At 66.8% G+C, this 54,409-nt stretch carries 55 protein-coding genes, 3 pseudogenes and 1 riboswitch (2 of these 59 cut by a window edge); of the genes and pseudogenes, 18 read left to right on the forward strand and 40 right to left on the reverse strand.

The annotated features are described in order from the left end of the window. Positions 1-312, reverse strand: the 5' portion of a protein-coding gene (locus ACFSOX_RS05925) for a DUF190 domain-containing protein (RefSeq protein ID WP_378476868.1). Its footprint begins 48 nt before the window's first position; the window shows 312 of its 360 coding nt (coding positions 1-312); it begins with the start codon at positions 310-312; the stop codon falls past the left edge of the window. A gap of 11 nt (positions 313-323) precedes the next feature. Further along, complete coding sequence (locus ACFSOX_RS05930; protein ID WP_378476869.1) at positions 324-1,535, reverse strand: cation:proton antiporter; 1,212 nt, start codon at positions 1,533-1,535, stop codon at positions 324-326. A gap of 71 nt (positions 1,536-1,606) precedes the next feature. Further along, a riboswitch (Fluoride riboswitch) is annotated at positions 1,607-1,667 on the reverse strand. Between the two features lie 134 nt (positions 1,668-1,801). Here ACFSOX_RS05930 and ACFSOX_RS05935 point away from each other — a divergent pair. Beyond that, positions 1,802-2,065 (forward strand): PepSY domain-containing protein, encoded by a 264-nt coding sequence (locus tag ACFSOX_RS05935; RefSeq protein WP_378476870.1) that lies wholly within the window; start codon positions 1,802-1,804, stop codon positions 2,063-2,065. Positions 2,066-2,069: 4 nt separating this feature from the next. On the opposite strand, the gene ACFSOX_RS05940 is transcribed toward ACFSOX_RS05935, so the two are convergent. From ACFSOX_RS05940 to ACFSOX_RS06015, 16 genes and pseudogenes are all read right to left on the reverse strand, one after another. Next, positions 2,070-2,678 carry a cation efflux transmembrane domain-containing protein gene (locus ACFSOX_RS05940; RefSeq protein ID WP_378476871.1) on the reverse strand — a complete coding sequence of 203 codons (609 nt, stop codon included), beginning with the start codon at positions 2,676-2,678 and terminating at the stop codon, positions 2,070-2,072. A gap of 56 nt (positions 2,679-2,734) precedes the next feature. Continuing rightward, complete coding sequence (locus ACFSOX_RS05945) at positions 2,735-3,331, reverse strand: tyrosine-protein phosphatase (protein ID WP_378476872.1); 597 nt, start codon at positions 3,329-3,331, stop codon at positions 2,735-2,737. A gap of 85 nt (positions 3,332-3,416) precedes the next feature. After that, positions 3,417-3,569, reverse strand: a pseudogene (locus ACFSOX_RS05950) (EamA family transporter); the annotation flags it as partial. A 23-nt stretch (positions 3,570-3,592) separates the two neighbouring features. Continuing rightward, positions 3,593-4,108 carry a disulfide bond formation protein B gene (locus ACFSOX_RS05955; RefSeq protein ID WP_378476873.1) on the reverse strand — a complete coding sequence of 172 codons (516 nt, stop codon included), beginning with the start codon at positions 4,106-4,108 and terminating at the stop codon, positions 3,593-3,595. A 39-nt stretch (positions 4,109-4,147) separates the two neighbouring features. After that, the gene (locus ACFSOX_RS05960; protein WP_378476874.1) at positions 4,148-4,588 is read right to left on the reverse strand and encodes a DUF4405 domain-containing protein; all 441 of its coding nucleotides are present in this window, start codon (positions 4,586-4,588) and stop codon (positions 4,148-4,150) included. Between the two features lie 66 nt (positions 4,589-4,654). After that, the gene (locus tag ACFSOX_RS05965) at positions 4,655-5,071 is read right to left on the reverse strand and encodes an ArsR/SmtB family transcription factor (protein WP_378476875.1); all 417 of its coding nucleotides are present in this window, start codon (positions 5,069-5,071) and stop codon (positions 4,655-4,657) included. A 9-nt stretch (positions 5,072-5,080) separates the two neighbouring features. Next, positions 5,081-5,710: a DsbA family protein gene (locus ACFSOX_RS05970; RefSeq protein ID WP_378476876.1), complete on the reverse strand. Its 630-nt coding sequence runs from the start codon at positions 5,708-5,710 to the stop codon at positions 5,081-5,083. A gap of 105 nt (positions 5,711-5,815) precedes the next feature. After that, positions 5,816-7,324, reverse strand: a complete 1,509-nt coding sequence (locus ACFSOX_RS05975) for a TAXI family TRAP transporter solute-binding subunit (RefSeq protein ID WP_378476877.1) — start codon at positions 7,322-7,324, stop codon at positions 5,816-5,818. 94 nt (positions 7,325-7,418) lie between these two features. Next, entirely contained in the window at positions 7,419-7,904 is a 486-nt protein-coding gene (locus ACFSOX_RS05980) for a hypothetical protein (protein WP_378476878.1), read from the reverse strand. 345 nt (positions 7,905-8,249) lie between these two features. Next, positions 8,250-9,173 carry a cation diffusion facilitator family transporter gene (locus ACFSOX_RS05985; RefSeq protein ID WP_378476879.1) on the reverse strand — a complete coding sequence of 308 codons (924 nt, stop codon included), beginning with the start codon at positions 9,171-9,173 and terminating at the stop codon, positions 8,250-8,252. A 136-nt stretch (positions 9,174-9,309) separates the two neighbouring features. Continuing rightward, positions 9,310-9,999 (reverse strand): cytochrome c biogenesis CcdA family protein, encoded by a 690-nt coding sequence (locus ACFSOX_RS05990; protein WP_378476880.1) that lies wholly within the window; start codon positions 9,997-9,999, stop codon positions 9,310-9,312. After that, positions 9,996-10,451 carry a thioredoxin family protein gene (locus tag ACFSOX_RS05995; RefSeq protein WP_378476881.1) on the reverse strand — a complete coding sequence of 152 codons (456 nt, stop codon included), beginning with the start codon at positions 10,449-10,451 and terminating at the stop codon, positions 9,996-9,998. The genes ACFSOX_RS05990 and ACFSOX_RS05995 overlap by 4 nt, the downstream gene beginning before the upstream one ends. 78 nt (positions 10,452-10,529) lie before the next feature. Further along, positions 10,530-10,763 carry a thioredoxin family protein gene (locus ACFSOX_RS06000; protein WP_378476882.1) on the reverse strand — a complete coding sequence of 78 codons (234 nt, stop codon included), beginning with the start codon at positions 10,761-10,763 and terminating at the stop codon, positions 10,530-10,532. Positions 10,764-10,815: 52 nt separating this feature from the next. After that, a complete protein-coding gene (locus ACFSOX_RS06005; protein ID WP_378476883.1) occupies positions 10,816-11,862 on the reverse strand; it encodes a TDT family transporter in 1,047 nt (348 codons plus the stop codon). Between the two features lie 159 nt (positions 11,863-12,021). Next, entirely contained in the window at positions 12,022-13,077 is a 1,056-nt protein-coding gene (locus tag ACFSOX_RS06010) for a permease (RefSeq protein WP_378476884.1), read from the reverse strand. After that, positions 13,074-13,367, reverse strand: a complete 294-nt coding sequence (locus tag ACFSOX_RS06015) for an ArsR/SmtB family transcription factor (RefSeq protein WP_378476885.1) — start codon at positions 13,365-13,367, stop codon at positions 13,074-13,076. Before ACFSOX_RS06015 ends, ACFSOX_RS06010 begins: the two co-directional genes overlap by 4 nt. Positions 13,368-13,608: 241 nt before the next feature. Between ACFSOX_RS06015 and ACFSOX_RS06020 the strand changes: the two are divergent. From ACFSOX_RS06020 to ACFSOX_RS06045, 6 genes and pseudogenes are all read left to right on the forward strand, one after another. Next, positions 13,609-13,788, forward strand: a pseudogene (locus tag ACFSOX_RS06020) (winged helix-turn-helix domain-containing protein); the annotation flags it as partial. Between the two features lie 183 nt (positions 13,789-13,971). Continuing rightward, positions 13,972-14,499: an arsenate reductase ArsC gene (locus ACFSOX_RS06025; RefSeq protein WP_378476962.1), complete on the forward strand. Its 528-nt coding sequence runs from the start codon at positions 13,972-13,974 to the stop codon at positions 14,497-14,499. Then, positions 14,499-14,924, forward strand: coding sequence for an arsenate reductase (glutaredoxin) (gene arsC, locus ACFSOX_RS06030; RefSeq protein ID WP_378476886.1), 426 nt, complete (start codon positions 14,499-14,501; stop codon positions 14,922-14,924). The genes ACFSOX_RS06025 and arsC overlap by 1 nt, the downstream gene beginning before the upstream one ends. A 10-nt stretch (positions 14,925-14,934) precedes the next feature. Further along, positions 14,935-16,011, forward strand: coding sequence for an ACR3 family arsenite efflux transporter (arsB, locus tag ACFSOX_RS06035; protein WP_378476887.1), 1,077 nt, complete (start codon positions 14,935-14,937; stop codon positions 16,009-16,011). 644 nt (positions 16,012-16,655) lie between these two features. Then, positions 16,656-17,177, forward strand: coding sequence for an arsenate reductase (azurin) small subunit (locus ACFSOX_RS06040; RefSeq protein ID WP_378476888.1), 522 nt, complete (start codon positions 16,656-16,658; stop codon positions 17,175-17,177). A gap of 10 nt (positions 17,178-17,187) precedes the next feature. Next, positions 17,188-19,722 carry an arsenate reductase (azurin) large subunit gene (locus tag ACFSOX_RS06045; protein WP_378476889.1) on the forward strand — a complete coding sequence of 845 codons (2,535 nt, stop codon included), beginning with the start codon at positions 17,188-17,190 and terminating at the stop codon, positions 19,720-19,722. A 45-nt stretch (positions 19,723-19,767) separates the two neighbouring features. Here the strand turns inward: ACFSOX_RS06045 and ACFSOX_RS06050 are convergent, their stop codons facing one another. Genes ACFSOX_RS06050 through ACFSOX_RS06075 form a run of 6 tightly spaced genes read right to left on the reverse strand, consistent with a single transcriptional unit; the run spans position 19,768 to position 25,837 of the window. Then, entirely contained in the window at positions 19,768-20,382 is a 615-nt protein-coding gene (locus tag ACFSOX_RS06050) for a cytochrome b/b6 domain-containing protein (RefSeq protein WP_378476890.1), read from the reverse strand. Next, a complete protein-coding gene (locus ACFSOX_RS06055) occupies positions 20,379-21,365 on the reverse strand; it encodes a cytochrome c3 family protein (protein ID WP_378476891.1) in 987 nt (328 codons plus the stop codon). The genes ACFSOX_RS06050 and ACFSOX_RS06055 overlap by 4 nt, the downstream gene beginning before the upstream one ends. After that, complete coding sequence (locus ACFSOX_RS06060) at positions 21,362-22,072, reverse strand: TorD/DmsD family molecular chaperone (RefSeq protein ID WP_378476892.1); 711 nt, start codon at positions 22,070-22,072, stop codon at positions 21,362-21,364. Before ACFSOX_RS06060 ends, ACFSOX_RS06055 begins: the two co-directional genes overlap by 4 nt. Next, a complete protein-coding gene (locus ACFSOX_RS06065) occupies positions 22,069-22,482 on the reverse strand; it encodes a hypothetical protein (protein ID WP_378476893.1) in 414 nt (137 codons plus the stop codon). Before ACFSOX_RS06065 ends, ACFSOX_RS06060 begins: the two co-directional genes overlap by 4 nt. Then, positions 22,479-23,168, reverse strand: a complete 690-nt coding sequence (locus ACFSOX_RS06070) for a 4Fe-4S dicluster domain-containing protein (RefSeq protein ID WP_378476894.1) — start codon at positions 23,166-23,168, stop codon at positions 22,479-22,481. Before ACFSOX_RS06070 ends, ACFSOX_RS06065 begins: the two co-directional genes overlap by 4 nt. Before the next feature lie 14 nt (positions 23,169-23,182). Further along, complete coding sequence (locus tag ACFSOX_RS06075; RefSeq protein ID WP_378476895.1) at positions 23,183-25,837, reverse strand: molybdopterin-containing oxidoreductase family protein; 2,655 nt, start codon at positions 25,835-25,837, stop codon at positions 23,183-23,185. A gap of 434 nt (positions 25,838-26,271) precedes the next feature. On the opposite strand from ACFSOX_RS06075, the gene ACFSOX_RS06080 reads away from it, so the two are divergent. The 4 genes from ACFSOX_RS06080 (at position 26,272) to ACFSOX_RS06095 (ending at position 30,493) form a co-directional block, all read left to right on the forward strand. Beyond that, complete coding sequence (locus ACFSOX_RS06080) at positions 26,272-27,102, forward strand: substrate-binding domain-containing protein (protein ID WP_378476896.1); 831 nt, start codon at positions 26,272-26,274, stop codon at positions 27,100-27,102. Then, entirely contained in the window at positions 27,102-28,556 is a 1,455-nt protein-coding gene (locus ACFSOX_RS06085; protein ID WP_378476897.1) for an ATP-binding protein, read from the forward strand. Before ACFSOX_RS06080 ends, ACFSOX_RS06085 begins: the two co-directional genes overlap by 1 nt. Further along, positions 28,537-29,091 (forward strand): response regulator, encoded by a 555-nt coding sequence (locus tag ACFSOX_RS06090; protein ID WP_378476898.1) that lies wholly within the window; start codon positions 28,537-28,539, stop codon positions 29,089-29,091. Before ACFSOX_RS06085 ends, ACFSOX_RS06090 begins: the two co-directional genes overlap by 20 nt. A 214-nt stretch (positions 29,092-29,305) precedes the next feature. Then, positions 29,306-30,493, forward strand: coding sequence for a thiolase family protein (locus ACFSOX_RS06095; RefSeq protein ID WP_378476899.1), 1,188 nt, complete (start codon positions 29,306-29,308; stop codon positions 30,491-30,493). A 213-nt stretch (positions 30,494-30,706) separates the two neighbouring features. On the opposite strand, the gene arsH is transcribed toward ACFSOX_RS06095, so the two are convergent. The 8 genes from arsH to ACFSOX_RS06135 all read right to left on the reverse strand — a co-directional run bounded on the left by arsH (position 30,707) and on the right by ACFSOX_RS06135 (position 38,465). Beyond that, the gene (gene arsH, locus ACFSOX_RS06100; protein WP_378476900.1) at positions 30,707-31,480 is read right to left on the reverse strand and encodes an arsenical resistance protein ArsH; all 774 of its coding nucleotides are present in this window, start codon (positions 31,478-31,480) and stop codon (positions 30,707-30,709) included. A 33-nt stretch (positions 31,481-31,513) separates the two neighbouring features. Further along, the gene (locus tag ACFSOX_RS06105) at positions 31,514-32,734 is read right to left on the reverse strand and encodes an MFS transporter (RefSeq protein ID WP_378476901.1); all 1,221 of its coding nucleotides are present in this window, start codon (positions 32,732-32,734) and stop codon (positions 31,514-31,516) included. Positions 32,735-32,833: 99 nt separating this feature from the next. Further along, positions 32,834-33,682, reverse strand: coding sequence for an arsenite methyltransferase (locus tag ACFSOX_RS06110; RefSeq protein WP_378476902.1), 849 nt, complete (start codon positions 33,680-33,682; stop codon positions 32,834-32,836). 13 nt (positions 33,683-33,695) lie between these two features. Then, a complete protein-coding gene (locus ACFSOX_RS06115) occupies positions 33,696-34,040 on the reverse strand; it encodes an ArsR/SmtB family transcription factor (protein ID WP_378476903.1) in 345 nt (114 codons plus the stop codon). Between the two features lie 76 nt (positions 34,041-34,116). Continuing rightward, positions 34,117-34,911, reverse strand: coding sequence for a sulfite exporter TauE/SafE family protein (locus tag ACFSOX_RS06120; protein WP_378476904.1), 795 nt, complete (start codon positions 34,909-34,911; stop codon positions 34,117-34,119). A gap of 301 nt (positions 34,912-35,212) precedes the next feature. Then, positions 35,213-36,418: an ABC transporter permease gene (locus tag ACFSOX_RS06125; RefSeq protein ID WP_378476905.1), complete on the reverse strand. Its 1,206-nt coding sequence runs from the start codon at positions 36,416-36,418 to the stop codon at positions 35,213-35,215. Next, the gene (locus ACFSOX_RS06130) at positions 36,418-37,137 is read right to left on the reverse strand and encodes an ABC transporter ATP-binding protein (RefSeq protein WP_378476906.1); all 720 of its coding nucleotides are present in this window, start codon (positions 37,135-37,137) and stop codon (positions 36,418-36,420) included. The genes ACFSOX_RS06125 and ACFSOX_RS06130 overlap by 1 nt, the downstream gene beginning before the upstream one ends. Positions 37,138-37,148: 11 nt before the next feature. Then, positions 37,149-38,465 carry an efflux RND transporter periplasmic adaptor subunit gene (locus ACFSOX_RS06135; RefSeq protein WP_378476907.1) on the reverse strand — a complete coding sequence of 439 codons (1,317 nt, stop codon included), beginning with the start codon at positions 38,463-38,465 and terminating at the stop codon, positions 37,149-37,151. A 538-nt stretch (positions 38,466-39,003) separates the two neighbouring features. On the opposite strand from ACFSOX_RS06135, the gene ACFSOX_RS06140 reads away from it, so the two are divergent. Further along, complete coding sequence (locus tag ACFSOX_RS06140; RefSeq protein ID WP_378476908.1) at positions 39,004-39,768, forward strand: sulfite exporter TauE/SafE family protein; 765 nt, start codon at positions 39,004-39,006, stop codon at positions 39,766-39,768. A 149-nt stretch (positions 39,769-39,917) separates the two neighbouring features. Here the strand turns inward: ACFSOX_RS06140 and ACFSOX_RS06145 are convergent, their stop codons facing one another. The 6 genes and pseudogenes from ACFSOX_RS06145 to ACFSOX_RS06170 form a co-directional block, all read right to left on the reverse strand. Continuing rightward, complete coding sequence (locus tag ACFSOX_RS06145) at positions 39,918-40,835, reverse strand: MBL fold metallo-hydrolase (RefSeq protein ID WP_378476909.1); 918 nt, start codon at positions 40,833-40,835, stop codon at positions 39,918-39,920. Positions 40,836-40,953: 118 nt separating this feature from the next. After that, on the reverse strand, positions 40,954-42,201 hold the full coding sequence (locus tag ACFSOX_RS06150) for an ABC transporter permease (protein WP_378476910.1): 1,248 nt from the start codon (positions 42,199-42,201) through the stop codon (positions 40,954-40,956). 1 nt (position 42,202) lies between these two features. Then, entirely contained in the window at positions 42,203-42,622 is a 420-nt protein-coding gene (locus tag ACFSOX_RS06155) for a hypothetical protein (protein ID WP_378476911.1), read from the reverse strand. Next, positions 42,609-43,286: an ABC transporter ATP-binding protein gene (locus tag ACFSOX_RS06160; protein ID WP_378476912.1), complete on the reverse strand. Its 678-nt coding sequence runs from the start codon at positions 43,284-43,286 to the stop codon at positions 42,609-42,611. The genes ACFSOX_RS06155 and ACFSOX_RS06160 overlap by 14 nt, the downstream gene beginning before the upstream one ends. 10 nt (positions 43,287-43,296) lie before the next feature. Beyond that, on the reverse strand, positions 43,297-44,541 hold the full coding sequence (locus ACFSOX_RS06165; RefSeq protein WP_378476913.1) for an ABC transporter permease: 1,245 nt from the start codon (positions 44,539-44,541) through the stop codon (positions 43,297-43,299). 512 nt (positions 44,542-45,053) lie between these two features. After that, positions 45,054-45,887, reverse strand: a pseudogene (locus tag ACFSOX_RS06170) (IS256 family transposase); the annotation flags it as partial. 168 nt (positions 45,888-46,055) lie between these two features. On the opposite strand from ACFSOX_RS06170, the gene ACFSOX_RS06175 reads away from it, so the two are divergent. Together ACFSOX_RS06175 and ACFSOX_RS06180 are read left to right on the forward strand one after the other, a co-directional pair. Continuing rightward, positions 46,056-46,463 (forward strand): hypothetical protein, encoded by a 408-nt coding sequence (locus tag ACFSOX_RS06175; protein ID WP_378476914.1) that lies wholly within the window; start codon positions 46,056-46,058, stop codon positions 46,461-46,463. A gap of 302 nt (positions 46,464-46,765) precedes the next feature. Beyond that, positions 46,766-48,016: a tyrosine-type recombinase/integrase gene (locus ACFSOX_RS06180; protein ID WP_378476915.1), complete on the forward strand. Its 1,251-nt coding sequence runs from the start codon at positions 46,766-46,768 to the stop codon at positions 48,014-48,016. 1,733 nt (positions 48,017-49,749) lie between these two features. Here the strand turns inward: ACFSOX_RS06180 and ACFSOX_RS06185 are convergent. Then, positions 49,750-50,862: a hypothetical protein gene (locus ACFSOX_RS06185; RefSeq protein WP_378476916.1), complete on the reverse strand. Its 1,113-nt coding sequence runs from the start codon at positions 50,860-50,862 to the stop codon at positions 49,750-49,752. Positions 50,863-50,910: 48 nt separating this feature from the next. Here ACFSOX_RS06185 and ACFSOX_RS06190 point away from each other — a divergent pair, with 48 nt between their 5' ends. From ACFSOX_RS06190 to ACFSOX_RS06200, 3 genes are all read left to right on the forward strand, one after another. Beyond that, positions 50,911-51,867: a PGN_0703 family putative restriction endonuclease gene (locus tag ACFSOX_RS06190; RefSeq protein WP_378476917.1), complete on the forward strand. Its 957-nt coding sequence runs from the start codon at positions 50,911-50,913 to the stop codon at positions 51,865-51,867. A 78-nt stretch (positions 51,868-51,945) separates the two neighbouring features. Continuing rightward, the gene (locus tag ACFSOX_RS06195; RefSeq protein ID WP_378476918.1) at positions 51,946-52,887 is read left to right on the forward strand and encodes an ArdC family protein; all 942 of its coding nucleotides are present in this window, start codon (positions 51,946-51,948) and stop codon (positions 52,885-52,887) included. After that, complete coding sequence (locus ACFSOX_RS06200) at positions 52,884-53,543, forward strand: metallophosphoesterase family protein (protein ID WP_378476919.1); 660 nt, start codon at positions 52,884-52,886, stop codon at positions 53,541-53,543. Before ACFSOX_RS06195 ends, ACFSOX_RS06200 begins: the two co-directional genes overlap by 4 nt. A gap of 129 nt (positions 53,544-53,672) precedes the next feature. On the opposite strand, the gene ACFSOX_RS06205 is transcribed toward ACFSOX_RS06200, so the two are convergent. Beyond that, positions 53,673-53,933, reverse strand: a complete 261-nt coding sequence (locus ACFSOX_RS06205) for a helix-turn-helix domain-containing protein (RefSeq protein WP_378476920.1) — start codon at positions 53,931-53,933, stop codon at positions 53,673-53,675. Positions 53,934-54,066: 133 nt separating this feature from the next. Between ACFSOX_RS06205 and ACFSOX_RS06210 the strand changes: the two genes are divergently transcribed. Continuing rightward, positions 54,067-54,409: the 5' portion of a DUF4339 domain-containing protein gene (locus ACFSOX_RS06210; protein ID WP_378476921.1), read on the forward strand. It continues 209 nt past the right edge of the window; 343 of the gene's 552 nt are visible here — the first part of the coding sequence; it begins with the start codon at positions 54,067-54,069; its stop codon lies off the right edge, out of view.

Genomic DNA, 54,409 nt, shown 5'->3' on the forward strand with positions numbered 1-54,409 from the left:
AACCTGGACCTTCTCCAGCGTGACGAGCCCGCTCGGCATCATGCCGTCGAGCTCCGGCAGGAAGGCGCGGATCTTCTCTTCGGTATCGACGATCTCCACGATCATCGGCAGGTCGAAGCTCAGGCGCAGGATCTTGGCCGTGTGCAGGACGCTCGAGTGGCCGTAGCCCACCGGCCCGCGCAACACGGTCGCGCCCGCCAGATGGGCCTTGCGGGCGGCCAGCACGATGGCCTCGTAGAGGGGCTTGCCCTCGTGCTTGTCGTCCTCGCCGAAGAAGATGCGCAACAGCATCGCGTCCTTGGGGATTTGCATGGGTTGCTCCGTCATCTTGCGTCCTCCAGGACTGGTCGATCGGTGGATGTCGCCGCCGACGGAGCATCGAGCAGCCCCGGCGGGATCAGGTGGCGAGGCAGGAACCACTTGTTGGCGATCAGGGTCGGGATGACAGCGCTGCCGATCACGGCGGCCACCAGCGCCGAGTACTGCCCCTGGTCGATGATGCCGTGCGTCAACCCGAACAGCGACGAGATCGTGCCGAACGTCAGTCCGGTGGACATGAGCAGGGTCGTGTACATCCCCTCACGCCGGCCCGGAAAGGCGCGCGTGACGGGGTAGACGCCGGCCGTTTTGGTCGCCAGCTTGGCCGCGAGCAGCACGAGGAACGCTGCCGGCGCGGCGACGAGATCGGGCACGGAAACGAACGACCCGGCCCGGATGAAATAGAACGGCGTCAGGAACCCGAAGCACAGCGTGCGCAGCCGCCGGATCAGCACATGGTCCTTGCCGACACTGCCCGCCAGGATCATGCCGATCAGATAGGCCGGAAGCACCGCCTCGCTGTCCGCCCAGGTGGCCAGCCCGCCCAGCGCGAACAGGAGCAGCATCAGGTATTTGGTCTCCAGCTCCGACGGCCGGTCGCCGTACTTGTCGAAGAAACGGGCGGTGATCCAGGGCAGCACTAACAGGGCCGCGACGGCCACGCCGACGAACACCAGCGTCTTGTAGCTGAAGGGGGAGAAGATCAGCCCGAGGGCGATCACCGTCCCGAGGTCGGTCACGAAGCACGCCGCGAGCACGACCTTGCCGTAGTCGGTCGCGTTGAAGCCGAACTCCAGCATCACGGCATAGACCACGGCGACCGAGGTGGTGGACATGGCGACACCGGCGAGCCAGCTCGCCATCGGGCTCCACCCGAGCCCGTAATACGCCACGGCCGTGCAGCCGAGGAACGGCACGACGAAGCTCACCAGGCCGATCGCGCCGGCTTCCTTCCAGCGCTCCCGAAATACGCTCGGATCGAGTTCCGCGCCCGCCAGGAAGGTCAGCAGGATCGCACCCGTCCCCGACAGGAACTTGATCCAGCTCTCGTCCGTGCCCAGCGCGGCGCTGCCGATCGCGGCCCCGATCACCAATTGGGCGATGGTGCCGACCACGATCTCCGACAGGGCCGTGGCGATGCCGAACCAGATGGAGACCATGGTGGCCAGGAGTGCCAGTCCCAACCAGAGCGCCGCCTGCGTCCAGAGTGCCGTCATGGCCGTGATCTCTCGCGTCGACAAAAAAACCCGCCATCACGGCGGGTTCATACGCGAGCCCCTCCGCGATGGTCGCGGCAGGAGTCATCAGCCTCTTCGGCAGTTTCGGGGAACTCCATCCCCATCGGGGACAATGAAATCACGCGCAGTTTCAGGCGTCAAGCCGGAGGCCGACCGAGAGCTCGGCGAAGACGAGGATCTGTCATGCGGTCGCAGGCGCGAACTTGCGCGCGGATGGGACGTTTCGGCCATGAACGGAGGCCGACATGATTCCGACCCGCAGCACCCTGTATGCCGTTGTCCTCACCCTGCTTCCGGCAAGCCCACTGCTTGCCGATCGGATGCCGAGCCCGGACGAAAGAGCCCGAATCGAGAGCACCCTCCGGGCGGCCGGGTTCACGTCCTGGGGCGAGATCGAGTCCGAGGACGGCGGGCGGTGGGAGGTCGAGGACGCCGTCGGTCCCGACGGACGACGGTACGAGCTGAAGCTCGACGACACGTTCGCCATCATCCGGCGTGAGCCCGATTGATCCATCAGGGGGCCGCCGCACGATGCTCCTGCCGGGCCGCGCCCCAGACCGCCCGCGCCGCGTCGGCATTCATGACCGCGATGCCCAGTCCGACCACCAGATCGGGCCATGCCGAGGGCCACAAGAAGGCCGTCACCAGCCCGGCAGCAACGATCGCGATGTTCGCCAGCGCATCGTTGCGCGCCGAGAGAAACGCCGCCTTTGTCAGGCTGCCGCTATGGTGCCGGTAGCGCGCCAGCATGAAGGCGCAGGCGAGATTGACGGCGAGTGCGCCCAATCCAGCCAACGTCAGCGGTTCCGGTGCGGGCGGCAGCGGAGCGGTGAGCTTGCCGAGCGCCGTCCAGAGGGTCGCCAGCGCGGGGATCAACAGGATGCCCGCCAGGGCCATCCCGACACGAGCCCGGTTCCGAGCCGACCATCCGAGAGCCATAACGATAAGGAAGTTGACGGATGCATCTTCGAGGAAATCGATGCTGTCGGCAAATAGAGAAACCGACCCGATCACCAGCGCGACATAAAATTCAACTCCAAAGTATGCGAGATTGAGAACAGCGACCCTGGTTACGGCACGCCGGAGCGACAGGCTCTCGTCTGCATCCATCGCCGACATCATTGAAGCCCTTCGTTTACCAAGCCAATCCAGGCCGCAAACATAAGGAGGGTCGGCCGTTAATTCCTTGCCGGAGTCGCAGCGAGAACCCGCGACAGGAGTCGCCCGTCCGAGGCCGTGAGCCGCCGAAATGTCTTGTCCATCGCGTCTGTCCCGCCGATCCACGGAAAATGACCGTAGAGGAAAGAGAGCTGCCGTTCGGCTTCGTCGACGGGCTCGCCTTCCACGAAATGCTTGTAGATCGCGGCCACCAACCCGCTTCGGTCGGCACCGCCGTAGCAATGGATGAGCAGAGGACGCGGCGCGACTCGCAACACCTCGAGCACCCGCTTGAGCGTTTCGGGCGGCGGCTCGCTCTTGGCATACATGCCGATATCGTAGTGTCGGGCGCCGTGCTGCGCCGCGACCGCTCGCTCGTCCGCGTACCAGGGTTCACCGGCATTGTCGCCGCGCAGATTGATGACCGCCCGGATGCCGAAACGGTCGATCGTCTCCGCCAGTTGCGAGCTGTCAAGCTGAGCCGAACGATAGGCCACTCCTGGCGAAATCGCGTGGATGTTCCCGGTCAGGCTCAGGAACAAGGCCCAGCCGCCGGCCGACAGGCCCGGGGCCAGAACCAGCAGGGCCACGAGAACCCGGCGGCGAACGATCAACATCGACGTCTCCTCACGAGGCGGATCGCACACTATGGCAGCTAGAGGCCGGTCGGTCTGTATCCGCTCTGCAACACGACGGCGACCGACGGTGGGCGACCAGAACGGCGCCGGCCGCGATGCACGCAACACCGAGCCAGTTCGGCCCGGACCGCTTCTCGCCGAGAAGCCCAAACGCGAGAACGGCGACGAGAACGACGCTCAGCCTGTCGATCGGAGCAACGCGCGCGGCGTCCCGTAACGCCTCCGAATGCAGCCGAGCGTCTAGCGCGCCAGGCTTCTGTTCATGGACCGCACCGCGATCAGGCAGCCGGCGCTCGCGACGGCCTGCAGGACGCTGTTGTAGGCCGCCAGCGAAAGCCCGAACAGCCGCCAGACATCGACGTCGCAGGGGCGCGTGGCCTTCCACACCGTCGTGCGGTCCTGGAGCCGGTCGAGAGCCAACCCCTCCGGCAGCTCGCCCTCGCACCCCGGGATTCCCGCCCACCAGTGCTCCTCGACCCCGACGCTGTAGAACGCCAGCACGGCACCGAGGAGAAAGACGACACCACACGCTGCGATCACGCGGATGCGCGCCTGGGCCGAGATCGGAAGCGCCGCCGCGGACCCGGCGAGCAAGGCCGTGACGACATACGGAATTCGCTGGTAGAGGCAGAGGATGCAGGGTTCCGCCCCGAGCAGTCGCTCGCCCGCGAACGCCGCCCCGAGCGCACCGATGCCGAGAACGACAATCACGCCCAGGACCAGCGACGGACGCACGAGCCGCGAGACATCAATCATGCCACCCTCCCGGGACGACGCCCGATCGTGAGCGCGTCCTCATTTCCAGTACTCGTGACGGAAGTAGTTCGAGACGCTCCCGAGCGTGGAGATCGGGGGAACGGCCGCCGCGACCAGGCCGACGATGATCACCAACGTCGCCGTCGCGGCCAGCAGCTCGCGCAGCAGCTTGATGCGCCGGCGCGGCCGGGCTCCGCCGATGTAGTTGCAGAGCGGCTTCCAGTTGAACGCGAGATGCCAGACGACGACGGCGCTGAACAGGATGGCGACGACGTTATGGAGGTTGACCCACGCCTCGCGATCGAGCGCCCACAGATCCCAATCGATGCTCTTGGCGATCCGGCTGCTCGGGGCGATGAACAGCACGACGCCGCTCACGAGAAGCACGACGGCGCTCAGTCCCAGAACGAACACCACCCAACCTCGCTTGTTGAACGGCCTGGCCTCGACCGACTCGCCCACGATGGTTTCTGCTCTCATGTCACCCTCCTCGCGCTCGTCGGTCGGCATGCCATCCGGCGCCTCGCCACGCCGTCCGAACGGCCATCAACGGATCGACGACGACGTCGCGCGGCTCCGGCCCGCGACAACGGCCTCGATGCACGTCATGAAGCGGAGAACGCACGGCGCCCGCAGGCGATAGAAGACCTGCAGGCCACGCTTGTCGCCCTCGACGATTCCGGCCTCCTCGAGGATCGCCAGATGCTTCGACACCGACGAGAAGCTCACGCTCGTCGCGGCGACGATCCGGCACACGCACCGTTCGCCATCCGCGAGATCCTCGACGATGCGCAATCGCGTCGCGTTCCCGAGCGCTTTCAACACGCGCGCCCTGTCCTCGAGCCGCGATCGCTCGCCCGCTCTCGTCGGACGGACGCGAAGCGGCGCTTCCCGGAGGCTGGTCACGGCGGACGGATCTCCGCTGGACATCGGCTCGTCCTTTCTCCGTTCGAGCGGCGCCACTCTTCGGCATCACGGCGTCGACGCTTTCGCCAGATGCCGGTCGAGGATGCGGGCGAACTCGTCGAAGGACATCAGGCCCACGACCTTCTCGCCGTTCACGATGAAGGTCGGCGTCGCCGACACCTTGTGAGCCTTCTGGGCGTCGCGGGCGCGATCGAGGATCCGCTTGATGAGGGCGTCGTCCATCAGGCACGATTCGAACTGTGGCCGCTGGATCCCCGCCTTTTGCGCGATCGTCTCCAGGCTCCCGATCGGATCCTGTGCATCCATCCATTGCTCTTGCGCCCTGAACAGCACTTCGAGCAGCTCCAGGTAGCCGCCGGGACCGGCGCAGCGCGCGACGACGGCTCCGGCCAGCGGCAACTGCCCGAGCGGGAAGTCCCGGACGATCCATCTGACCTTCCCCGCGTCGATGTATTGCGCCTTGATCCGTGGCAAAATCTGGAGGTGGAAATCCGAGCAATGAGGGCAGCCCAGGGAGGAATATTCTTCCACCGTCACTTTCGCGTCCGGGCGTCCTTGCGTCGATTCGAGCAGCCGATCGGCCGGCGCGGCAGCCGGCTCGGCTGCCAGCCGGGAACCTCCGGCCACGAGAACCGCGAGGCACATCCCGACCGCGAGAAAGACCATCCGCTTCATCGTCCACTCCACTCTCGATGGTTCCCGATCGTCGATTCATTTTCTCGATCAGGAAAATAACAGGTCACGAAATGCCTCACATACGTGACTGTCCGGGACTTTCGGCTACACTTGCATCTCCCTGCCGACGGCCGGCCGCGATCTGCTCGCACCGCTGCTCGTGATCGCCAGATGGAGCGGTCCCGACTCGGGGGATAGGGGTGCGTCGTCATGTGGGGCCGGCGAAGTCTCGACGAGCAGACGTCGTCGCTCGGTGATCCCGTGCCGGACGTGATCGAGCATCAACGAGAACGCCGGCAGCCGTTCGGTCCCGAGCGCTCGGAGGCCGGTCGCGGAGACCACGGCCTCGATGATTCCGTCCAGCTCCGATTGGAGTCTGTCCAGCTCGTCCGAGGTCGTGGCCTTGCGAACATCACCGAGCAACTCCACCAGTTGCCGGAGCGCCTGCCCCTGGGACGGCCTCGCGTTCGCCAGCACATGAAACCCGGCCGTGAAGACGGACCCCAGGACGCCGAAGCCGAGCACCGTGTAGTAGATCAGGTCGCCGTACAGGTCGAAGAACGATTTCTCGTCACCGTCGATATATGCGGCAGCGCCGGGGTGAACCGGGATCCGCGCATCCTTCTCGGTCTCCGGCGCCTCGATCCGGTCGGCGGACGGAAAATCCATCGCCAGGCTCGGCCGCATGTCGAACACGAGTCGCGTCAGCTCCGCGACGACGGTGCTCGGCAGCCTCTGGTCGGCGACCAGGAGGTTACGGAAGCCGATCGTCGTCATCGTCTTGGCCGGCCGGTTTCCTCCGAACACGCCGGCCACGATCTCGGCTTCCTCGAAGCTCGACGTCCTCTTGGCGATGCCTCCGGCATCCCCGAGATCCACGAACTGCGGTCCGCGCGTTCCGGTCGACACGGCGGACAAGGCCGTGGTCAACGAGCGACCGTTCGCCGGCCCGACCGCCAGCAGCGCGTCGACGCGCTTCGTCCGCACGGCGTCGCGCGCCTCGACGCTCGTCAGGGCCGTCACGCGAACCGAGCTCTCCCGAATTCCGTGGTGCCGCAGGATGGTCTCGAGAATCCCGTCATTGATCCCCGGACGCCCGATCACGCCGACCGACTTGCCGACCAGATCGCCGACCTGCCTGATCCGGCTGCCCGTCGGCGCGACCAGCAGCACCACGTTGCGGTGAAAGATCGCGACCGCCCGCCCCGTCCCGGGCACCGACGCATCGCTGCGCACGATCGCGAGATCGGCCTCCCCTCCGGCCAGAGCCTTGCCCGCCGCGGCCGGGCTCTCGCGCGAAGATACTTTCAGCCTGATGGAGGCGTTCCCAGTGACGAGCCTTTGGGCGATGCCGGTCACGAGCCGTTCGTCCTCGCTGCCGGGCGGCCCCACGGCCACCCGCAACATCGTCGGCTTACGCAGATAATGGATGCCGGCGGCGACGATCCCGACGAGCAGCAGGCTCAGGCCGGATGCGACGAGCGCACGTCTGAATATCGGTCGCATGAGACGCTCGCTCCTTCGCCGACCGCCGCCCGACCGGATGCCGTCGTTCACGGGACGGAACGGCGGCGTCCGGAACGGCGTACATCGCCCGGGCTTGTCCCGAACCATCCCTGTCTCGGCGACCACGCGCCTTGGCGACGGTCAAATTCGCGTTTCGGGCTGTGGCTCACGGTGATCCGACCGACAGGCCCGAGCCGCCCCCTCAGTCGCGCAGCCAGACCATTCCGACGACGCGGGTGCCGTCGACGAGCTGCACGGCGCGCCCGAAGCGACCGTTCCAGGAGGAACCGGCCTTCAACGCCGCCAGATCGGCGTCCTCCCACAAGTTCCCGACGAGCTTGCCGTCGACGAGAAGCGGCGTCCGCTTGAACCCACGCGGCGTGGTCCACGCTTCGCCCTTCTTGGCGGTGGCGACCACGGCCTTGACGCTGTCGTCGAGCTTGCTGCGCGAGGCGTCCGACGGCGCGGCCTGTTGCTGATAGCCGGGACCGTAGCCCCAGTGCGGACCGCCGCGGCCCTGCGGACCACCACCCCAGCCGGGGCCTCCGTAGGGACGCTCCGAATTCCAGCCGCCCGGGCCGCCCTGCCCGCCCCAGCCGGGGCCCGGCTGCGCGATCGCGATGCCGGCCGCTCCGACGACCAACGCGACGACCGTCGCGCCGACGAGACCGAATGTGCGCTTGGACATGATCATATCTCCTGATGTCGCCCGCGCCCTTCTTACCGCCGTCACGCTGACATCTCGCTGATGGCCCGCCCCGATGAAGCCAGCGCACGGATTTAACAGTCGTCATCTGAGATGCGCAGCGAGGCCCCAGTCCAGCCGGTCGGATCGCGGCATCATGGCGACCTTTGGATCATGCCGTCAGCCGACGAAGAGCACGTGATCTGCCTCCCGCCGGCATCGCGGTCGTCGCAAGCGCTCACGATCGTGTCGCGCTCCGTCTCTCGATCCATCGACAACCCGGGTGACGCACTCGAAATCATCCAGAGGCGCACCAAGCCGATCTTCGACAACGGCGACCCGCGCCGTTCACGGCACATTTGCCGGCGCAAACCGACATGCGGGTCCGTCTCCGAGCTCGATCTGAAACACCGCGTGGCCGATTCCGAAGTGCTCCCTGAGCTCCTCGGCAACATGGTCCAGAAATGCATCCCCAGGATGACCCGACGGGATGACGAGATGAGCCGTGAGAGCATTCGAGGTTGTGCTCAGGGCCCACACGTGAAGGTCGTGCACCTCCGTGACACCATCGAGGCCTTCCATCCATACCTTCAGTGCTGCGTGATCGACGGAGGCCGGAACAGCATCGAGAGCCACCGACAACGAAGCTTTGAGAAGACCATAAGCCGCCCATACGATCACCATGCTGACCAGAATGGCGGTGATGGGATCCAGCCAAGACCAGCCGGTGAACAGCATCAAGGCGGCGGATGCGACGACGCCCAGCGAGACAGCGGCATCCGCCGCCATGTGCAGGAACGCCCCTTCCGAATTCAGGTCACTCTTGCGTCCGGCGCGGAACATGAGCGCGGTTCCACCATTGATCGCGATTCCGAGCAGCGCGACGATGATTACGGCCCCTGCCGGAACCGCGACCGGATCGGAGAATCGCTGGACCGCTTCCCATATGACCGCGCCTGCACCGACGAGAATGGCGACGCCGTTGGTCAGCGCAGCCATGATGGTCGAGCGCCCGAGGCCATACGTGTACTCTTCAGTCGGCGGACGCGTTGCGGCAACGGTCGCCCACCATGCGATCAGCAGGCCGCCGACATCCGTCAGATTGTGCGCGGCATCGGCCAGCAGCGCCAAGGATCCGATACTGAACCCGGCGATCGCCTCGACGATCACGTAACCGGCGTTCAAGCCGACCGCCCATTTGAAGACGGCACTCGCGTCGACCGGCGATGAGACGACGCCGTGGACGTGTCCGTGGTCTTGCTTGTCCGCCATATTCTTCGTCCTTCGTCTCGACGTGTTTCGAATCGGCTCTACTCGGCTCGGCCCACAGCAGGGGCTAGGGCACACGCGCGTCGCGCGCCTTCGCCACTAGCCGATCGGGTCTGCGAGCGGATTCGCCCGTATCTTCTCACTGGATCTCGAACAGCCCGGGTATCGCGCTCGAGATCATCCAGAGGCCCGCCAATACGAGCACGCCGGCGAAGGTCCGCCGTCCCGGGAGCCATCGCTCGAAGCGTCCCACTCGTCCGACCAAGGTTTGCACGTAAGTCGGAGCGACTCCGGCGACGAACAGCAGAACGCCGTGGCCGAGCCCATAGGCGAGCAGCATCGCGGCACCGGTCCACGTCGCCTGTCCGAGGAACGCGCCGGTTCCGGCGAGGCTGAGCGCCGCGGCGAGAGCCGGCGTGGCGCAGGGTGTCATGACGGTCCCGGTCAGCGCCCCGAACGCGGCGGCTCCGAGCCATCCCGACCCGCGCAGGCGATCCGCCACGGCGGGATGAAGGCCGACGGAACACGTGTCGCCGGATCGCCAGAACCACACGCCGGCTGCCGCGAGCAGCAGCCCGACCATGATGGCCCAGGGGCCGCCGGACGCGCCGAAGAACACGCCGAGCCGAGCCGCCGCGAGGCCGAGGGCGACGAAGGCCAGCGTCATCCCGCCGACGAACGCGCCCGACAGCAGGATCGCCTGGCGCCGCGACGACGAGCGGCTTCCGACGAAGCCGATCGTGACCGGAACCGCCGCGACGACGCATGGCGTCGCCGACGACACGATCCCGGCGACGAACGCCGTGAGAATCGCAGCCGCACCGTTCATTGACGCCCCGTCACGGTCATCGGGCCGAGCCCCAGCCGTCGCAAGATGTCGTCGCCGGAGATCGGCCCGAGGTGACGATCGACCTCACGCCCTCCGGCATCGAAGAACACCTGGGTCGGCATCATCTGGATCTGGTACTTGGGGATCAGGCGCCGCCCGGTCCTGGAAAAGAGATCGACCGTGACGACGTTCAATCGATCGCCGTGCTCGCGTGCCAGCACGGCGAGGATCGGAATCATGGTGCGGCAACTCTCGCACCGATCGGATCCGAACTCGACCACGGTCGGCTTTCCGGCCCGGATCGCCTCGGCCACGGGATCGACCTCCGCAACCACGAGGGTCCGATCCTCGTGGTTCAAATGACGATTCGCCAGTGCCATCGCCACGACCAGTCCGATCGCGACGACGACCATCGCCGTCAGGACGAGGCGCCATCGTCGATATCTGGTCATGGGCGACGCTCGATCGCCGCGGAACCGGATCACGTCCTTCGACGTGAACCCGTTACCGAAGGCGTGTCCCGGTCACGCTCAGGCGAGCCACTTGGCGATGTCGTCGGCCTTCGGCAGCCCGCCGGCGTGGACGACCTTGCCGTCGATCACGATGCCGGGCGTCGAGGCGATGCCGTAGCCGGCGATCGCCGCGTAGTCGGTGACCTTCTCGATCGTGACCGCGACGCCGAGCCGGTCGGCTTCGGCCTTGACCATCTCGGCCGTGGTGACGCAGCGCTTGCAGCCGGGGCCGAGAACCTTGACGTCCTTCATGACGACTTGACTCCTTTGTGAACGGACGATTGAACGAGAACCCCACGCGCCGTCACGCCGGCCTCGGCGAGGCCGAACTCGGCCCATGGGCGGGTGCCGCGAACACCTTGCCGCTCAGCACGCCCTTCGCGGTGTTCACGAGGGTGACGCTCCAGAGGCCGACGAGAAGCAGATAGGCCGCGAACCCGATCAGCCAGACACTCTCCAGGTGGAAGGCCTTCGCCAAGGCGTTGCTCGCCGCCGCATAGGCGCCCAGGGGGAACGTGAACGCCCACCACGCCAGCGAGAACGGAAGGTCGCCGCGACGCCGGTATGCGAGTGTCAGGACGATCGACATCGCCAGCCACCACGCCCCGAAGCCCCAGAGCAGATACGCCATGGCGTAGAACGGCTCTCTGACCGCGAGGAACGGCGTCGCATCGACCAGCAAGGTGAGGCTCATCGGAACGACACCGATGGGTCCGAGATTGATCCACACCGTCGGCAGCAGCGCCCCGGGCAGCGGGCTGCCGACGACGAAGCGGGACATCGTCAGCGCCAGGAACGCGAGATAGAGGAAGAAGCCGGACCCCAAACCGACATAGCTGATCAGCAGAATCAGCTCCTTGAGCATCCCGTCCGTTCCATTGGCGAGAACGCTGCCGGTCAGCGGAATCAGCACGAGGCCGACCGGCGGAATGAACATGCCGGGTGTGACGTGCTCGATCGTGACCTTGTCGTTCTGGAACGTGCTCAGCGGCACGACGATGCTGAACACGATCGTGAGCAGCGTTCCCACGCTCCACAGCGCCGCAGCCACCGCAGTGTCGTGCCACAACACCACGAACTGCAGGGAGAGCACCAGCAATGCGATCCCGATCGTCGGGTAGAATTGGGTCATGACAGGGTGCCTGAGCGCCGCCATGGCCTCCGACCGATATCGGAACCAGCGCAAGGTCCAGGGAATCAACAGCGCAAGGAACAATACGACGTTGAACCAATGGAGACCCCTGCCGACGTCCTGCAGCACGGGAATGCGCTGGCCGTAGTTGAAGCTGTTGATCGCCAGCACTCCGGTGCCCATGACCGCAGCGAACCAGGATGGTGCGAAGTTGCGCACGATCGAATCGAAGCCCCCCGACCGGCCGGTGGTCCCGGGACTTGGATGCCCAAACGTCTGTGACATGTGCCGTTCCCTCTCGATCGGAGACCGATCGTTCGCCTGCACTCCGGTCGGCTGATCTCGGCCACCCGGAACAGATCTGCGATCGACGGCCCCTCAGCCCTGGAACAGAAGGTTGAACAGGAATCCCACCGCCAGGATGCCGGTCGCGACCACGGCGACGAAGACGGCGATCAGTCGGGTGGTGAGCACCTTGTGCAAGATGATCATCTCGGGCGCCGAGAGCGCGATGACGCTCATCATGAAGGCCAGCACGGTGCCGAGCGCCGCGCCCTTGCCGAGCAGCGCCTCGACCACCGGGATGATGCCGGCCGCGTTGGAGTACATCGGCACGCCGAGCACGACGGCCGCCGGCACCGACCACCAGGCGTCGCGCCCCATGATCGCGGCGAGCAGGTCGGCGGGAACATAGCCGTGGATGAAGGCGCCGGCCGCGATGCCGGCGATGACCCAGATCCAGACGCGGCCGACGATGTCGATCACGGCCTCGATCCCGGCCTGGAGACGTTCGACGATCGTGACCTCGACATCGGGGATCTCGGCGGCGCTCGAGCGCACGTTGCGGACCCAGTCCTGCAGCCAGCCCTCGAGATGGAAGCGCCCGATCACCCAGCCGGCCACGATGGCGATGCCCAGTCCGAAGCCGAGATAGGCGAGCGCCACCTTCCATCCCAGCAGTGCGAGCAGCAGGCCGAGTGCGACCTCGTTCACCATCGGCGCGGCGATCAGGAACGAGAAGGTGACGCCGAGCGGCACGCCGGCGCTGACGAAGCCGATGAACAGCGGCACGGCCGAGCACGAGCAGAACGGCGTGACGATGCCGAGCGCGGCGGCCGCGACATTGCCGATCCCTTCGTGCCGGCCCGCCAGCAATGCCCGGGTCCGCTCCGGCGAGAACCAGCTGCGCAGAACCCCCATGCCGAACACCACCAGGGTGAGCAGCATCAGCACCTTGGGTGTGTCGTAGACGAAGAACGCGACGGCATCGGCGAGGTGGCTGCCGGGCGCGAGCGGCAACTGGCCGACGAGCCAGTCGGAGAACGGCTGGAGCTGGGCATAGACGAGAACCCATGCGACCAGGAACGCCGCCGTGCCGGCGAGCCAAAGCCCGGTCCGCGGGGCGGTTGCGATCTCGGTGTCGGACGCGGTCATGCGGCAGCCCTCTTCTCACGCGCCGGAAGCGCCAGAACGGCGTCGACGAGCGCGACGACGCGTGGATCGAGATTCGGATTGCGGCGATACCGGACCCACTGGGCATCCCGGCGATCGACCACCAGGCCCACCCCCTTGAGCACCCCCATGTGGCGGGACATGCGCGACTGGGTCGCGCCGAGCTTGTTCATCAACTCGCAGACGCAATGCTCCTGCCCGTCCCACAGGAGCCGCACGACCCCGAGCCGGGTCTCCTCGGCGAGCGCAGACAAGAGGTCTGTCGGATCCATCGTTGCTATCCCGTCGTCAGAGCTGACTCTGATTGGCACTGCCTATACGCATTAGCGTTTATGCGCATATCCGCATATACGGCGCAAAGAGCGGCTTGTCAAGCACCGCCGCCGTCCTTCCGCTCTGTCGGTTCCGGAGGAACGGCTGGATTCCTGTTCTCGCCCGAGCAGCGGAACGACCCCGGCACCCCCTGCGGCGAGACCGCTTGCATCGCTTCCACTATTCTGGCATCTTAGAAATATGGAAGTAAAGAATGCGCTGCTCGGCTTCTCGGCACTGTCCCAGGCGACACGGATGGACGTGTTCCGGCTGCTGATCGCGCACGAGCCGGACGGGCTCGCCGCCGGCGAGATCGCCCGGCAGCTCGCCGTGCCGGCCAACACCATGTCGGTGCATCTCGCCACCCTGGCGCGGGCCGGCCTCGTCACCGCCGAGCGACGCAGCCGCTCGATCGTCTACCGTGCCGATCTCGCCGCCACCCGGACGCTGGCGAGCTTCCTCCTCGACGGCTGCTGTGGCGGGCGGCCGGAGCGATGCGACGATCGTCGCGCGATCGATCTCCCGAGACCATCCCTCGACTTTCCAACCGGCAGGACGAAGACCATGACGGGTCAAATCTACAACGTGCTGTTTCTCTGCACCGGCAACTCGGCCCGCTCGATCCTGGCGGAGAGCATCCTGTGCAAGGACGGACGCGGACGGTTCAACGCCTACTCGGCCGGAAGCCAGCCGAAAGGCACGATCAACCCACTCGCCCTGAAGGTGCTGGAGCGGGCCGAATACCCCACCGAGGGCCTGCGCTCCAAGAGCTGGACCGAGTTCGCGACCCCGGATGCGCCGGTGATGAACTTCGTCTTCACGGTCTGCGACAACGCCGCCGGCGAGGCCTGCCCGGTGTGGCCCGGCCAGCCGATGACGGCCCATTGGGGGATCGAGGATCCGGCCGCCGTCGAGGGCACCGAGATCGAGAAGGAGCGGGCCTTCGTCCAGGCCTTCAGGTACCTGAAGAACCGCATCTCGGTGTTCACGTCCCTGCCGATCGCGGGCCTCGACCGGCTGGCGCTCGGAACCAAGCTCCATGACATCGGCCGGCTCGACGGCGCCACGGCGCAAAGCTCCAAGGTCGCCTGATGGACGTGATCATCTACCACAATCCGCAATGCGGCACCTCGCGCAACACGCTGGCGATGATCCGCAACGCCGGCGTCGAGCCGCATGTGATCGAGTACCTGAAATGCCCGCCGACACGGGCGATGCTGGTCGCGCTGATCGGCCGCGCCGGCCTGACCCCGCGCGAGGTGCTGCGTGAGAAGGGGACGCCCTATCACGAGCTCGGTCTCGACGATCCGGGGCTGTCCGACGACGTGCTCGTCGACGCCATGATGGCGCATCCGATTCTGATCAACCGGCCCCTCGTGGTGAGCCCGAAGGGCGTGCGCCTGTGCCGGCCGTCGGAGCTGGTGCTCGATCTGTTGCCGCCGCAGCAGGGCGAGTTCCGCAAGGAGGACGGCGAGCTGGTGATCGACGACGCCGGCCGGCGCGTCGACGCCGCGTAAAGGAGCCGACATGTCGACGTTCGAACGTTATCTGACCATCTGGGTGGCACTCTGCATCGTCGTCGGCATCGCGCTCGGCCACCTCATGCCGGGCGTCTTCCAGGCCGTCGGGAGCGCCGAGATCGCCAAGGTCAACCTGCCCGTGGCGGTGCTGATCTGGCTGATGATCATCCCGATGCTGATCAAGATCGACTTCGCCGCGCTCGGGAAGGTGCGCGAGCACTGGCGCGGCATCGGCGTGACGCTGTTCATCAACTGGGCCGTCAAGCCGTTCTCGATGGCGGCGCTCGGCTGGTTCTTCGTCGGCTGGTTGTTCAAGCCCTACCTCCCGGCCGACCAGATCGGCTCCTACATCGCCGGCCTGATCATCCTGGCCGCCGCCCCCTGCACCGCCATGGTTTTCGTGTGGTCCAACCTGACCAAGGGCGAGCCGCACTTCACGCTGTCGCAGGTCGCCGTCAACGACGTCATCATGGTGTTCGCCTTCGCGCCGATCGTCGGCTTGCTGCTCGGCCTGTCGGCCATCACGGTGCCGTGGGACACGCTGGTGCTGTCGGTTGTCCTCTATATCGTGGTGCCGGTGATCATTGCCCAGATTTTGCGGCGGCGCGTGATGGGGAACGGCGGCGAGGCCGCCCTGGGGCGCCTCCTGCACACGATCCAGCCGATCGCGCTGATCGCGCTGCTGGCGACGCTCGTGCTGCTGTTCGGCTTCCAGGGCGAGCAGATTCTCGCCCAGCCGACGATCATCGCGTTGCTCGCGGTGCCGATCCTGATCCAGGTCTACTTCAACTCCGGCCTCGCCTATCTGCTCAACCGCTTCGCCGGCGAGCAGCACTGCGTCGCCGGGCCTTCGGCTCTGATCGGCGCCTCGAACTTCTTCGAGCTCGCGGTCGCCGCCGCCATCAGCCTGTTCGGCTTCCAGTCCGGCGCCGCGCTCGCCACCGTGGTCGGCGTCCTGATCGAGGTGCCGGTGATGCTCTCCGTGGTGTGGATCGTGAACTGCAGCAAGGACTGGTACGAACGCGGCGCCGGCACGGCCATGGCCGACGCATCCTCCCGGCCGGCCGCCAATCCGCCGGCGTGAGTCGCGCCATCGCAGTCACGACAACAGGGTCCGGAGAGCCCGGCCCAACGGGCCGGACTCCTCGCTCACGGCGCCCGGCCGAAGCAGCCGCGGCGCATATCTTACGCGACCGCGGAGCGTTCGTCCGGAAGGCAGGCGATGCACAAGAATGGCCGAAGACCGCTCCAGGCCAGCTGATGGAGTGATGCCCGACCAAGGTCCACTCCACGGCACCGCAGCAACGCGTGACTCGAGAGGACGTGACCGGACGATCTGGTCGATGTGGGGGGACGATCGGTCGAACGACGACCCTCGTGAGACCCGGATGCGGACCGCACGGGATGCCTGATCGATCCCGCCCCGCACCCGACCAGGCCGGGAGGGTCGGAGTCGTCGACGCATCCGTGACGCACAACGGGACGTTTCTCTGGCGCCTGCCTGCAATCGATATTAGGATCGTGATCATTAAGAACTGTGCCCGGGAGAGAAACATGATTGCGACGTCGGCGGCGGGCGCGAGCTAGCCATCGCACCGGTTCGTGAGGCCGGTGACGCTTCTGTTTTTCATGTGCGATCGCCACCGCTCGCGCGGTGTCGAATGGGACTTTCACTCCAAAATGCACCGACCGCGGACGCATCGACGTCGCGCGGCGAGGGAGGATGCCATGAAGCGATGTGATCTGATGGTCGAGGTGGGCCGCCGGAGGTTTCTCGGCGGTCTCGGTGTCGCCGCGGCGGGGGCCGCCGCGGCGGCCACCACGGCGCCGCAGGCGGACGCCGCCCCGGCGCCGGCCCTGGTCGAGTATCCCTCGCGCCGGCTCGCCAACCTGTCTCAGCTCAAGGTCGACGAGCCGCTCGCCGTCGCCTACCCGGACAAGGACGCGCCGGGCGTGCTGATCAAGCTCGGCACGCGCGTGCCTGGCGGCGTCGGCCCCGACGGCGACGTGGTCGGCTACTCGACCGTCTGTCCCCACAAGGGCTTCCCGCTCGCCTATGTCAAGGAGGACAAGACGCTGAGCTGCCCCGGCCACTACGCGCGCTACGACTGCGAGAAGGGGGGCCAGCAGATCTGGGGGCACGCGACCCAGAACCTCGCGCAATACGCGCTGCGGGTCGACGGCAAGGGCGACATCCACGCCGACGGCGTCGACGAGCTTCTGTACGGCCGGCTCAGCAACGTGCTGTGAGGAGATCGCCATGACCTACAAGCGCCACGTCGATCGCCTGCCGATCATCCCGACCAGCGCCAAGGAGCACAACGTCACCTGCCACTACTGCATCGTCGGCTGCGGCTACAAGGCCTACACTTGGCCGATCAACCAGCAGGGCGGGTACGCGGCGACGGCCAACAAGCTCGGCGTCGATCTCGGCAAGCAGCAGCCGGCAGAGACGGCGGCCTGGTACGCGCCGTCGATGTACAACGTCGTCAAGCAGGACGGGAAGGACGTCCATCTGGTCATCAAGCCGGATCCCGACTGCGTGGTGAACTCCGGCCTCGGCTCGATCCGGGGCGCCCGCATGGCCGAGAACCACACCTCGCTCCAGCGCGGCACCCAGCTCGCGCGCCTGACCTCGCCGATGGTGTGGCGCTACGGGTCGATGCAGCCGACCGACTGGGACGACGCGCTCGATCTCGTCGCCCGCGTCACCGCGGCCGTGATTGACGAGCAGGGCGAGGACGGCCTGTTCGTCTCGATGTTCGACCATGGCGGCTCGGCCGGCGGCTACGAGAACACCTGGGGCACCGGCAAGCTCTACTTCGGCGCCATGAAGGTGAAGAACGTCCGCATCCACAATCGGCCCGCCTACAACTCCGAGGTCCACGCGACCCGCGACATGGGCGTCGGCGAGCTGAACAACTGCTACGAGGACGCCGAGCTCGCCGACACGATCGTCGCGGTCGGCACCAACCCGCTGGAGACCCAGACCAACTATTTCCTCAACCACTGGATCCCCAACCTGCGCGGCACCTCGCTCGACAAGAAGAAGCGCGAGTTCCCGGGCGAGCCGGTCGAGGCCGGCCGCATCGTCATCGTCGATCCGCGCCGCACCCTCACGGTCTCGGCCTGCGAGACCGAGGCGGGCAAGGACCGGGTGCTCCACCTCGCGATCGAGCCCGGCACCGATCTGGTGCTGTTCAACGCGCTGCTGACCTACGTGGCGGACAAGGGCTGGATCGACCGCGACTTCATCGCGGCGAGCACGCTCGCGGCCGCGCAGGGCCCGGCGCTGATCTCGCGTCCGGGCGGGGGCGGCGTCGACACGGCCGATCCGCTGACCGACTTCGCCGCCGCGGTCGCCGCCAACCGCACCACCCTCGAGGAGGCGGCGCGCATCACCGGCCTGAAGCCCGAGGACATCGTCAAGGCGGCGCAGTGGATCGCCGAGCCGAAGGCCGGCGGCAAGCGCCGCCGCACCATGATCGGCTACGAGAAGGGCATCATCTGGGGCAACGACAACTACCGCACCAACGGGGCGATCGTGAATCTCGCGCTCGCCACCGGCAATGTCGGCCGGCCCGGCGGCGGCGTGGTGCGGCTCGGCGGCCATCAGGAGGGCTACTCGCGTCCGTCCGACGCCCATGTCGGGCGCCCGGCCGCCTATGTCGACAAGCTGCTGATCGAAGGGCGGGGCGGCGTCCATCACGTGTGGGCCTGCGACCACTACAAGACCACGCTGAACGCCATGAAGTTCAAGCAGGTCTACAAGCGCCGCACCGACATGGTGAAGGACGCCATGAACACGGTGCCGTGGGGCGACCGCAAGGCGATGGTCGACGCGATCATGACGGCGATCCGCCAAGGCGGGCTGTTCTCGGTCGACGTCGACATCGTGCCGACCCAGATCGGCCAGGCCAGCCATGTCTGGCTGCCGGCCGCGATCGCCGGCGAGATGAACCTCACCTCGATGAACGGCGAGCGGCGCATGCGGCTCACCGAGCGCTACATGGACCCGCCCGGCGACGCCCTGCCCGACTGCCTGATCGCGGCCCGGCTCGCCAAGGCGATGGAGCGGGTTCTCCGCGAGCGCGGCAAGGCGGCCTATGCGGACCAGTTCAAGGGCTTCGACTGGACGACCGAGGAAGACGCCTTCATGGACGGCTACCACAAGCACGAGAAGGGCGGCGAGCACGTCACCTATGCGCGGCTGCGGGCGATGGGCACCAACGGCTTCCAGGAGCCGGCGACGGGCCTCGACAAGGACCGCATCGTCGGCACCAAGCGCCTCTACACCGACGGCAAGTTCTCCTCGAAGGACGGCAAGGCGCGGTTCATGATCACGCCGTGGCGCGGCCTGCAGGCCGCCGGCAAGGCCGAACAGAAGGCGAAGTACGCCTTCCTGATCAACAACGGTCGCACCAACATGGTGTGGCAGAACGCCTTCATGGACCAGCACAGCGAGTTCGTGACGGATCGCATGCCCTACCCGTTCATCGAGATGAATCCCGACGACATGAAGGAGCTCGGCGTCGCCGCCGGCGACCTCGTCGAGGTCTACAACGATGCGGGCTCCACCCAGGCGATGGCGCAACCGACCCCTTCGGCGAAGCGGCGCCAGACCTTCATGCTGTTCGCCTATCCGACCGGCGTGCAGGGCAACGTCATCAACGGCGGTGTCAACGAACTGGTGATCCCGAACTACAAGCAGACCTGGGCCGACATCCGCAAGCTCGCCGCGGCCCCGGAGGCGACACGCCGGCTCAGCTTCAAGTCGGCCGAATACCGGACCTGACGCGAGGTCGGCGCCGGGATCGGTCGCGGTCCCGGCGCCGACGCGTCATTCCTCGTGCCAGCCCGTCACCATCATCTTGAACAGGCTGCTCACCCGCGTTCCGGTGGTGCCGAGATAGATGTGCGCCACCATGAAGGCGACGATCATGGCGCCGACCATGTAATGCAGCACGGCGACGGGCAGCAGGCCGTCGACCCCGAAGGCGCGCTTGGGCGCGAGGTCCGGCCACATGAAAACGAGGCCGGAGACGATCAGAAGCGGCATCAAGAGATACATCACCACCCAATAGATGATCTGCTGCAGCGCGTTGAAGTTCGCCTCGCGGGTCGGCGGATAGGGATGATGCTCGCCACGGAAGATGCCGTAGGCGTAGAACTTTGTCTGTCGCCAGCAGCGCTCGAAGAAGCCGTCCGGCTTCGGCACGTACTGCCACCAGTTGCCGGAGACGATGTTGGCGACGACGAAGAAGACGTAGAGCGCCGCAACCGCAAGCCCGGCATTGTTGTGCAGCACGACCGCGAGCCGGAACGGCACCAGCGGCGCCTCCGGCGAAGCGAAGTGCAGGCTGGCCCCGGTGACGGTCAGGATCAGCATCAGCACGGCGTTGCTCCAGTGCCAGAGGCGGATCCACAGCGGCAGGATGAAGATGCGCTCGCTCATTTGCTGCCTCCGCGTCCCAGGCCCGCCACCACGCGGCCGAGGCCGTGCAGGGCGACCCCGCCGAGCGCCAGCACCACCAGGGCGATGCCGATGTAGTCGAAATAAGTGTTGCGGGTGGCGCCGATCACATAGGCCTGCCCGAGGATGGCACTGTTGACGAAGCCGAGCCGCGCCCCTTCGGTCTCCGCCTGCCAGCGATAGAGCCGGGTGCGCAACGCGGTGTCCTGGGTGTGGCAGGTCACGCAGTTCTTCTCGGCCCGGTCCTTGTTCAGCACCTCGTGCGACAAGCTGAGCGTCCGCGTGGTGGAGGCGGGCGTGTGGCACTCGACGCAGCGCACCGCCGCCCAATGCCGCTGCGTGTTGGGCAGCCAGGCGTGGATCGCATCGAGATCGGGCCGCGTCTTCGGCACCGGCAGGGCGCGCGCCGCCGCCGCGAACTTCTCGTCCGAGCCGTGGCAGCCGATGCACATCGCGTTGTCCTGCTTCACGATCAGGGCGGGATCGCGGAGCCGTGCCGCCGTCTGGTAGACGTGCGAGTCGTGGCAGCTCGAGCAGGTGAACGTGTCCTTCAGGTTCTTGGCGTGGACGCTGCGTGCGACCTGCGGCTCGATCCGGAAGGTCTTCTGGGCGTGGCACTCGGCACAGGGCAGCGTCTCCGCCTTGCCGCTCGCCGCCCCGACATGCGGGAACTCGCGATAGCCGCCGGTGTGGCAGGTGCGGCACGCCATGCCGGCGTGGATCGACGTGTCGAACTTGGCGATGTCCACCAACAGTCCGGACAACGTCTTCACGTCGATATCGTGACGTGGCAGCATCCGCAGGCCCGCCTCGCTGTGGCAGGCCGCGCACTCGGCGTTCTGCCGGCGCACCATCGCGGCGGTCTCGGGATCGGCGGACGGCAGGCCCTTGGTCTGCGCCGCGGCCGGACCGGCCAGGGTCGCGGCGACCGCCATCACGGCCGCGCCGAAGAGCCATCGAGTCATTGCATGCGACATGGTCCATCTCCGGGAACCGTGCCCGCGGCCGGGACGCAGCCGACGGCCGGAGCATCCCCCGCCGGTTCGGCGGACAGCGCGAACCCCGAAGAATCCTCGTGGAGGATCTGCGCGGTGACGCGCGCCAGCGCGGCATAGAGCGGCTCACGCGACTGAGCGGCGAGCGCGCGACAGTAGCCGGGCGCCCAGACCAGGAGGTGCTCCTCGAGGAAACGCCGGTGATGGTGACGGGCGGCGGCGAGAGCGTCGTCCGATCCTTCGCTCACGGCGGCGTCCTCGGCCGCGCACAGCGCCGCGACGAAGCGCAGCTCCTCGGCGAGCTGGTCGCACGGACCGGCGAAGACTCGCTCGGTATAGCCGGCCGCCTGATAGGCGGCGGCGACCGCGGCCGTCACGGCTCCGTCCACGGGACCGTCACGCCACACCGACTCGTAGGGCGGCGGCGGGCCGTAGCCTTCCTGCAGTCCGCCGAACAGGCGGGTGTGCTCGACACCGAGCCGCAGCGTGATGTCCGGCGCGCCGTCGCGCAACGGCGCGAGCAGCTCCGCCGCAAGCCCGCCGGCCTCGTCGACCGCCGCGCTGCGCGAAAGCCGCGCGATCGTCTCGGCCGACAGCGGCCGGCCCCAAAACTCCGCGAGCAGGCCGTAGACGGCGCTGCGCATCGCGTTCGGAAGCGGATCGGAATGTGGTGTCATTTCTTGGCGATCCCGTAGAACGGCGTCGCCAAGGCGCCCTCGCCGCGATGGCAGCCCATGCAGGTGCCGCGATCGACGGCGCCCGGATAGGCGGCGAGCGGAAACTCCTCCTTGCGCAGATACTGGATGTTGTCGGGAAACTTCACGCCCGAATGGCAGGTCACGCACTGGATCGCCATGAAGCGCGTGTGGATCCGGTGGAAGCGGCTGCCGACCTCGAGGCTGTACTTGTCGCCCGGCGAGACGTCGCCCTCGCGGATGAGATCCGAGAGGATGCCGGCGCCGACCGGCTTCTCGGTCGAGGCGGCGTCCTTGGTGACCGGATCCTTGGTGACGGCGGCCGGCTGCTGCGCCAGCGCCGGCACGACGCTCAGCGCGGCCGCGAGCAGCAACGCGAACAGTGGCTTCATCGCTCGCCTCCTTCCAGCACGTAATAGACCTGCGGACCGGCGCCGTACTCGCGCTTGAGCTGCGCCGCCTTCTTGGTGCCGATCTGCTTGGCGACCTTGGAGGTCGGATCGTCGACGTCGCCGAAGGCGCGGGCATCGACCGGGCAGACGAGATCGCAGGCCGGCGTGTATTGCGGATCCTTGCCGATGCGGTCGGTCTTGCCGTCGGCCACGGCCTTCTCCAACTTGTGCCAGCAGAACGTGCACTTCTCGGCCTTGCCGGCCTGCTTGCGATGGGTCCAGTGCCGCTCCGCCGCCGGCACCGCCTCGACCGGGGTCGGCGCTTCGCCGGGATAGAGGGTCGCGAGCTTCGCCCCGTTGATCTGCGGCACGCCGTAAGGGCAGACCGCGGCACAGTAGCCGCAGCCCGTGCACTTGTCGTAGTCGATCAGAACGACGCCGAGATCGTTCTTGGTGATCGCCTTGAAGCCCGCCTTGTCGCAGGCGAGTTTGCACGGGGCGTTCTCGCAATGCATGCAGTTCATGGTGACGAAGGTGCGGTAGACGTTGGGGAACGTGCCGCCCTCGGACTCCACCATCACGTTCCACGGCGAGTCCGGCGTGAAATGGTTCTCGACCGCACACGCCGCGACGCAGGCCCGGCAGCCCATGCACCGCTTGGTGTCGATCACGCGAACGAGCTTCATGATCGCGGCTCCTCTCAGGCCTTGGTGATGCGGCACTTGGTATCGTTGAACGAGTTCATTCCGGAAATCTTGTCCGGATGGAGCTCGAGCACGCGGTTCACGGCGATGCCCTTGCGGGCATAGGCCGGGAAGACTGGCAGCTGGTGGCCGTAGTGGTAGGAGATGCCGACCGTGTCGGGCCGGATCCCCTCCGTGAACTTGCAGCGGCCCTTGACCTTCCCGACCCGCGTTTCGATCACCACCTCGTCACCGTCGGCGAGTCCGAGCGTCTTCGCCGCCGTCGTATTGATCAGCACCCGATTCTCCAAAGTGTCCTTGCCGAGCGCGAAGTTCAGGATCGGATTGGTGTTGCTGCACGCCATCTGGTTGCGGTACATGCTCTTGAACGTGATCAGGTAGAACGGCATGTCCGCCGCCTCCCGGTGCGGCGTCGGGAAGGCGTGCTCCTTGCGGGGGATCGGCGAGTAGGCGATCTGGTACTGCGCGACGTCGATGTTCTTGATTCCGTTCTTCTCGACCGTCTGCTTGACCTTCTCGAAGGTGCCGGCCATGGAGTCGGCGTAGAGCTGCATCTTCGGCTTGCCCGGCCCCTTGTACTTGTCCTCGACGCCGGACATGTAGACACGCTGCGGCGTCTTCCTGGACGCGACGAACCCTTCCTTGACGGCGATGTCGAAGGACTTGCCGCCCGTGGCGTTGAGCCAGATCGTCTCGACCGCCTCGCGCGGGGTGTAGTCGCGGCCCTTCTCGAATTTGTGGGTCTTCAAGCTCCATCGCTCGTTGAGAGCGTCGACATAGGCGTCGCGGATGCCGAGCCGCTTCGACAACTCCCACAGGATCGTGAAGCCGTCGTGCTGGAGGTTGTAGGGATTGACGATCGGCTGCCGAATGCCGGTGTTGCTGGCGAACGGATGCGATCGCGTCGGCGCGAAGTGCCAGGACTCGAGGAACCCGAGGTCCGGCAGCACGATGTCGGACATCCAGGCCGTCTCGGTCATGTGGATCTCGATGGTGACGTTGAACGTCTTCTCCATCGATTTGAACTGCGTCGTCGTATCGGAGGTCGAGACCGGCCGGTTGGTGGCGTAGAAGATCTGCATCTCCGGCTCGTAGGGCAGACCATAGGCTTTCGGATCCAGCACCGTCAGCGCGACCTGCTGGCAGACGTCGTGATGGCCGTTGGGGAAGTAGACGCTCTTGGCGAGGTCGACACGCTTGGGCGGATACTCGCAGTAGGCCGGCGCCATGTAGGCCGGGCTGCGGCCGACCGGCCCGAGAATCATGCCGCCGACCGCGTCCGGATTGCCGATCAGCATCTGCAGGATCAGGCCGGAGCGCCAGTTCTGCACCCCGAACTCGCGCGCCGTCATGCCGCGCCAGGTGTGGATCATCACCGGTCGGTAGCGGTGGGTGAGATCGCCCACCTTCGTGGTCGTGCCGATGCGGGCCTCGCGGGCGATCATGCCGGCGAGCTCGCGGATCGTCTCGGCCGGCACACCGGCGATCTCGCCGGCTGCCTCGGGCGTCATCTCGGCGAGGCTCTCGGCGAACACGTCGAACGCCGTCTTCACCGGCTTGCCGTCGACCGTGAAGCTGCCGCGCAGCGTCGGCACGACGCCGGCCTCGAACGGCCTGGCGCTCTTGCTCACCGTGTCCCACACCAGCGGCTTGTCGCCGGCCCTCAGGATGCGCCCGTCGGGACCGACCAGCTGGGGCGCGTTCGTGTAGGTCACCAGGAAGTCGGTGTCGATCTGGTCAGCGTCGATCAGCAGCTTGGACAGCGCGAGCACGATCGCGACGTCTTTGCCGGGCCGCACCGGGATCCACATGTCGGCCTTGGCGCCGACATGCGAGAGCCGGGGCTCGACCACCACCACCTTCATGCCGCGCTCGCGCGCGTCGGTCACGGCGTGGTCCATCCAGCGCGCGAACTGCTCGGCCTCGAAATAGTTCGAGCCGAACACCACGAACAGATTGCAGTGCTCGATGTCCGGCAGGAAGCCGTGATAGCCCCAGGTGATGTCGTCGGCGACGTGACGGGCGGATTCGCACGTCGTCGTGCGATGGATGATGTTCGGCGTGCCGAAAGCCTTGCCGAAGGCGAGCGGGAATTGGTCGCCGATGAGGTACTTTCCGTGGCCGTGCTGCCAGATCAGCTTGGACGGGTTCGTCGCCTTGATCCGCGCCATCCGCTCGGTGATGGTCGTGAACGCCTCCTCCCAGGAGATCTCCACCCACTTCGGATCCTGGTCGAGTCCCTTCTTCGGGTTGGTGCGCTTGAGCGGCGTCTTGAGCCGGTAGGGATTGTACATCTGGAAGGCGCCGGCGACGCCCTTCGGGCAGATGCCGTGATTGTACACGTCGCGGCGCGCCGGATCGGGGCCGATCGAGCGGATCACGCCGCCGACCCTCTGCACCTCGATGCCGCAGAAGTTCACGCAGTGAACGCAGATGCTCTTGATGCTCTCCGCCGCGAGCGGCTGGGCGGCAGCGGGCCGCAGCGGTGCGAGCATCGGAAGGGCGCCGGTCGTGGTCGCCAGAGCGGCGAGCGAGGCGAAGCCCTTGAGCAGATCACGTCGGGAGGCCCCCGCCGACGCGGAGCGGGCCGAGGCATCGGGGGCGCCATCCGTCGCGAAGGTGAGAGTGAGCGGCGCAGGCGACGCTGTCATGGGCATATCCTCTCGACGATCCGGCCATGGGCACGGCAAACGGGTTCGCGGGCGCGGCCGAGACCGCGCCGAATGAGCTGTTCGGATCGGGGGTAAGGTGCGGGATCCGCCTCCGATCGGAGACGGCCTTCAGGGGACGGCCCTCCACGGAAGGATCGCGTCATCGTCTCGCGCGGAGGCACGATCCGGATGAGTCGGTCCCGTTCGGTACGGACGGCGGCGATGGCTGCTCATGAAAGGCACGCGGTGGGAACCAGTGCCGCGCAGCATAGGGGTCGCACTTTCGAACGCCTTGAGAAAACTCAATAAGTCGTTGTTCCAATTTGGTAACGTCGATCGTCGCCAGCCGCCGGAGCGGCACCGGAGCGTAACGCCTCGCCGGTGCCGTTACGCTCCGGTAACATCCTCGACGCCGCGTTACGCAGGAGGGACACATGCGTCGGTTCCTGATCTCGCTGCTCTTCGCGATGCTGTGCGTCGCCCCCGCGAGCGCCGACCCGCCGATTCGGTTCGGCCTCACGGCGGCGGTCGTGCGAGAGCATCTGGATCTCTATGATCGTCTCGCCGCGTATCTCGGTCGCAAGGTCGGTCGCACCGTCCAGATCGTCCAGCGCCGCTCCTATCGCGAGGCGATGGAGCTGATCGAGAACGGCGAGCACGACTTCGCCTGGATCTGCAGCCTGCCTTACGCGAAGTACCGCGACTCGCGGCGCATCGGGCTGCTCGCCGTGCCGGTGTTCCGCGGCGAGCCGCTGTATCGCTCCTATCTGATCGTGCACCGGTCGAGCCCGGTGAAGAGCATGGCGGAGCTGGAAAAGCGCGTGTTCGCCTACTCGGACCCGGACTCGAATACCGGATACGCGGTGCCGCGCCGACAGATCCACCAGCTCGGACGCAATCCCGACAGCTTCTTCCGCCACGCCTTCTTCACCTACGGGCATACCGAGCAGATCGAAGCCGTCGCGGCACGAGTGGCGGACGGCGCCGCGGTCGACTCCTATGTCTGGGAGTTCCTGGCCCGGCACGGATCGCCGCTGACCAACGACACCCGGATCGTCGCGCAGTCGGAGCCCTACGGCTTTCCGCCGCTGGTCTATCGGACCGGCGTCGACGCGGCGTTGCGCGACGCGATGGCGAACGCTCTCCTGACCATGGACAGCGACCCCGACGGCCGGCGTCTCCTGGCCGAGCTGATGCTCGACCGCTTCACCACGCCCGATCCCGCCCTCTACGACGGAGTCGGCCGGAACATCGATCCCCCCTGATGCGCTTCCCGCGGTCCCCGAGCCTCTCGGTCAAGCTGCCGCTCGTCCTCAGCCTGGTCGTCGCGACCGTGGCGGCGACGATCGGGGCGGCGATGGTCTATCAGGACCGCAGCCGATTGCGCGACGAGCTCGAGGGCAAGGCCCTGCTGCTCGCCCGCTCAGTCGCCGTGACGACGCCGGATCTGCTTCTGCGCGGCGACACCTGGACGCTCTACAAGGTGCTCCGGCAGATCACCCAGGGCACCGAGCGCGATGGCGAGGCGGCGACCGTGGCCGCCATGGTGCTCGATCCGGCGGGCCTCGTGCTGTCGCATCTCGACCCCGCCGCTTTTCCGATCGGGCTGCCGGCGGCCCCTGAAGGCTCCGCCGAGCATCGTCTGATGCGGATCGCCATCGCCATGGCGGCACCCGGCGTGCTCGACGGGGACGGCTTCGTCGAGGGCGTCGCGCCGGTCCAGACGAGCGGACGGACCATCGGGATCGTCCGGGTCCAGGTCTCCACACATGAGCTCGATCGGGCGACACGGAGCGCGGGCTTCACCGTGCTGCTGCTCACGCTCGGCATGACCCTGGTCGGCAGCCTGATCGGAGCGGTCTGGTCGATCCGGGCCGTTCGCCCGCTGCGCACCTTGGCGCTGTCGATGGAGCGGATCGGTCGCGGCGAGGTGACGTTGCTCCCGGTGTCGCGCCGCGACGAGATCGGCCAGCTCGTCGACAGCTTCAATCGCATGGCCGTCGAGCTCGACGAGAAGCGTCGGCTGGCGGCGGAGCTCGCCGCGAACGAGAAGGTGATCGCGCTCGGGCGGATCGCCGCCGGCGTCGCCCACGAGGTCAACAATCCGCTCGCCGGGATGTTGAACTGCCTCAGCACCCTGCGAGCGAAGGCGAACGACCCGGAGCTGGTGGCGAAATATCTGCCGCTGATCGAGAAGGGGCTGCGGCGCATCGGCGCCTTGGTGAAGGATCTTCTGATCGAGCTGCGCGTCGAGGACGCGCGGGAGCCGGCCGATCCGTCCTGCCTGGAGGACATCCGCGATCTCGTCGCGGCCGAGATCGATCCGACCCGCATCACGCTCGCCTGGGACAACGGCCTTCAGCCGGGCGACCTCCTGAACCGGCCCAAGATGCAGCAGGTGCTGCTCAACCTGATGCGCAACGCGGTCGACGCGATGCCGGAGGGCGGCCGCCTGGCGTGCCGGTTCTGGGGCGAGCGGACCGACCTGTGGTTCGAGGTGACGGACACGGGCCACGGCATCGAGCCGGCGAACCTGCGCCGCATCTTCGACCCGTTCTTCACCAGCCGGCCGAACGGCACCGGCCTCGGCCTGTGGATCGTGCTTCGGCTCGTCCGCTCGATGGGCGGCAGCATCGACGTCGACAGCGCCCCTGACCGCGGCACCACGTTCCGCATCCGCATTCCCCGGGAGACCGACCTTGTCCCGCAGCCAGCCTGATCCTCATCCGATCCTGATCGTCGAGGACGACGAGATCATGCGTGTGTCGCTGGAGGACCGCTTCCGGCTGGAGGGATTTACGGTCGTCTCGGCGGCGACGATCGACCGGACGCGCCGCGAGCTCGAGCTCGGCCCGAAGCCGTGCCTCGTGATCACCGACGTGCGGCTGCCCGACGGCAGCGGGGCCGAGATCTTCGAGCTGTGCCGCACCACGCTCCCCGGCGTGCCGGTGGTGGTCATGACGGCGTTCGGATCGGTCGCCGACGCGGTGCGCCTGGTGAAGGCCGGCGCGCTCGACTACCTGGAAAAGCCGTTCGATCTCGACGATCTCGTCGATCTCGTGCGTGTCACGGTCCGCAATCCCGAGCCCGGCGACGACCGCAGCCTGCGGAGCAGCCTGGAGGAGGCGGAGCGCGCCGCCATCGTCGATGCGCTCGCCCGCAACGATTGGGCCGTCACCAAGACGGCCCAGGGGCTCGGCATCTCCCGCAAGAGCCTGTGGGAGAAGATGCGCCGCTACCGGATCGAACGCTGACGAGCGCAGGCCCGTGGCCGGCGCGATTCACGCGCCCGCGGCGCACGCCGCCGACGGTCCGGGAGGCCGCTCGGCTCGGCCCCCGACGGCCCCTCTCGACGAGACGCCGCGCCACGCGGTCCCCGAGAAGCACCGGCGATTGTGACCCACATCAATGCGCTCTCGCGCCGTCGCGGTCCGTTGAGGACGGGAGGGGCCATACGAGGATTCTGCCATGTCGAAGCCCGAAGTCGTCATCTGCGCGCCCGTTCGCACGGCGATCGGAACTTACAACGGCTCGCTCAAGGCGACGCCGGCGGTGCAATTGGGAGCGACCGTCATCCGGGAGACGCTCCGCCGGTCGACGGTCGATCCCGCGAAGATCGAAGGAGTCGTTTTCGGCAACGTCATTCAGGCCGGGAACAAGATGAACCCCGCACGCCAGGCCGCCGTCGCCGGCGGCGTGCCGGTCGGGGCGCCGGCCATGACCGTGAACCGCGTCTGCGGCTCCGGCGCCCAGGCCATCGCCTCGGTGGCCCAGGACATCTGGCTCGGGCTCGCCAAGGCCGAGGTCGCCGGCGGAATGGAGAACATGGACACGGCGCCCTACCTGATGACCGGCGCCCGATGGGGCTATCGCATGGGCGACGCCCAGATCTACGACGCCATGCTGCGGGACGGCCTCAACGATGCCTTCTCGGATCAGCACGCCGGCTGGCACACGGAGGATCTCGTCGCGAAGTTCGGGATCAGCCGGGCCGATCAGGACCGATGGGCGGAACGCTCACAGACGCGGTTCTCCGCGGCCCAGGCCGCCGGCCGGTTCGACGCCGAGATCGTTCCGGTCGAGATCCGGGGCCGTAAGGGGCCGGAGCAGTTCGCCCGGGACGAGCACAACCGGCCCGACACGACGCTCGAGTCGCTCGCGAAGCTGAAGCCGGCGTTCCGCAAGGACGGGACGATCACGGCCGGCAATGCGCCGGGTCTCAACACCGGTGCGGCCGCCATGATCGTGGCGGAGCGTGCCTTCGCGGAAGGCGCCGGCCTGACGCCGATGGCCCGGCTGGTCGCGTTCGGGCTCGGAGCGGTCGACCCCGGCATGTTCGGTATCGGACCGGTGCCGGCCGTGCGTCAGGCCCTCGACCGCGCCGGCTGGTCGATTTCCGCGATCGAGCGGATCGAGATCAACGAGGCGTTCACGGCGATCACGCTCGCCGTGCTGCGCGAGCTCGGCCTGGCGGAGGACATCGTCAATGTCGAAGGCGGCGCGATCGCCCACGGGCACCCGATCGGTGCGACCGGCGCGATCCTGACGACGCGGCTGCTCCATTCCATGAAGCGGGACGGGCTGAGCCGCGGCATCGTCACGCTGTGCATCGGCGGCGGCCAGGGGATCGCGCTGGCCCTCGAAACGGTGAATTGACCCGGCCGAGGCGGTCCGGGCCGGTGGATCCGGTTCGGACCGTCGATCACTCCGCGTGGGAGCCGGCTTGCAACACCCCGGGCGGCGGCGGACGGCCAGATATCTCGTCCCGCTCCCGGACAGGAGTCGCACGCGTCGACTATCGACGCACGACGGGGCGCAGCGCGATCGCCATGGGTGGCGCTGCGTCCGACCCTGCGAGGTGGAGATCGGTCAATCGGCGTTCTTCGTGTCGGACAGCCCTGCCGGCCGCTCGACGGACCTCTCGTGGCTGATCGCAATCGCGCTCAGGTCGGTGCCGGCGTCCCTCGACCCGCCGGCTTTTCGCTCGCTGTACCGGTCGGTCAGGTAGTCCGCGCGGTCGCGCACCAGCAGCGTGAACTTCACCAGCTCCTCCATCACGTCGACGACACGATCGTAGAGGGGCGACGGTTTCATGCGCCCCGCGTCGTCGAACTCCTGAAACGCCTTCGGCACGGACGACTGGTTGGGAATCGTGATCATCCGCATCCACCGACCGAGAACACGGAGCTCATTCACCGTATTGAAGGATTGCGACCCTCCCGAAACCTGCATGACGGCGAGCGTTCGCCCTTGCGTCGGCCGTATCCCGCCCACCTCGAGGGGCAGCCAATCGATCTGGCTCTTGAAGAGTCCCGTGATCGTCCCGTGCCGTTCGGGCGAGCACCAGACCTGGCCTTCCGACCACATCGACAGCTCGCGCAGCTCCGCAACCTTCGGATGGCTCGGAGGCACGGTGTCGGGCTGGGGCAGGCCCCGCGGGTCGAACACGCGGGTCTCGGCGCCGAAATGCTTCAGGAGGCGTTCGGCTTCCAGTGTCAACAAGCGACTGTAGGAGCGCTCGCGCAACGACCCGTAGAGCAGGAGAATTCGCGGAGGGTGCGCCGACACACGTGTCGGCTGAAGCTTCTGCCAGGACGGCAGGTCGAGGTGCTCGACCGCCGCGCTCGGAAGATCGTCCATCATTCGACCCCTTCTGGTAGTGCTGGAGAGAGAGATTCATGAGCGTGGCCGATCGCCGCCGCGGCGATCGACGAGCAGCAAGGCCGCGGGTCCGACGAGCGCACCAAGCCCCATGGCGGCGAAGGCGGCGCCCCATCCGGCTCCGGTTCCGGCGCCGACGCCGCCGAGCACCCAGCCGAAGGCGAGAGGCCCGGCGAAGGCCCCGGCGAACCCCACCATCGAATAGACGGCCATGATCGCGCCGCGCTGGCGGGTGTCGCCGGTGGCCACCACGGAGGACGTCAAAGCCCCCGATTCCGCCGCCACTGCGACGCCATAGACGAGACAGAGTCCGATCAGCGCCGCCGAGACGACCTCGCCGGCCGCGAACCCCACCACCGGCGCGAGCGCCGCGGAGCCGATCATGACGCTGACGATCCAGCGGCGGCGGCCGATTCTCAACGCGAGCTCGTTGCCGCCGACGCTCGCCGGCAGCAGGAGCAGGGTCAGGACCGCCGCGACGAGCGTCGGCTCGATCTGAAGCGGATCGCCGGGCCGCCGCGCGTAGGCAAAGGTCAGGAAGGCGACCGCCCAGGACCACAGGCCAAAGAGCTCGAAATTGTGCGCCCCGTAGGCCACGGCTCGGGCCATCACGGCACGGTCACGCAGCACGGCACCGAACGGCTGCCGACCAGGGTCTTGCGGCGCGGCAGTTCGCCGGCGCGCTCGCCCGCGAAACACCATGGCGACCGTGACGGCGGCCGTCACGGGCCCGATGGCAGCCAGGCCGAAGGCCCAGCGCCAGCCGAGCCACGTCGACAGAAGGCCGATCATCGCGAACGAGAAGCCGGTGCCGATGGCGTAGCTCGAGGTGTAGAGGGCGACGGCGCGGGACTGCGCCGCCCCCTCCAGGCGGTCGGTCAGAAGTCGCAGTCCCGGCATGTACGTGCCGGCCAGACCAGCCCCCATGATCACCTGGAAAAGCAGAGCCGACCAGAAACCATGGACCAGAAGTGCGAAACCGAGCGCGCCGATCGCCGTGGCGAGCATCGAGGGCAGATAGACGCGAAGCGGATCGGTCCGGTCGGTCCGCGTCACCAGGACCGGCACGGCCAATCCGTAACCGGCGTAGAAGGCGCCGCTGACCCAGCCTGCCTGCGAGGCGGTGAGATCCCATGCCGCACTCAGCGACGGGAGTTGCGCCACGAACCCGGCATAGGCGGCCATTCCGGCGACTTCGGCCGCGCAGACGAGCGCGACGAGCGGCTTGGCGTTCATCCGCACACCATCCTCGGCGGCCAGACCCGATGATGGTCACTGCCCGGGCTGGATACTTTTCTGCACGAGGCGCAGCCCGTCGATGCGACGCGCCATGCGTCACCCGCCGCAGCAGGACGGGCCGCAACAGGCGCCGGCGACGCCGGGCTTGCGGGCGCGGATGAAGGCGCCGAAGAACTTGCCGTCCAGCTCGGCGGCCAGGGCGTCGACGTCGTGGCCCTTGCCGACCAGGAGGTCGCGGGCGTCCTCGACCTTGTAGACCCGAGTGGGCTCGATGGCGATGTCGACGAAGCCGGCGGCGGCGAGCTTCGCCGCGTAGTCCGCCTCGTCGAGCGCGCCGGCCAGGCAGCCGACCCACAACAACATGTCGGTGCGCAGCGCCGCAGGAATGTCGCCGCGCGTCACCACGTCGGACACGGCGAAGCGGCCGCCGGGCTTCAGCACGCGGAACGCCTCGCGAAGAACCCGGTCCTTGTCGCCCGACAGGTTGATCACGCAGTTCGAGATGATCACGTCGACCGTGTCGTCGGGCAGCGGGATCGCCTCGATCTCGCCCTTCAGAAACGCGACATTGTCGAGCCCCGCCTTGCGCTGGTTGTCGCGCGCGAGCGCCAACATTTCGTCGGTCATGTCGAGGCCATAGGCCTTGCCGGTCGATCCGACCCGGCGCGCCGACAGCAGCACATCGATGCCGCCGCCGGAGCCCAGGTCGAGCACCGTCTCGCCCGGCGCCAGCGCAGCCAGCGCCGTCGGGTTGCCGCAGCCGAGCGACGCCAGCAGCGCCTCGGCCGGCACGCCCTCGGCTTGGCCCGCATCGTACAGATCCGTGGTGATCGGATCGCAGCCGCCGCGACCCGATCCGCAGCAGGCACTGCCGCCGCCGGCGACCTGCAGGGCCGCCTGGGCATACTTCTCTCGCACGACGTCCTTCACGTCCGGTCCGGTCATGGCCGGCCTCCTCTCAGCAGCAGGTGATGTCTTCCGGGCGCACGACCTTGGTGCGCGTGCAGCATTCGGCGTAGAGAAAGGCGAGCAGCTCGCCGAGCGCCACGGCGTCGGCCGTGTAACGCAGGAACGTGCCTTCGCGGCGGACCTTCACCAGGCCTTCCGTCTTCAGCTTGTCGAGGTGATGAGACAGCGTCGACGGCGTGATGCCGAGGCTCTCGCCGATCTCGCCGACGACGAGCCCCTCGGGATGGGCGGAGAGGAGGAGCCGGACGATCCGCAGGCGCGGCTCCGCCCCCATCGCGGCCAGCATGTCCGCGAAGCGGACCACCGCGGCATCGTCTGGGGCATCGTCCGGCATGGCGCCTCCTATTTTTCTATTTCTACCATTATCGAATTATAAAGTCCATCCCTCTTCCAAGCTGACGCGCGAGTGTTCACCCGTGCCGCCAGACCTTCACGGACGAGACGACGAGGATCAGCGCCAGGATCGGCAACAGGACGGGATCCGGGACGATCCCGAGCAGGCGCCCCCCGACGAAGGTGCCGGCGATCGATCCGGCCGCCATGACCAGCACGAAGCTCTTGTTCCGGGCGACGACCGCGAAGGCGCTGTCGCGGCTGTAGCGGGTGAAGCCGACGATCATGGTCGGCAGGCTGACGGCCAGCGACAGGCTGCCGGCGAGCTTGATGTCGGCACCGAACAGCAGGACCAGCGTCGGAATGAGAAGCTCACCGCCCGCGACACCCATCAACGACGCGACGACACCGATCGCGAACCCCGCGACGATCCCGGCGACGATCTGCCATCCCCCCGAGAACAAGGGCTCGGCCCCCGTCGTCCCGTGCCCGAGGACGAGAACCACGGCGATCAGCACCAGAAGAACGGCGAGGACGCGGTAGAGGGTGCGCGAGCCGAGCTTCGTCGCCCATCCGGCCCCCAGCCACGCGCCGAGCAGGCTGCCGGCGAGCAGGTTGACGATCGTCGGCCAATTCGCCGCGACGGTCGCGAACGGCACCGTCCCGGCCCGGAACGGCAGGGCCGTGGCGACCACCACGAGGCTCATGGCCTTGTTGAGGATCACGGCCTCGAGGGCGCGAAACCGGAACGGCCCGATGAGGAGCGGCAGCCGGAACTCGGCGCCGCCGAGGCCGATCAACCCGCCGAGTGTGCCGATGAGGGCACCTCCTCCAAACGCGGCAGCCGGGTTCCGCCCTTCCGAGTCCGTCATCTCATCAGCCCAAATCCGGGACGGCGAGATGTCTATGCGCCGATGCATGCGCCGGCAAGCTCATCCTCGCAGCACGCGCGGCGATCGGAAAGACACGAGGCAGGTGATGGGCGTCTCGCCCCGATCGCGCGACGTTTCGTGGGGAGATCCACCGGACTCCGGCCGACCAGGGACCAGGTTCGGTTTCAGGCCCTGCCCTCGATCAGGATCCGCACGCGAATCGAGCACCGGTCTTTCGGCACGACATCCAGTCGGCGACGGCTTTCGGGACGCGCGGCTCGCCCACCGTGGGAACCGCGCCTCATTCGTGGCGCAAGGCCTCGATCGGATCGAGATGGGCGGCGCGACGGGCCGGAAAATAGCCGAAGACGAGCCCGACCACGGCCGAGAAGCCGAAGGCGATCAGGATGATCCAGGGATCGAGCAGGAACGGCACCTTCAGCCGGCTGGTGGTGAGCCAGGCGAGGCCGAGGCCGAGCAGAATGCCGACCAGCCCGCCGAACAGGGACAGCACCGCGGCCTCCACGAGGAATTGCCGCAGCACCTGGCCTTCCAGCGCCCCGATGGCGAGTCGGATGCCGATCTCGCGGGTGCGCTCCGTCACCGAGACGAGCATGATGTTCATGATACCGATGCCGCCGACCAGCAGGCTGACCGCCGCGACCGCGCCCAAGAGACCGGTCAACACCAGGGTGGTGCCGACCGTGGTCTGCACGAGCAGCTTCATGTCGCGAACCGCGAAGTCGTCCTCCTCGCCGGGCGAGATATGGCGGCGCTCGCGCAGCAGCCGCTCGGTGTCGGCCTGGATCTTGGCCGTGTCCACCCCGTCCTCGGCCGCGATGTAGATCGAGCCGAGGTCGGTGTTGCCGACGACCCGGCGGTGGAAGGTCCGCAGCGGAACCAGCAGCACGTCGTCCTGGTCGGCGCCGGTGCTCGACTGCCCCTTGGGCTCGAGCAGGCCGATCACCTCGCACGAGACGGTCCCGAGCCGGAGCGTCTGACCCACGGGATCGTTCGGCCCGAACAGCTCCTTTCGCACGGTCGCGCCGACGATGCAGGCCGCCCGGCCTCCGCGGATCTCGGTGTCGAGGAACTGGCGCCCGGACGCGAGCTGCCAGTCCTGGGTCACGAAATAGGCGTTGTCGGTGCCCGTGACCAGGGCCACGTGATTGCGCGATCCGTAGACGAGCTTGACCGACTTCTGCGCGACAGGCGCGACCGCGCGCACGCCGGCGAGCTGCTCGCGGACCGCCTCGACGTCGCGGATGTTGAACGGCTTCGCATCGGTGCTCGCGCGCCCCGGCCCGAATTGTCCGGGACGGACGAACAGGAGATTGCTCCCGAGCTTCGACAGGTCGGCGCTCACCTTGGCGGTCGTGCCCTTGCCGACCGTGACCATCGCGATGACGGCGGCGACCCCGATGACGATCCCGAGGATCGTCAGGAACGAGCGGAGCGCGTTGCGCCTGATCGCCCGCATGGCGAGAAGAACGGTTTCGAGCAGCATCACGCGGCATCCCGTCGTGGCTCGTCCTGCTCCAGCCGGCCGTCACGGAAGCGAACCAGGCGGCGCGCGCAGGCCGCGATCTCGGTCTCGTGCGTGACCATCACGACCGTGATGCCGTGATCACGATTGAGGCCGGTGATCAGATCCATGATCTCGCGGCTCGTCCTGGTGTCCAGATTGCCGGTCGGCTCGTCGGCGACGAGAACCGCCGGCTCGGTGACGATCGCCCGGGCGATCGCCACGCGCTGCTGCTGGCCGCCGGAGAGCTGCGAGGAGGTGTGATGCTCGCGCCCGCCGAGCCCGACCCGGGCGAGCGCTCGGACCGCGAGGCGGCGGCGCTCGGCCGGGCCGATGCCGCGATACACCAGCGGCAGCTCGACGTTCTCGACCGCGGAGGTGCGGGGCAGCAGGTTGAATCCCTGGAACACGAAGCCGAGGAAGTGCCGTCTCAAGAGCGTCCGCTCGGTCCGGTCGAGGGCGCCGACCGACACGCCCTTGAACAGGTACTCGCCCCCGGTCGGCGTGTCGAGACAGCCGATGATGTTCATCGCCGTGGACTTGCCGGACCCGGACGGTCCCATGATCGCGACGAACTCGCCCGCCGCGATGTCGAGATCCACGCCGGCCAGCGCATGAACGGCCGCCTCGTCCGATCCGTAGACCTTCGTCACGGCGCGGAACGCGATCAGCGGCACCTGAGATCGGCTGCCGTCCGACATGATCGCCCTCCTCAACGCTTGCTCGACACCGCGTCGACGACCACGGCATCGCCGGGGGAGAGCTGGCCCTTGCGGATCTCGGTCACGCGTCCGTCGCTGGAGCCGACCGACACCGGGACGGCCACCGGAGCACCGTCGCGCAGGATCCAGACCTTCTGGTCGGCTTTCGGGCCGCGGCCGGCGTCCTCGTGCTTGCTGGGCGGCCGCCGCGTCGCGGACGGAACGCTCGGCAACAGAGCCTTCAGGAATCCCCCGCCCTGCTGCGGCGCCGCCGGCGGGGAGAACCGCAACGCCGCATTGGGGACCAGAACGGCATTCTCGACCTCCTGGACCAGGATCTGAGCCGTGGCGGTCATGCCCGGGCGGATCGAGAGATCCGAGTTGTCGATGCTGAGCACCGCCTTGTACGTGACCACCCCCTGCACCACCTCGGAGCCGAAGCGGATGTCGCGGACCGCGGCCGGGAACTTGCGGTCCGGATAGGCGTCCACCCCGAACGTCACCTTCTGGCCGACCTTGACCTTGCCGACCTCCGCCTCGTCGACATCGACGAGAACCTCCATGCGGTGGAGATCCTCTGCGACGACGAACAGAACCGGAGCCTGCAGCGAGGTCGCGACGAACTGCCCCGGATCGACGCCGCGCTTCAGAACGACGCCGTCGATCGGCGAGACGATCGAGGCTTTCGCGAGATTGATCTCCGCGAGGCGGAGATCGGCCTCGGCTGCCGCGACCTCGGCGACGGAGAGGTCGTGCTGGGCGATCGACCGGTCGTGGTTCGCCTTGGCGACCTCGAGGTCTCGCATCGAGCCGGCACTGGTTTGCGACAACAACGCCTTGCGATCGTGTTCGGCGCGCTTCTCGGCGATCGTGGCGATCGCCTCCGCGACGCGCGCTTTCGCCGAGCTCAGGCGTGCCCGCGCGCTGGCGACCGTCGCGGCGAGCTTGTCGGGATCGAGCTCGGCCAGAACCTGACCGCTTCGGACCACGCTGTTGTAGTCGACCAGAACCTTGCGGATCGTTCCCGAGAGCTCGCTCGAGATGCTGACCTGGGTGATCGGTTGCGCCGAGCCCGTCGCCGTGACGACGACCGTCAAGTTGCCGCGGCTGACCGGCTGGGTGGTGAAGCGGATGCCGTCCCGGCTCGCGCCTCCGGGCCAGAACCCATACAGCCCCAGCGCCAGCCCTGCAGCGACCAGGACCGCGCCGAGAACACGCCATCGACGGCGAGATCGACTGCGTTGCTTCCCGACGGCGAGCACGGCCTCGACCGCGGCGATGTCGGGCGCCCGATTGTCTGCCAGCGGTGTCTCGGCCTTGTCGAGCATGGTCGTCGCCCCGGTGAGCGCACGTCGGTGGCAAGTGGAAGCGACCGTAATCCGGCTCGGCTGGGCCGATCGTGATCAGAATCAACTTTCGTTCCCGAGATGCGCGAACACAGACCTCCGCGAAGCTGCCGCGGTACTGAAAAACCACTATCGAAGGAGCCGGCCTTCTCCGCTCCGAGCGGACCGAGTCGGTCGTCGGTCACTGCCGAACTCTTGTCGTCGGCGTCCGATCCAGTCCGTCCCTCTCGTCGCATTTCATTGGAGACCCACTCTGCTGACGACGCGCTGACGATCTCGGCACGTCGCGGCCGAAGCGATTGGCGCGAGCCCGGATCGACCGACGGTCGACGCTCCGCGACCGGCACCTGTGACCTTAGAGGATGAGCGTCGCCGAGCCCGGGGCCGGCTCCGGCCGCCGCGGTCGACAGGGCAGAACTGCAACGGGTCGGCTACAGACCGAGCGGCCCGGGTGATAGGAGTGGCTGCAGATCGGCACTCCGCAATGGGTCACTTGCGCCGCGAAGCCGCGAGCCCTGTCATGATCACCGCACTCGCCACCGGCGCGATCCTGGTCGTCTCCGCCGTCTTCGTGACGCTCGGGCTCGGCGGCGGCATCTTGTTCGTGCCGATCCTGCACTGGACCGGCCACGACCTGCAGAGCGTGGCGATCCCGCTCGGCCTGCTGCTCAACGGGCTCAACACGCTGCTGGCCCTGCTTCCCTACGGCCGGGCCGGCCTGGTCGACTGGCGCGGCGGCGCGCCGATCGCCGTCTCCGCCGCCGCGACGGCCCCGCTCGGCGCCGGCGTTCAGCCCTGGCTCGCCTCGGAGACGGTGCTTCTGCTGTTCGCCGGCGCCGTCGTCCTCGCGGCGCTTCGTGCCCTCGGGGGGACTCCGAAAGGCGGAGGCCCGGACGAGAGCACCGGGCCGGGGACCGGGCGCTTCGCCGTCCGGCTCGTCGTCGGGGCGGCGGTCGGCTTCGTCGGCGGGCTCCTCGGCATCGGCGCCGGCTTCCTCGTCGTTCCGGTGCTCGTGGCGCTGCGCTACCCGCCGCGGCGTGCTGCCGCGACGACGGCCCTGGTCGTCACCGTGTGCTCCTTCGCGGGCGTCGCCGGCTACGCGCCGACGCTCGACCTGCCGGTCGGGCCGACCCTGCTCACCGTCGCTGCCGTTCTGATCGGATCCAGGATCGGCACCTTGCTGATGCTGCGCACGGCCCGCCCGGCCTGGATCATGCGCGGCTACGCGATCGTCCTGGCCGGAGTCGCCGCGATGCTGTGCGGCGAGGTCTTGGCGCGGCTCTGACCGCCGCCGCGGTCAGCGGACCGGACGCTGCAGCCCCGCGCTCCGCGCCTGCCGGGCGCGTCCGAGAGCACGTCGCTCGGTGCGCATGACGTCCCACATTCTCCGGCCGCACCGGGCGGCAATTCTGGACGCGACGAACGGCCGACCGGCTACTGCTCGTCGAACTCCAGTTGCTCGAAGACCGCCTGGGCATTGCGACCGGCCAGCTGATCGGCGCCGGTGAGGCGAAGAAACCGTGACTGGTCGATCCGGGCCGCGTCGCTCATGCCGCCTCCCTGCTTCACGATCTTTCGGACGGCATCTCGCAGGTGAGCAAGGTAGTCTCGCGTCGCGGCGGTCGCGCCTGCCAATGTGGTCGGACGGCCATGGCCGGGCACGACGACGCTCGGCTCGAGGGCCGCCATGGCGTCGAATGCCGTGATCCAGGCGTCGACACGCGACACGGGCAGGATGCCGAGCATCCGATCGACGAAGACGATGTCGCCGGCGAACACGATACGACGGCTCGGCAGCCAGACGACAGCATCGCCCGGCGTGTGGGCCACGCCCGTGTGCCGCAACTCGAACCGCTCTCCCCCGATGACGAGATCGAGACGCTCCCGGAACGTCTCGTCGGCGAACGCAGGTGTGGTTCCGGCCAGGGTGTTCTCTCCGACAAGAGTCGACAGGATGGTCCACTGCTGGTCCAGCCGCTCCCGCTGATCCTCGACCGCCCGCGCCGACGCGATGATGCGAGCGCCCCTCGCCTTCCAATAGCCGTTGCCGAGCCAGCGATGGTCCTGACCCCCGGTATTGATGACGGCGACGACCGGCTGCGCCGTCACCTTTCGGATCTCACGATCGATCGCCGCGGCGCCCGCGGCGCTTCCGCCGCTGTCGATCAGCACGACACCGTCCGTCGTCAGCACGACGCCGAAGGTCGCGTTGTTCCCGAGATTCTCCGACGAGCGTTGGCCCAGGTCGCCGACGACGGCCCAGACGTTCTCGGCGACGGCGACCATTTCCAGCCCGAGCGCCGATCGTGCGCCGATCACGAACAGGCACACCGCAAGCATCATCGATCGCATTTGGTCCTCCCTTGAAGCGACGATCTGAGTTGCCGGCTGCACCAGGGTTCCATGACGGTCTCCGGATCCGCCCTGTTCGCTGCCGGCTCATCCCGCATTCGAGGTGGATCGCTGGGCCTCAGCCCTGCTTGAGGGTTGCCCACAGGCTCTCGTTCGAACCCCTCCCGGACCACAGCCAGCCCCACAGGCCGCAGGCTGCGGCCGTCACGACCGGCGGGGCGATCCAGTCCCACACGGTCGTGGTCGCCGGCAGCCGGACCGCGGTACTGGCCGCCTTGAAGCCGCCGCCCGCGAAATCGGCCGGGTTCTCGCCGCCGAGGCTCGCCGGCAACGTCAGGGTGACGTGCTCGACCAGTCCGAGGGCCAGCGCGAGAACCGCGAGGGCGATCAGGCCGGCGAGCAGTCCCTGGATCAGCATCTCGACCGCGATCTGTCGGCGGACCTGCGTCTCGGTCCAGCCCAGCACCCGCAGGACGGCGATCTCGCGGCGACGCTCCGCCGCCACGCCGAGCACCAGCATGGCGCTGAGCGCAAGCGCCACGGCCGCCCCGACCGCGACCACGACCGGACCGAACCGGCCGATCGTCTGCGACACGCCGCCGAACAGCTGCAGCATCGTGCCGGGCGAGACGACGGAGGCGCGCGGCATCCACCCGGCGATCCGCTGCTTCACGTCCTCGGTCGCACCGATGTCGCCGACCTTGAGGAAGACCTGGTTGACGAGCCCGGGCCGCAGGCCGGCGAGCGACCGGGCGATCTCGACGTCCATGTAGAAGTTGCTCGATGCGATCTGGCTGCCGTCCTTGATGTCGACCACGCCGGCCACCGTGAACGGCCTCCCGGCGATCTCGACCGTGCCGCCCGGCGCCAGCCGATAGAAGGCGCCGTAGTGCCGCTCGACGAGCAGCTCGTGCTTCCCCGGCTCCGGCAGCCGGCCCTGGTACAGCCAGTCACGCACCCGCGCCGGACCGAGGGCCGCCGTGGTCGTGTCGAGCGGAATGCCGCTGATCGAGTAGAAGCGTCCGGCCCCGAGGTTCCACAGCAGCACGAAGCCGCCGGCCTGCGTGACGCCCGGCTCCCTGGCGAGACGGTCGAACTCCTCCGGCGCGATCGGCTGCGCCGAGTACGGCAGCATCACGCCCATGTCCTTCGGGACGGCGCTCTGGACGGCGCTCCGCTGCACGATCAGGTCGGCGCCGAGGCTGCGGAACGGAACCGTCGCCACGTCGGCGAAGGAGCGACCGAGGACGCCGAGCAGCACGACCAGGGCGGCGGCCAAAGCGAGGCCGCCGACCAGCAGGAGCGTTCGCCGCCAGCGCCAGGTGATCTCGCCGACGAGATAGCGCCAGTGCACGACCGTGGCCATGTCAGTCCGCCGTCTCGCCGAGCGCGGCTCTCAGGGCGGCTTCGAGATCGGCCGCACTCCACTGGCCGTTCATCCCCATCGGATTGCCTGCCGCGGCCGGAAAATTCACGAATTCGACGGTGCGGCCATCCGGGCGCTTGAACGCCTTGCCGCCGTCGATCAGCACGACGATCGGGATGTGCCCCTTGAGCCCCACCGCCTTCAACCGCTTCTCGCCGTCCGGCGCCTCGATGTCCATCTCGACGACGCGGATGCGGCCGGCGTAGCGCGCGAGAACCTCCCGGACCGGCTCCAGCGCCTTGCGGACCGGCCAGTGGCCCATCGCCAGAATCTCGACGACCGGCTGCGCCGCCAGCACCGGGCGCACATGGACTGCCGCCGCGGCGACGATCAGGGCGAGTGCGGTCCTACGCGTCGGCATTGCAGATCCTCCCGTCCTTCATCTCGATCGTGGTGTCCGCCCCGGCGGCGATGTCGAGGTCGTGGGTGACGACCAGAAGCGTGGTTCCGCAAATCCGGCACATGTCGAGCAGGAGCCCGAGGATGTCGGCGCCGGTCTGGGCGTCGAGGTTGCCGGTCGGCTCGTCGGCGAGCAGGATCGGCGGGCCGTTGACCAGGGCACGGGCGATCGCCACGCGTTGCTGCTCGCCGCCACTCAGTTGCGCCGGCCGGTGGTCGGCCCGCTCGGCGAGCCCGACCTGCTTCAGCAAGTCGAGGGCGCGGCCGCGGTGCTCGTCACGGCTCTTGGTGGCATCGAACACGGTCGGGAGCAGCACGTTGTCGAGCGCCGACAGCGAGGGGATCAGGTTGAAGTTCTGGAACACGACCCCGAGCGAGCGGCGCCGGAGATCGGCCATTGCCGACTCGTCGAGGCTGCCGAGGTCCTGACCGTCGACCAGCACCCGCCCGCTGTCGGCCCGTTCGAGGCCGGACACGATGCCGAGCAGCGTGCTCTTGCCGGAACCCGACTTGCCGATCACGGCGGCGAAACGGCCGCGCGGAACCTCGATGTCGATCCCCTTGAGAACCTGCAGGTCGCCGTAACGCTTGGTGACGCCTTCGACCTTGATGGCTGGACCGTTCATGGCGCGTCTCTCATTCGCTGCGCAGCAGCGTCCAGGGATGGGCCGGGGCGCGGGCCGCCATGGCCCAGGCGGCCACGATCGCGACGGCGAGGCCGCCGGCCATCGCGATCACAGCCGTGAGCCAGGGGATCTCGACCGGGACCGTGACGGTCTGGGTGCGGTCGAGCGTCGCGTCCGGGATGAAGTGGGGGGTCGCGCTGAGATCCCAAGGAAGGTCGATCGTCACCGTGACGCCGCCGAGCGCCAGCGCGATCGCGGCGGCGAGCACGAGCCCCGCCGTTACCCCGGCGAGCGCCAGGATGGCGTTCTCGACCAGAACCTGATTCCGAACGCGCTGCCACGGCCAGCCGATCGCCTGCAGGACGGCGAGGTCGCGGCGCCGCTCCTGGACCGTCGAGGCGGTGGCGCGGAACACGAACGCCAGGGCGAAAAGGCCGATGACCGCCGCGACGATCGCACCCATGCGCTGCGACAGGAACAGCACGCCGCTCAACGCCTCCCGGAACGACAGCTCGCTGGAGACGATGCCCTTCTTGCCGAGCAGCCCGGTGGTGCCGGCGACGACGTCCTCCAGGCGCTGGCGGTCGACCTTGACCAGCAGCAGGTTCACGTCGTCGGCCCGGAACGGATAGAGCGCCTGCACCATGGGGGCGCCGGCGGCAAGCTCCTGGGCCGGACGCAGCGGCATGTAGACGTCGGCGCGGGCGACCTTGCCGCCGCGGGCCGCATCGACGATGCCGACTACCGGGAAGACAGTTCCGCCGACATCGATCGTCGCGCCCGCCTTGATTCCGTTTTTGGAGGCGAAGTCGCTGTCGAGAACGACGGCTCGATCTGCGGGTTTGAGCGCCTTGCCCTCGGTCAGGCGGGAGCCGAGCGATCCGAGCCCGGTCTCACCATCCTCGAGCCCGAGGATCGACTCGTAGTGGTCCGGCGCAAGCTCCCACATGTAGACGCCGCGCGTGACCGAGATCACACCGTCCAGCTTGGCGATTCCGGCGACCGCGCCGGCGGGCAGGAGCGCGTTCGGGTGCGGGAAGACGAGCCCTTCGAGCTTCGGCGGCACGTCGCCGGTGAGCTGCACCACCATGTCGGCCCCGACCGTCTCGACCGGCGCTCGGACCGCCTTGGCGTAAGCGGCGGCGAGCGCCGTCAGGAGAACGGCGGCGAGCACGGCGACGGCGATGCTGGCCGCCGTGACGACGGACCGGCTCCGCCGGAACCGGAGTTCATGAAGGGCGTAGGACAGCGACATGCGTGGAGATCCGACTGGAACGTGTGGTCGCTGGGTGTCCCGCGGCCCCCCGTCGGTGGAGAGAGCGGCCAAGATGCACCGGACCGGTTGCTCACTCTTTTCGCGAACGTAAAGTTATGTAAAGGGGAATGTGTGCGCGCGCACGGAGCATCGGGCCTCCGTGCCGGATGTCGGTCTTGCAGGTTCGAGGACTCGGCCCTGGTCGGCGTGGGGTGGGGCGACGATCGACAGAAATGGTGCCGGAACATCGACATATTTCTATTCATGGCATTCGAAGCGCATCCCCACGCGGCGTTGCGCACAGCCACGGCATCACGTGGCTCGCGCGGACCGGGTGACGCGGGAGGACTGCGCCCCTTGCCAAGTTTCAGCGTCCCGGCGAGCAGTGCTTTCGGAGCACTCCGCCGACACTCGGATTCGTTATGGTATGAGGTGAGCCGCGCGCCGAGGTGCCGTCGCGAACGTGGTTGGAATCCGAGTGACGCGATCACCGGGCATTTGAAGGTACCGTGTCAGGCGGCGCGGTCAATGGGCTGTGCGATGGGTTGCGTGGCGAGGGTCTGCCAGCCGTCGACCTTGCGCATGTTGATCTGACCGGACGCGAGCAGCGCCCAGAACAGCATGGCGGCGGTTTCAGCGGAGGGCAGCACGGTCTGCGTCTTGATCCGTCGCTTGAACTCCTCGTGCAGGCGTTCGATCGCGTTTGTTGTTCGCGCGCTCCTCCATTGGCTCGGCGGCAACAGCGCGAACGTGAACAGACGCTCGCCGGCCTCCTCCAGGCTGTCGGCGACGGCGCGGCGCTTCAGGCGCCATTTGCGGAGGAACGCTCGGCGGCGCACCTCGATCTCCTCGGAGCTGCTCGCGTAGATCATGTCGGTGTCGTCGGACGTGATCTCCTCGTGCAGGCGCTCGGGTGCGTGGGCGAGCAGATTGCGATGCTTGTGCACGGTGCAGCGCTGCACCGGCACGCCGCCCCACACGGCGGCGATCGCGGCGTCGAGCCCGGCGGCGCCGTCGACGATCAGGAGTTCGGGCCGCCGCAACCCGCGGCGAATCAGATCGTCGAGCACCGTGCGCCACGCCTCGGCGCTCTCGCCGCCCATGCTCCGCGCCGCCAGCAGCACCTTCTGGCCGTCGGCCCGCACGCCCATCACGACCAGCAGCGAGATCGCGGTCGCCTTGCGGTCGAGCCGCACGCGCACCACCGTGCCGTCCAGGATCACTCTCACGATCGGCTCGCCGGCGAGCGAGCGGGCGTTCCAGGCGTCCCAGTCGCCCTTCACCTTGCGCCAGGTCCGGCTCACGATGTCCTTGCTCACCGCGCCCCCGAACAGCGTCGTCAGCGCCGGATGAGTCGAGGTTCATCACCCCGGAGACTGCGCCACCCTCAATTCCAAACACTCCCGTGACGGCACCCTGATCCGCGAATCAGATCGCTCAACATGAGAGTCTATATGCGGGAAGTCATTCACTGGCTTCGCCGTATCCCGCGCGGAAATGAGCAAGGAGCGAGAATGACTAGCCCAGACCGTGACAACCTCCAGACGGAAACGTTCGAACGTTTGGCCGGCGAGATCGGGACGCTACTCGCGCAGTTCGGAAAGCACGACAGTCTGCTGGAGACGGGCGACTCCTCGATCTATGGCGACTACTGGGGCTACCCCCAAGTGAAGGTCACCATCGCGAACCTCCCGTTGCTGCGCCCCCAAGTCATCGAGAGCCTTCAACACGTCGTCGCGGCGTACCCCGGATGGGAGATCGTGGTCGCCGTTGCTGATCGCGAGCATCTCGACGATTGGCCGAGAATGGGATTGGACATCCGTCCTCACGTGATCATCGACGGGCTGCAACGGCAGTATTTTCCAGCCGAATATCAGACGATCGAGTACGCGGGCAGCCGCCGCGGCACGGAACAGGATTGAAGGGAGGAACGGAGGACAGCGAAACGTTGCGACATGCTCACCGCGGCGCCTCGGAGGCGAACCGCTCAAGAAGCGTACCCCGGAGAAATCTCGATTCCCAGCTCGGCTCGGTCCGCTGGCGGAGGGAGTGTCCGCCGAAACGGCGGTTGCCGCAGTTCGCCGCGTGACGCCGGTGTTCGTTCATCATATTGATATTGCGACACGATTAGTCCGCACTTGTTCGGGACAGTTCATCACCCTTCACTCGAATCCAGAATTGCAGTATGGGTGGATGTATGGGTAGATAACCTCGCGACCGCGGCATGAAACGACTCACTGCACTGAAGGTGGAGCGCGAGAAGCGCCCCGGCCTCTATTCGGATGGCTTAGGTCTATATCTGCAAGTGCGAAGTTCCGGCTCGAAGAGCTGGATTTTCCGTTATCGCGCTGGGAAGAAGCTGCGAGACATGGGGCTCGGCTCAGTAAACGCCATTGGACTTGCTGAGGCCCGTGAACGTGCTGCCAGATATAGGAATCTGCGGGCCAACGGCATAGACCCGATTGACGACCGCCGGCGGCAGGAGGCAGCGCAACGCGCCGATGCAGCGCGGGCGCTGACCTTCGAACAGTGCGCCGCGCAGTTCGTCGACGCTCACAAGGCGGGGTGGAAAAACGCCAAGCATGCCGCTCAGTGGACCGCGACGCTGCAGACGTATGCCTATCCGGTACTCGGTCCGCTGCCTGTCGCGAGTGTGGACACGCCGCTAGTTCTCAAGGTGCTTGAGCCGATCTGGAATGACAAGACGGAGACGGCGACGCGGGTGCGCGGGCGCATCGAAAGTATTCTCGACTGGGCGCGGGTCCGTGGTTTCCGTGACGGTGAGAATCCCGCGAGGTGGCGCGGCCACCTCGACCATCTGCTTCCGAAGCGCAGCAAAGTTGCCGCTGTCAAACACCACGCCGCGCTTCCCTACCGCGAAATTCCTGCATTCATGGAATTATTGAGGGCAGAACCCAGCCTCGCTGCACGCGCGATGGAGTTCGGGGTCCTGACCGCTGCGCGAACAGGCGAAGTGATAGGCGCGCGTTGGAGCGAGATCGACCTAGAAGCCAAGCTCTGGACCATTCCACCGGACCGTATGAAGGCGGGGCGCGAACACCGAGTACCGCTGGCCACGCGGGCGGTAACTATTCTGAGTGAGGTCCCAAAAGATCCAGACGCGGAATTCGTGTTTCCGGGCGGTAAGGCAAACCGCCCGCTCAGCAGCATGGCGTTGCTGATGCTTCTTCGCCGCATGAAACGTGACGATCTCACCGTACACGGGTTCCGCTCTACGTTTCGAGACTGGGCTGCGGAGCAGACCACGTTTCCCGCAGAGGTGGCTGAGATGGCTCTAGCCCATACCGTTTCTGACAAGGTTGAGGCGGCGTACCGGCGTGGCGACCTGTTCGATAAGCGTCGGGCGCTCGCAACTGCCTGGGCTGCGTTCTGCCAAAGTAAGCCGGTCCGCCCCCGGGGAGCCTCGAACACGTTTGCCTCGGAATCGGTGCCAGACACGCAAGCTCAGAATTAGCCGAACTCTCGACGCTCGATCACGTCTACCATTACCTGATCGGAACTTTATTGCTTCGACCAGGCGTAATCAGGTGCTGTCTCGGTGTTGAGCGGGCCACACGAACGACCACCGGCCCTCCGCCTGGGCGTTCTCTCGTCATGGCTCTGGCCCGAGCCTCAAGGACCCGGACGCGCGGGTCGGCCGCGATCCGGCCGAGGAACGTCCGAACTGTTGATCCGCATGCCCGGTCCTGTTTGCGCGTAATCCGGCGGCGCTCAACGAACTGTCGGATCGGCGGAGAAGCCGACGCTTGTTCCTGGTGAGAGGGGGCCGGCGGAACTCCTCGACGGTGATGTCAGGTATCTCGGCGAGCACGCCCGGGGACACGTCCTTGCGAGCCTCGATCTGGGCGGACGAGCGATCGCCCCCGAGCGCCTCGGCCAGACGGCCCCCAGGACCTCAATCTGCCTTTGCACCGGCTGACGCTCGCCGCGCTGGCACCGAACTGCTCGCCCTTTTCCGGTGCGACACCCCGTCCGCCACGGCTTCAGAACCCGCGTCCGCGGATCGAGAGAAAGGGATAGCGGCATGAATCCCGACCTCCATTCCGGAAGGAAGATTGAATCATTCCCGCTCGGTCTGGAAAGAACTTCAGTGACGAGAGTAGAATTCTGGTCCGGCGTCGCCTTTCTTGAAAATAGAGGTCAAGTACCTGACGGAGTCGAGACGTCGTCACTGTCACGGGCGTCGACCTGATCTGTGTCTCTAACCTGGCCCGATTCCATATCAACAAGCCACGCTGGAGTGGCGATATAAAAGGGCTCAATATTATGTCACAAAAACACACTCTCGAGTCTCGCGGAGCCATGTCGGTCGGCGAGTTCGCCCAGTGGGCGGGGATCGGCCGCACAACCGCCTGGCGAGAAATACAATACGGTGAGCTGCGTGCGATAAAGGCGAACGCCCGAACACTCGTTACGGTCGATGATGCCCGCCAGTGGCTCGCCTCTCGACCGACCACAGCCGAAACTTCTCGGACGGGCGCGGGTAGCCGTGTCGCCTATCGGAGGTCTTCCGATGCCTAACGGAAACGAACTCATCCGGCGCGACGATACGGATGCCGTGCGCGAGCAGATCACTGAGTTGTTGCGGCAGGGGTACGAGGTTCGTCGGCCCGGACCACACCATGTAAAGATCGGTCATATCAACTATTTCCCGACAACGGGGACGATCACGCTGGATCCGTGTCAACGTCACAAAGATAAGGGATTTGCGGAACTGCTCCGTTTACTTGACAGAACAGTCGCAAGCGCCCGTCCGTCGTACTGAAGTGAAGAATAGAGACTAAGACATGCAAAATATACTAGTAAAACGGCTTGACATGTGCTATTATTTTTTACATCCTCCCTGAGTTGCAGAAGATCGCAATCCAGCGCCAAGACAACGATAATAAAACGTGATTGCGATATACTAGAATTGTCCTTACTTCCTCTTTTTGCCCATTTTTATGACTTTATAAGATTTCCGGGCTGGTCGCCTTACCCCTTCCTCGTCGGTCGGTGCAGCCGCCTTAGTCTGATCCATACAGACGCATCGGGACTCAATCATTCCATCCGGCCACTTGCGGCAGCGATTCTCTGCGCCAAAGCCAGGCAAACCCGCCCGTGTTCGAAACACGGAACGTTATCTATTTAAATTCAGCAACTTAGACCCGTCCGATCTCCATTTTCTTCGCGTGCGCCTCCATTTCTTCAGATTTCGAGCTGGCCAATGTTCTGGAGCATTTTTTCGTACTCCCTGTCCCGCTCGTACGACTTGAGGTAGTCAGTCACGTATAAGCCCCCTGGATCGCGGGCCCCATCGTCATACGCTGACCGGAAACCCACCCGGGCCTGACTAGCGCGATCAATGTCCCGCGCCACACTAACCCGCTTCGTCAGCACCTCCCCCTGCCGCCGACGATACTTTTCGGGGATACCGGCAACGTCTAACAGCGGCCGAGCCTTGCGCCGATCGTCGGCGTCCCGAGCATACGCCGCGGGCAAAATTCCCTTCATTAGGTAAGTGAAGACTTCCCACTGCGCGCGGATGTCCGTTTCTGCCGAGACTTCGAGATTTGCCGTATGGTTGGGTTTGGCGATGTGGAGTTTCCTGGCCAACCCCGGCGTGACGCGTGGCACTGGTGTCTTTCCCGTCAGGGTTCCGATGCACCGACGGACCCACTTCCGAAAATCGAGTTCGAACACCCGCGGCACGTGCATCAATACGTGCGAGTGCAGCCCGTTCTTCTTGCTGATTTCCAAGACGTGCACCCACCGGCACGGCAGATCGCGTTCATGAGACCACTTCCTGAATCTCTCCAAGAACAGACCGGCAATTTTCGCGGTCGCAATCCCATTCGTCTGACCGACGGTGCTCCAGACCAACGTCGCGTGGACGTTCATGACGGTGCCGGTCCGATTGGCGAACGCCACGGCGTTGTACGCCTTCTGGAAGTCAGCAGTCGAAATTCCGGTGCTCCCGGCCCGGCCCTCCCACGTTCGCTGATACTCAGGCTTCGTCCAGCCGAAAATCGCTCGCTGCAGACTCGCCTCAAACCCGTCCCCAATCGCTGGGTCCCAGTCCGCCGGTCCGGGGCCGTCTTCTCGTTCTAATCCCGCCTGCCGCAACGTCAGCAACCGCGCCTCTACGGGCGACAGATGCCTCTCCCGATCCGACTCATTCTTGAGGTCAGCCGCAACGGGGTTGGCTTCGTTTTTTGCCGCCGAGCGCTGAAGCTCGAAATGACGGCGCACGAAAGCCGTCAGGTCATCGCCTTTCCTGCCCTCGCCTGATTGCGACCCCATCGTCTTTCCCCAGTTCATTTCTGACCGCTGCCGCCGAATCCTACGCGCAAAGCACGAGGTGGCAAGATGTCGATTGAGCTGAGGGTGCCGTTCATCCCGGAAACGACGTTGCGAAAGCATCAGGTCTTCGAGGCCGCCGACAGCCGCTTCCGTTCCGCCGCCCGGCTTCGTCAGGCCCTGTGGCGCGAACAGAATGGCTGGCCGATCGGCGGCTACACCACTGCGCAGGGGAAGCGGCGGACCATCGGCAACTGCGTGAGCGCCAAAGCGGCCCAGGCTGGCGCCAACTTCATCCTGCCCGAGATCGCCCAGCTCGTTCGCCGCGAACTCGCCTATCGGGAAGATGGGGCGCTCTTCGACGAGGCTCGGCTGGTGGCCAACCTCCTGTCGTCGACGCCGGTCCTGTTCAACTCGCTGGGACCGCTGAAGCTCGACCTCAAGCTTGCAACGCGGGTCTTCCGGCGTCTCCTGCCGGGCTTCGTCCAGCGCGTCACGGACATCCAGTTCGAGCATGCCCCCGACCGCGGCAGTCCTAGGTTTCTGGCCGACTACACGGCGTTCGATGCCCTCGTGAAGTGCAAAACACCCGCGGGCGCTGACGGGTTCATCGCGATCGAGGTCAAGTATTCCGAGGGCATGAATGAGCCGGAGGCACGCCTGCGTGCCCGCTACGACCAGGTCTCGTCGGCCTGTGGCCTGTTCAAAGATGGCACCAGTGAAGCCCTGCGTGCCAATCCGCTGCAGCAGCTGTGGCGGCAACACATGTTGGCCCAGATGATGGTGAACGAGCGGCTCTACCCTATGGGCCGCTACGTCCTGATCGCGCCGATCCTCAACTCACGGGTGGCGCGTGCCGTCAACCTCTACCGCGACCACTTGGTCGATGCGGCCGACAAGGTGCCATTCGTGGACTTCTCGCTGGAAGCCGTGCTCACAGCCCTCAAGGAGGCCGGCGCCGCAGAGATCGCTGCGGTGCTCAACGAGCGCTACTGCGACTTCAGCTCCCTCCACGCCCTGATCTGACCGTCGGCCGTCGCCGCAATGCTTCGCTCGGCCGGCGAACGCGATCGGCCGAGCGCACTGCGTATAGGGGGAGTTCAAATGGCCGGCAGCCGCTTCGACATCCAAGCGCACATTACCGACCAGATCGTCAGCATGTTGGCCGAAGCCAAAGGGACGACGGACCTGCCGTGGCATACGTCCGGCGGACTGCACCGTCCGCTTAACGTCCTCACCGGCAAACCCTACCGCGGAGTCAACATCCTGGCGCTTTGGATGGCCGCCGCACAGCGGGGATATCGGTCCGGCAGATGGGGAACCTATCGCCAGTGGAACAAGGTCGGCGCGCAGGTCCGCAAGGGCGAGAACGCGGCCTTCGTCGTCTTCTACCGAGACCTTCCCGGAAACGTCGTCACCGGATCGGATGCCGACGACGATAGCGAGAGAAACAAGCTCCGGGTCCTCGCACGGGCTTCAGCGGTGTTCGCGGCCGAACAGGTTGACGGCTATGACCCTCCGGCCGCACCACGGGCGAGTCATGTGGTCACGCACGCGCGGGCCGAGCACTTGGTCGCGCGGAGCGGAGCCACCGTCGTTCATGGCGGCGAGCGGGCCTATTACACGATCGCGACCGACAGCATTCATTTGCCATCGCCGACTGCCTTCATCGGCACGTCCACGAGCTCCCCGACGGAGTCCTATTACGCCGTCCTCTTCCACGAGCTCACACACTGGACGGGACACGAGACCCGCTGCAATCGTCAGCTCGGGAGGCGCTTCGGCCTAGACGCCTACGCGATGGAGGAACTCGTCGCCGAACTGGGCGCCGCGTTCTTGTGTGCCGATCTCGGGATCACCGCTTCGCCGCGACCCGACCACGCCCACTACATCGCGAGCTGGCTCGACGTCCTCAAGCGCGACAAGCGGGCGATCTTCGCTGCCGCGTCCAAAGCCTCAGCAGCGGTCGACTTCTTGATGCCAGGGTTGGAGGCACCACGCCGGCACGCCGAGGCGCCCTCGGTCGTTCAGGTGGGGACACAATGAGAACGTACGCGATCGGCGACGTTCACGGCATGGTGTACCTGCTCCGCCGCTTGATCAGCCGCTGCCTTCAGGATGGCAGAGGCAATGCCCTGAGATTCGTTATGCTGGGCGACTACGTTGACCGCGGTGCGGATGCGAAGGAGGCGGTCCAGCAACTCCTTCATCTGCAGAAGAAGCGGCCCGCTAAGTTCATCTGCCTGCGCGGCAATCATGAAGCGCTCCTGCTCGCCGCATCCGAAGATGCCGCGGCCGAACAGCAGTGGCTTCGGAACGGCGGAGCAGCCACCCTTCGCAGCTACGGTGTCGAGCATGCCAGGGACCTCCCTGCAGAGCACCTCGAATGGCTCAAAACGCTCCCGACTACCCACGACGACGGGCTGCGGCTGTTCGTCCATGCCGGCATCGACCCGGGCAAATCCATCCACCAACAGGCGGAGCACGATCTTCTTTGGATCCGCGATCGCTTTCTGAAGGACAAGCGCGACCACGGACGATTCGTCGTCCACGGTCACACGCCACTGTCAGAGGGCTTGCCCGACCTTCACCCAAACCGCGTCAATCTCGACACCGGCGCTGGCTATAGGGGACCGCTGACGGCCGCTGTTTTCGACGGCGTGAGCGCACGACCGATTCGGTTCATCCAGGCGGTGCCGTGACGGCTCGAGCCACTCAACTTCGCCGCCACGCGCTTAGGCGTATACATCCAGTTGTTGAGCCCGATCGATCTTGGGCTGAGATTTCTTGGCCCACCTACTCCGATCGACCTTCGCCCATACTCCGGGCTTCTACTTAGGTCGCCGACCGCTCTTCAACGGTTCTGGTTTTCGATCGCCGCGTGACGGTTCGGCCAGGAGATCGCAGATGTCTGCCCCGAGGGCACTGGCCAGCTTCTCCAGCAGCCCGATCGTCGGGTTTTCTGAAGCGCCTTCCAGACGCGATACGTAGGACACATCGACGTTCGCGTCGACCGCTAGGCTCTCCTGCGAAAGCTGCCGGCTGACCCTCAGGCGCCTCAGATTCCAGGCAATTCGTTTCGCCGCCCTCATAGAGCGATGGGAGCGATGTTGCCCCGGATTTATCCATGGATTATGGTCCTACCATTATCGACGCTCGGGCGGGGCGCTGAAAATTTCGACGGGGGTCGAACGAATTCGCCCGAGAACGGCGCATGGGGGAACGATGAGCGACACGACATCTACGCCTGCCGCCTCAGACGAATGGTTCTACACGCTTGGGGGGCAACGTCTTGGGCCGATCAGCAGCTCGGCTCTTCGTCAACTGCTTGACGAATACAAGATCGATGCCGAAACGCCGGTTTGGCGAAAAGGCCAGACGAGTTGGATCCCCCTTCGTGAGACCGAATTCGGGCTGCTGCTCGGTGGAGTTCCGCCGCCCGTTGCTTCAGCTAACATAAACAACAGCTTCGTTTGGGCGCTCGCGGTTATGCCAATCGTATATGTCATCGTGACCGCGGTGCTGCAGGTCCTCATGTCTTCGCAGGAGCTGTTCACACTCATCAGCC

Origin of the sequence: Rhodoplanes azumiensis (assembly GCF_042682915.1) — a bacterium.
Lineage (GTDB): Bacteria > Pseudomonadota > Alphaproteobacteria > Rhizobiales > Xanthobacteraceae > Rhodoplanes > Rhodoplanes azumiensis.

Bases quoted from the DNA above. Each gene is read 5' to 3' on its own strand.
- ACFSOX_RS05930 (WP_378476869.1), bottom strand. From the start codon at position 1,535: ATGACGGCACTCTGGACGCAGGCGGCGCTCTGGTTGGGACTGGCACTC.
- ACFSOX_RS05935 (WP_378476870.1), top strand. From the start codon at position 1,802: ATGATTCCGACCCGCAGCACCCTGTATGCCGTTGTCCTCACCCTGCTT.
- ACFSOX_RS05940 (WP_378476871.1), bottom strand. From the start codon at position 2,678: ATGATGTCGGCGATGGATGCAGACGAGAGCCTGTCGCTCCGGCGTGCC.
- ACFSOX_RS05945 (WP_378476872.1), bottom strand. From the start codon at position 3,331: ATGTTGATCGTTCGCCGCCGGGTTCTCGTGGCCCTGCTGGTTCTGGCC.
- ACFSOX_RS05955 (WP_378476873.1), bottom strand. From the start codon at position 4,108: ATGATTGATGTCTCGCGGCTCGTGCGTCCGTCGCTGGTCCTGGGCGTG.
- ACFSOX_RS05960 (WP_378476874.1), bottom strand. From the start codon at position 4,588: ATGAGAGCAGAAACCATCGTGGGCGAGTCGGTCGAGGCCAGGCCGTTC.
- ACFSOX_RS05970 (WP_378476876.1), bottom strand. From the start codon at position 5,710: ATGAAGCGGATGGTCTTTCTCGCGGTCGGGATGTGCCTCGCGGTTCTC.
- ACFSOX_RS05975 (WP_378476877.1), bottom strand. From the start codon at position 7,324: ATGGTTCGGGACAAGCCCGGGCGATGTACGCCGTTCCGGACGCCGCCG.
- ACFSOX_RS05980 (WP_378476878.1), bottom strand. From the start codon at position 7,904: ATGTCCAAGCGCACATTCGGTCTCGTCGGCGCGACGGTCGTCGCGTTG.
- ACFSOX_RS05985 (WP_378476879.1), bottom strand. From the start codon at position 9,173: ATGGCGGACAAGCAAGACCACGGACACGTCCACGGCGTCGTCTCATCG.
- ACFSOX_RS05990 (WP_378476880.1), bottom strand. From the start codon at position 9,999: ATGAACGGTGCGGCTGCGATTCTCACGGCGTTCGTCGCCGGGATCGTG.
- ACFSOX_RS05995 (WP_378476881.1), bottom strand. From the start codon at position 10,451: ATGACCAGATATCGACGATGGCGCCTCGTCCTGACGGCGATGGTCGTC.
- ACFSOX_RS06000 (WP_378476882.1), bottom strand. From the start codon at position 10,763: ATGAAGGACGTCAAGGTTCTCGGCCCCGGCTGCAAGCGCTGCGTCACC.
- ACFSOX_RS06010 (WP_378476884.1), bottom strand. From the start codon at position 13,077: ATGACCGCGTCCGACACCGAGATCGCAACCGCCCCGCGGACCGGGCTT.
- ACFSOX_RS06015 (WP_378476885.1), bottom strand. From the start codon at position 13,367: ATGGATCCGACAGACCTCTTGTCTGCGCTCGCCGAGGAGACCCGGCTC.
- ACFSOX_RS06025 (WP_378476962.1), top strand. From the start codon at position 13,972: ATGACGGGTCAAATCTACAACGTGCTGTTTCTCTGCACCGGCAACTCG.
- arsC (WP_378476886.1), top strand. From the start codon at position 14,499: ATGGACGTGATCATCTACCACAATCCGCAATGCGGCACCTCGCGCAAC.
- arsB (WP_378476887.1), top strand. From the start codon at position 14,935: ATGTCGACGTTCGAACGTTATCTGACCATCTGGGTGGCACTCTGCATC.
- ACFSOX_RS06040 (WP_378476888.1), top strand. From the start codon at position 16,656: ATGAAGCGATGTGATCTGATGGTCGAGGTGGGCCGCCGGAGGTTTCTC.
- ACFSOX_RS06045 (WP_378476889.1), top strand. From the start codon at position 17,188: ATGACCTACAAGCGCCACGTCGATCGCCTGCCGATCATCCCGACCAGC.
- ACFSOX_RS06050 (WP_378476890.1), bottom strand. From the start codon at position 20,382: ATGAGCGAGCGCATCTTCATCCTGCCGCTGTGGATCCGCCTCTGGCAC.
- ACFSOX_RS06055 (WP_378476891.1), bottom strand. From the start codon at position 21,365: ATGACTCGATGGCTCTTCGGCGCGGCCGTGATGGCGGTCGCCGCGACC.
- ACFSOX_RS06060 (WP_378476892.1), bottom strand. From the start codon at position 22,072: ATGACACCACATTCCGATCCGCTTCCGAACGCGATGCGCAGCGCCGTC.
- ACFSOX_RS06065 (WP_378476893.1), bottom strand. From the start codon at position 22,482: ATGAAGCCACTGTTCGCGTTGCTGCTCGCGGCCGCGCTGAGCGTCGTG.
- ACFSOX_RS06070 (WP_378476894.1), bottom strand. From the start codon at position 23,168: ATGAAGCTCGTTCGCGTGATCGACACCAAGCGGTGCATGGGCTGCCGG.
- ACFSOX_RS06075 (WP_378476895.1), bottom strand. From the start codon at position 25,837: ATGACAGCGTCGCCTGCGCCGCTCACTCTCACCTTCGCGACGGATGGC.
- ACFSOX_RS06080 (WP_378476896.1), top strand. From the start codon at position 26,272: ATGCGTCGGTTCCTGATCTCGCTGCTCTTCGCGATGCTGTGCGTCGCC.
- ACFSOX_RS06085 (WP_378476897.1), top strand. From the start codon at position 27,102: ATGCGCTTCCCGCGGTCCCCGAGCCTCTCGGTCAAGCTGCCGCTCGTC.
- ACFSOX_RS06095 (WP_378476899.1), top strand. From the start codon at position 29,306: ATGTCGAAGCCCGAAGTCGTCATCTGCGCGCCCGTTCGCACGGCGATC.
- arsH (WP_378476900.1), bottom strand. From the start codon at position 31,480: ATGATGGACGATCTTCCGAGCGCGGCGGTCGAGCACCTCGACCTGCCG.
- ACFSOX_RS06105 (WP_378476901.1), bottom strand. From the start codon at position 32,734: ATGAACGCCAAGCCGCTCGTCGCGCTCGTCTGCGCGGCCGAAGTCGCC.
- ACFSOX_RS06110 (WP_378476902.1), bottom strand. From the start codon at position 33,682: ATGACCGGACCGGACGTGAAGGACGTCGTGCGAGAGAAGTATGCCCAG.
- ACFSOX_RS06115 (WP_378476903.1), bottom strand. From the start codon at position 34,040: ATGCCGGACGATGCCCCAGACGATGCCGCGGTGGTCCGCTTCGCGGAC.
- ACFSOX_RS06120 (WP_378476904.1), bottom strand. From the start codon at position 34,911: ATGACGGACTCGGAAGGGCGGAACCCGGCTGCCGCGTTTGGAGGAGGT.
- ACFSOX_RS06125 (WP_378476905.1), bottom strand. From the start codon at position 36,418: ATGCTGCTCGAAACCGTTCTTCTCGCCATGCGGGCGATCAGGCGCAAC.
- ACFSOX_RS06130 (WP_378476906.1), bottom strand. From the start codon at position 37,137: ATGTCGGACGGCAGCCGATCTCAGGTGCCGCTGATCGCGTTCCGCGCC.
- ACFSOX_RS06135 (WP_378476907.1), bottom strand. From the start codon at position 38,465: ATGCTCGACAAGGCCGAGACACCGCTGGCAGACAATCGGGCGCCCGAC.
- ACFSOX_RS06140 (WP_378476908.1), top strand. From the start codon at position 39,004: ATGATCACCGCACTCGCCACCGGCGCGATCCTGGTCGTCTCCGCCGTC.
- ACFSOX_RS06145 (WP_378476909.1), bottom strand. From the start codon at position 40,835: ATGCGATCGATGATGCTTGCGGTGTGCCTGTTCGTGATCGGCGCACGA.
- ACFSOX_RS06150 (WP_378476910.1), bottom strand. From the start codon at position 42,201: ATGGCCACGGTCGTGCACTGGCGCTATCTCGTCGGCGAGATCACCTGG.
- ACFSOX_RS06155 (WP_378476911.1), bottom strand. From the start codon at position 42,622: ATGCCGACGCGTAGGACCGCACTCGCCCTGATCGTCGCCGCGGCGGCA.
- ACFSOX_RS06160 (WP_378476912.1), bottom strand. From the start codon at position 43,286: ATGAACGGTCCAGCCATCAAGGTCGAAGGCGTCACCAAGCGTTACGGC.
- ACFSOX_RS06165 (WP_378476913.1), bottom strand. From the start codon at position 44,541: ATGTCGCTGTCCTACGCCCTTCATGAACTCCGGTTCCGGCGGAGCCGG.
- ACFSOX_RS06175 (WP_378476914.1), top strand. From the start codon at position 46,056: ATGACTAGCCCAGACCGTGACAACCTCCAGACGGAAACGTTCGAACGT.
- ACFSOX_RS06180 (WP_378476915.1), top strand. From the start codon at position 46,766: ATGAAACGACTCACTGCACTGAAGGTGGAGCGCGAGAAGCGCCCCGGC.
- ACFSOX_RS06185 (WP_378476916.1), bottom strand. From the start codon at position 50,862: ATGAACTGGGGAAAGACGATGGGGTCGCAATCAGGCGAGGGCAGGAAA.
- ACFSOX_RS06190 (WP_378476917.1), top strand. From the start codon at position 50,911: ATGTCGATTGAGCTGAGGGTGCCGTTCATCCCGGAAACGACGTTGCGA.
- ACFSOX_RS06195 (WP_378476918.1), top strand. From the start codon at position 51,946: ATGGCCGGCAGCCGCTTCGACATCCAAGCGCACATTACCGACCAGATC.
- ACFSOX_RS06200 (WP_378476919.1), top strand. From the start codon at position 52,884: ATGAGAACGTACGCGATCGGCGACGTTCACGGCATGGTGTACCTGCTC.
- ACFSOX_RS06205 (WP_378476920.1), bottom strand. From the start codon at position 53,933: ATGAGGGCGGCGAAACGAATTGCCTGGAATCTGAGGCGCCTGAGGGTC.